This is a genomic window from Vibrio tubiashii ATCC 19109 (assembly GCF_000772105.1).
GTDB classification, from domain to species: domain Bacteria; phylum Pseudomonadota; class Gammaproteobacteria; order Enterobacterales; family Vibrionaceae; genus Vibrio; species Vibrio tubiashii.
Genome location: NZ_CP009357.1, coordinates 52727 through 109896, shown reverse-complemented (window position 1 = coordinate 109896; position 57170 = coordinate 52727). Strand labels below are relative to the sequence as shown.

Sequence of the window (57170 nt, the reverse complement as noted above, 5' to 3'; positions counted from 1 at the left end):
GACACTATGGGACGATTTGATGAGTTACGCCATGCAGATGGAAAGTTTACGGGTTTCAGAGCCCTAACTGCGAACCAGCAGGAATTCTATGAGCAGTTTCTTTCTGGCAAAGGCGATTAAAGGAGGAATTATGGCTGAAAGTATTGTCATTGATTTTACGGCTCACCTCCAGAAGAAACGACAAGCAGAGGCCCTAAAGGAAAGGATTGCTGCCTCTGGTTGGGATATTGATGGCGATGTTTCCTCGATCGATTCAGAAATCTGCTTCTATCTGATCGACAGCAAAGAGTCAGGTGTAGTTCTCTTTGGGTGCAGCAAGGATAGTATCCCAGCCCCAGGTTCTTTAGAGATTGTTCATTGGGGACATTTTGTTCTGGCATGGGATGTTATAGCCGATCCGGAAATGCCATTTGATGAAACCCATAAGCTCAACACAATGCAGCTTGCACTGAGAGCCCTGCCTGGTTTGACGGAGTGGCAGAGCTTTTCTGAAAGAGCATTCTCTACAGAGGGAGCTAAGAAGCCACACATTCTGGTGATCATTGATAGAGCTAATCTTGAATCACCTCTGGAGTTGATAGTCGCGCACTCTGAGTCTCCAGTGATGAACTCAGAAAGCATCCAGTCGATCGTAGACAGCTACGTTAAGGAACAGTGAAGATGACTGATCGAAGGGACGATGATCCCACTTTCGTGGGAAGGTCTGCTGAGCTCGACCTGCTTGCCAAAGAAGCAACGATTTTGGACGCATCCGAGAACGACAATACCAATAGAGCTTTGGAGAATGCGGTCAAACACTTCACAAAGGTCTTTGGTGGACGGCTCCCGTGCACAGATGAGGATCTGAAGAATTACCTCGTGATGTACGCCGGTAAGCTGAGTGTTGCAACTCTGGAACAACGCAGGGTTCTCATTGGCCGCTGGCACAAAGAAAACGGCTTTGAGCATAATCCTAATGATTCGGAGCTTGTTCGGAAAATAATGCGGGGAATACGGCGGAAGTTTGGTAAAAAGCCTAAACAGGCAAAACCGGCACCGTTAAGAGTCATTGAAAAAGTATGTTCACACCTGGATGAAGTTCAAGAGAACATTGAGGATGAAAAGAATAGCCAGAAGCTGAGAGCTATCAGAGACAAGGCCATGCTGCTAACGGCGTTCTGGTTTGGATTGCGCTCCGACGAACTCATTAACATCCGTGCTTGTGACATCAAATTTCATTGGGATGGAGATACCCCATATTTCGAGTTATTTCTTCCAAAATCGAAAACGGATAGAGATGGCCAGGGAACGACAAAGAAACTGGATTCACTGCCAAACCTATGTCCTATGCGAGCGATTAGAGACTGGATTGAAGCAAGGTGCAGTGGTGTCGATGTAAAATCCTTTAGAGAAAGCGAAGTACCGCTATTTGCAAAAGTTAGTCGTTGGGGAGATGTCTCAGAAACCCATATACATCCAAACTCGATCAACAAGCTTTTCAAAGGGCTTTTGGAATCCGGAGGCGTTGATCCAGAGGAATATAGTACCCATAGTATGCGCCGTGGCGTTGCGAACTGGATTATAGATTCTGGAGCTTCTGTTGCTGAACTGAAAGAGTGGATCGGTTGGAGAGATACCAGAACAGCAATGCGTTACCTGGATGGTAAGTCTTCCCTGCCAAGCAAGATTATTGAGAGGAAGTTACAGACAGGATCACTTCTCAGCGATACAAACCCTAGACGGCTCAGTAGCCCTGAAGATTAACAGGGCTGTTTGAGGTAAGCCGTCAGTCAATTTAGGTGTCTGATTGTCAGCTTAATGGCGAATGAAACGACATTTCGGGTAGTTGCTGCATCCCAGGAACTGTTTTCCTTCGTTTGTTCCACGTTTGGACGTTCTCATAACGAGTGAACCGCCACATCTAGGACAGTTGGTCGTATCCCTTTCATCAGGGGTTGTATTTGTCATTTTCTTTAGTGATTTAGCGTGAGCGATATGCTTTCGCTTGTTTGTGAATGAGTTATCTAGTTTACCTCGACTAAGCGATACTTTAATTGCCTCCAGAGCAGTGTCGTCGATGACAGGGTGTGAATATTCACTGATATAACGGCGCAGTTTGAAGGCAGTTAGCACGTTGTTTGGCATTGGAGTTTTGAATGTGGCGTCACCGACAAAAACAATAATCGAATGTACTACTGCTGGGTCAACCTCGATAAGATCTGAAAGTGTCTTGGTATGTTTGTAATTCTGGCGAAGTGGATTCTGGAACCTAAACTTATTCTTGAATATCTGCTGTGTCCAATACGGACTGGTTTCATTGCCAAATATCCAGCCTTTCATGTTCTTGGTTTCGATTACGAAGATGCCGTACTTGGACAACAGGATGTGATCTATTTGTGTAGTACCATCTTCCGTTGGCAGCATGACATCTTTAAATAGTGAGTACTCAGGCTCCTTAAAATTTTTGCGTAATATGAGGTTCACGATCCATTCGCCGAAAACGCCTTTGAACCATGCTGTGCGCGTTATGGAAACAATAATCAGCAATAGAATGAGCCACCAGAACTGACCTGCAAGATTCAACGCTTGAGGGATCAGCGCACTGGTAAAAGCGTCCATCATCTGGTTACTCATTTTTTATTCCTACGCCATTCCCAAGGTGGAATACGATCTGCTTCAGGTAGGCCCCATAGGCCACGTTTGTTGATTCGCGCATCTTTTTCAAATTCAAAGAGTAAGGGAGACTTTGCATACTGCCGATACACCCAGGCGCTGCCAGATTTAACAAGCTCGGCGTTAACCCACTTCCCGTCAACATAAAGGTTTGCTACCAGGCGGCCATACCTGTCAGTGTCAACAGTATCGACTTTTACCAGGCGTCCGAACACAAGATCCGATAAGGCCTGTTTGGAACGGCTGCCATAAGGTTGCTTCTTCTCAGGCGTATCAATTTCTGCTAAACGAACACGATACTGGATCTTACCGCTTTTGCAGTTTTTTCCGGAATTGCACGGCTTATCTGTCAAAACATTTACAGTATCTCCATCGGAGACACCGACAACCTTCGCCATGAAGCTTTCAGCAAATGAAAACGGCGATACTAAAGCGAACAGAACAATCAGAAATGAATACAAAAACTTCGCTGGAGCTAGGATTCTCATACCTTCTTAACTCCGGTTGCGACTAGGCCACGATTGCCCCGCTCTACTGAGAAGCAAACATCCATACCTTCGTGGAGGTCGTTAAATAAGTTATCTTCAACACCGGAAGCATGGAAGAAGATATTGTCATCGAATCCCGGTGAATAAATGAATCCATATCCTTTGCTGTAAACCATGTCAGAGATACTTCCCGTTTTTTCACCACCGCCAAGGTTATCGGAGGGTTGATATTCGTCACCGCGCTGAATTCTGAGGTATATTTCTTCGCGATGGACCTCAATGTTTTTTGGTGCGTTGATTCCGATTCGTACCTGGTTACCATTGACCCCCAATATGGTGACGGAAACGTCGTCGCCTATCATGAGAGTTTCACCAATTCGCCGAGTTAATATGAGCATAATGACACGTTCCTTTGAATAGATTAAACGAGGCTTACAAATACCAGCTCGTCCTTCTCAAAGGATCTGAGAGGTGAAGAATCAGGTTTTCGATCAGTATGAAAGCCAGCGTATACCAATACAGAGACGATACCGGGTATCGTTTTATAAGCAATACGTTTGGTGAGCTGAAAGTAAGCATCGAGTGGGTTCATTGATGGCACATCGAACGTGAACTGCTTGTTTTGTTCCGTTTTGATGTCCACGCTGTACTTATGTTTTCGCCCAGGACGGTCTGCTCCATCCCTTGGCCTTTGGCCGAATATTTCAGCGATTGCAGACTCATAAACACTATTGCTCAGGATGTCGCAAGCGCATAGAGCTTCGGTGTATCCACCTAATCGGTATCGCCATTCGAGGCTCTCAAATTCGTGGTGTGAAGGCTTTACATTATCTAGACCAATGATTGCCTTACCATGCTCAGGCGAAATATTGTCTCTCAACTCCTGGAAGATGTTTTCTATTTGATTCTGGTCGAGTGTTCTCATTGTTATTCCTACTTCTTAAACGGCGCTAAGGGTATCTTCCTGATTCACATCAAGGATTTGACTTGGTAACTCGCTATGACTAACAACCGCGTTCAGCTCGTCGTAATAGCTCTCTGTCGCTCCTGCTGGAACCAGGTAAACAGCCGTAGGTTTTCCTTCAGTATCGGTTAGAAGAACCGAGGCTATGACATCAGACGATCCAAGGTTGTAGCGTAAGCCTTTGATGAAATGACGCTTCCCTGTACAGAGCCGCTCCAGGAGTTCAAGCTCCTCTATGTTTTCAAAGGGAAGCCAATTCCGATCCACGGCCATGAAAGAGATGGTATCCACCTGGGGACTGCCGGATGCGCTAAGAAGAAAAGTACAGATTGTTAGCAAATGAATGGATTCATTTTCATGGAAAAAAGCAAGCTCAGTGGAGAAGGCCTTATTTATTCGCTTGTAAACATCCTCTCCCATGTAAACCGGAGTATCGGGCATATGCTTGACGATCATCTTGAATCCAAACCGGGCTTCTTCGATCGTCTTCACTTCGCCAATGAGTATGCCCATAGGCTGTTTGTTGCCCTGCTTTTTCAACTTGGATAGGAACTGTCTGCGTCTGGCCACAATTTCATCTTTGTGGGGTTCTAGGGATTTTCCCCTCTAAAAAGACTTAATCCTCTGTAGACCACACCAATAAATGGCTGCGGAGGTGGGTTACTACTTATAAGTGTGGCAAATTAGGTAAATATCGTACATTTAATACGGAACAGCCCTGATATGGCCATCAAAAACGAAATTACTATTCTCACGAGAGCAGAACAGGCAGATCTTTATTCCCCACCCATTTTTTCAATCGAAGAACAACGTCTGTACTTTTCTCTGAACGATGCGGAATTGGCAGTTTTTCGGTCAATTCGTCTCAGAGCTCATAGATGTTACTTTGTCGCGATTTTGGGATACTTCAAATCAAAGCCCGTCATCCTAGATATCGCTTACTCGCAGGTTTCTAAGGATTTAATGTTCATCAGTAAAGAGCTGCTTGGCGGCAAGGGGCTCAGACCATTCACTCCCTCACAAAAACAAAAAGATCGACTCTACGCAAAAGTATTAGACCTTGCTGGTTATCACAAATGGGACGAAAGTCAGCACTTCAATTCTCTTTTCGACCACCTTGTTCAGGTGGGCAATGCCTGGCTGGAGCCGCGTTACCTCTTTGATACTGCTATTGAATTCCTAACCAGTCACAGCATTGCTATCCCTAGGTACACCGTACTCCAGAGACTGATAAGCAGAGCGATGCAGCAGGTCAGAAAAGACCTGGCGCACCAACTTAATCAACTCACCAGTCCTGAACTTCACGTCTTTCTGGACAGCATAACAGCCATTGATGACGGACTAAGCCTGAACCAGCTCAGAGGCGGTGCAAAAAGTCTGACCGTACCTGAACTTAAAAAAGAGCTTGCCCTTTATCATCAGTTAGCGCCATGGCGCACGCAAATCAATGGCGTTATCGATGGGCTTAATCTGTCTCTTAAAAATCGACAACACTTCGGTGAGCTCATCAACTATTACGGTAGTAAACTCAAACGATTCAAACGCGCACAGCAGCATCTATGGTTGCTATGTCACCTGACAGAGCGGATACAACTGGCACTGGAACGGTTAACTGATGGGTTCATTTACCATATCCGCAAGCAACAAGAAGCTGCCAACACCTTTGCACAACAAGCAGTGTTCCTGTCCTGGCAGTCAGCCGCGGACAATGTCACGAAAGCGGCAGAGTTACTGCATCTGTTTGTGGATGAGAACATTGATGATAATCAACCCTTCTCAGTAGTCAGACAACAGGCATTGAAGGTCATGAATGACAGGGATATCCAGACCCTCTGCCTTTACCTGAAAAAACAGAAACGGACCGTGGAAGAGTACCAGTGGCAACATTACGATGAACAATGCAATCTCCTGGAGCAACTGTTAAGGCAGGTGTTTTTGTGTCTTGAATGTGAGGCCGGTAAAGGCTCAGAAGCCGTCGTCGCCCAACTTCAACAGATGCAGACGGAAATCGCATTCGGTGGACCACTGAAGACGATGGATACGTCGCTCATCCCGAAAAAGCACCTCCCATGGTTGGTTAAACAGGATAACGTTAACCCGCAACGTTACGAATGGCTGCTCTACCGGCAGTTAACCTCACGACTGAATGGACGCATTTATTTGCCAAATGTTACCAAATACCGCGCACTGGAAGACGACCTGATCCCCCAGACATCGCAGGATACCTTGCTGGCCTCATCAACACTGGACAGACTAAAACAGCCCGCAGAGTTATTGTTACAGGAGAAACAACACCGGCTGGAAAGTGCACTCAAAGACGTTGCTCTCCATATTGATGAGGGAGACAATCGAAATGTGATCATGAAAAATCGTACCGGTACCCGCTGGCGTCTGCCGACCAAAAGCGCTACATCTCTGGTCAACAATCCCTTTTTTAAGCGAATGCAACCGGTCGGTATCGCGGATGTACTGCGGTATGTAGAGCGCGAAACCGGGTTCATGAAATGTCTGACTCATGTACTTCCGATACAAAAACAAGGGTTCACTCATCAGGATGATTTACTGGCCATTCTGATTGCCAACGCCACTCACCGTGGTGTGTATGGCATGGCGCAGATCTCCGATCGAAGCTATGAACACCTGAGTACGGTGCAGGCCAACTATATCCGGCCTGAAACGCTGCATGACGCCAGCGACGTGATCAATAATGCGGTTGCAGCGCTACCCATCTTCCGCCACTACCATATTCAGGAGGACCAGTTGCACGCCAGTGCGGATGGTCAGAAATTCGAAACCCATCTGGAAACCTTTAAAACCCGGTACTCCTCTAAGTATTTCGGCACCAACAAAGGGATCACGGCCATGACACTGGTGGCCAACCACAGCGCCCTCAATGCTCGGATCATCGGTTCCAACGAGCACGAATCACACTATATTTATGACCTGTTACAATCCAACAGCAGTGAAATCAAACCTGACGTACTCTCGACAGATACACACGGTGTCAATCATGTTAACTTCGCCTTACTGGATCTATGCGGTTACAGTTTTGCACCGCGATACGCGCAGTTCAGTAGTGTCATCAATGATCTGTTTGATGTGACTGAAAGTGAACAAGGCAGCACCATACTGGCGCTAAAGAAGCCTATCAGAACGAATGTTATTACAACGGGATGGCAAGATATCAGGCGTATTGTTCTGTCACTTCAGACAAAGCGGACGACACAAGCAATGCTGGTAAGAAAGTTGTCTGGTTACCCTTCTGGACACCCAATATTACAGGCTCTGACGGAGTATAATCGACTGGTTAAAGCGCAATATTTACTTGACTACATCGACGATGCCAGTTTGCGGCAGTATGTGCAACGTGCCCTGAACCGGGGAGAAGCATGGCACTTCCTTAGACGAGCCATTGCGTCGGTGAATGGTGATCAGTTCCGTGGCAAAAACGAGTCTGAAATCGCTATCTGGAATGAATGCGCAAGATTGCTTGCCAACGCGATCATCTACTTCAACTCCGCGATACTGAGTCATCTTCTGGGACACTTTGAAGCGAGAGGAGATGAAGAGAAAGCGGGTATCACTCGTGCTGTTTCGCCCGTTGCGTGGCAAAATATCAACTTAAGCGGAACGTATAACTTCACTAATACTGGGAAATTGCCCAATATTGGCGAAATAACAAGGCCGATAGTGGATGATTAGGCTCCAAGCTGAAAGTAAACCACCTCCGCAGCCATTTATTGGTGTGGTCTACAGAGGATTATGTCTTTTTAGAGGGGAAAATCCCTAGAACCCCATCAGAAAACTGAAGGAACCTCCATTGAATCGAACTAATATTTTTTTTGGTGAATCGCATTCTGACTGGTTGCCTGTCAGAGGCGGAGAATCTGGTGATTTTGTTTTTCGACGTGGTGACGGGCATGCCTTCGCGAAAATCGCACCTGCTTCCCGCCGCGGTGAGCTCGCTGGAGAGCGTGACCGCCTCATTTGGCTCAAAGGTCGAGGTGTGGCTTGCCCCGAGGTGATCAACTGGCAGGAGGAACAGGAGGGTGCATGCTTGGTGATAACGGCAATTCCGGGAGTACCGGCGGCTGATCTGTCTGGAGCGGATTTGCTCAAAGCGTGGCCGTCAATGGGGCAGCAACTTGGCGCTGTTCACAGCCTATCGGTTGATCAATGTCCGTTTGAGCGCAGGCTGTCGCGAATGTTCGGACGCGCCGTTGATGTGGTGTCCCGCAATGCCGTCAATCCCGACTTCTTACCGGACGAGGACAAGAGTACGCCGCAGCTCGATCTTTTGGCTCGTGTCGAACGAGAGCTACCGGTGCGGCTCGACCAAGAGCGCACCGATATGGTTGTTTGCCATGGTGATCCCTGCATGCCGAACTTCATGGTGGACCCTAAAACTCTTCAATGCACGGGTCTGATCGACCTTGGGCGGCTCGGAACAGCAGATCGCTATGCCGATTTGGCACTCATGATTGCTAACGCCGAAGAGAACTGGGCAGCGCCAGATGAAGCAGAGCGCGCCTTCGCTGTCCTATTCAATGTATTGGGGATCGAAGCCCCCGACCGCGAACGCCTTGCCTTCTATCTGCGATTGGACCCTCTGACTTGGGGTTGATGTTCATGCCGCCTGTTTTTCCTGCTCATTGGCACGTTTCGCAACCTGTTCTCATTGCGGACACCTTTTCCAGCCTCGTTTGGAAAGTTTCATTGCCAGACGGGACTCCTGCAATCGTCAAGGGATTGAAACCTATAGAAGACATTGCTGATGAACTGCGCGGGGCCGACTATCTGGTATGGCGCAATGGGAGGGGAGCAGTCCGGTTGCTCGGTCGTGAGAACAATCTGATGTTGCTCGAATATGCCGGGGAGCGAATGCTCTCTCACATCGTTGCCGAGCACGGCGACTACCAGGCGACCGAAATTGCAGCGGAACTAATGGCGAAGCTGTATGCCGCATCTGAGGAACCCCTGCCTTCTGCCCTTCTCCCGATCCGGGATCGCTTTGCAGCTTTGTTTCAGCGGGCGCGCGATGATCAAAACGCAGGTTGTCAAACTGACTACGTCCACGCGGCGATTATAGCCGATCAAATGATGAGCAATGCCTCGGAACTGCGTGGGCTACATGGCGATCTGCATCATGAAAACATCATGTTCTCCAGTCGCGGCTGGCTGGTGATAGATCCCGTCGGTCTGGTCGGTGAAGTGGGCTTTGGCGCCGCCAATATGTTCTACGATCCGGCTGACAGAGACGACCTTTGTCTCGATCCTAGACGCATTGCACAGATGGCGGACGCATTCTCTCGTGCGCTGGACGTCGATCCGCGTCGCCTGCTCGACCAGGCGTACGCTTATGGGTGCCTTTCCGCAGCTTGGAACGCGGATGGAGAAGAGGAGCAACGCGATCTAGCTATCGCGGCCGCGATCAAGCAGGTGCGACAGACGTCATACTAGATATCAAGCGACTTCTCCTATCCCCTGGGAACACATCAATCTTACCGGAGAATATCGTTGGCCAAAGCCTTAGCGTAGGATTTCGCCCTCTCCCGCAAACGACCCCAACGGCTCAGCAGGAACGCGAGCAGGCCCGGCAGGAACTGGCCGAGTGCCGGGAGCGGAACGCAACCCTTACCGGGGAGCTGAACGCCATCAAGGCTCAACTGGCCGAGTTGAAAGGAGAGGCTTCTAAGAAGAAGTAAACGGCCGCACTGGATGCACGGCCGGAAGGGTCAGGAAGAGGGCTTGTCGCGCGCGGTCGCCGCGTCGCGCCTGAGCTGAGGGTAAAAGGCTGTGCGCCATCGCCATTGGAGTACGCACACGGCTACGCCGGCCGCGCAGACGAATAGGGTACGGGCGGCCTCACCGTCTCCGGTCAGAGTGCCCCATACCATGCTGGGTAGCTCGGGTATCAAGGCCACGAACAGCAGAACGCCGGATACCAGGATCAATCCTGCTATCCCCAGCTCCCAACCTCGTTTTAAGCGCGCCCAGCGGGTGCGCCAGGTGTCGATCCATTTGGATTCCATGGCGTTATCCTCCCGTGATTGTGTTGCCGGCACCAAAACGTTTTTGGTAGGCGTGATAAGCCTTCTTGGCTCCACGGTAAGGCGATGCAGCGGCATTACCTGCCAAGCGCGCATCACGTTGGATACCGCGATATTGCCGGCGGATTGTGGACGGGCGCATGGCATTCATGGCTGACCCTAGAGCACCTTGCGTTGCCAGGGCTACGCCCCCACCCAAAGCCGATGCCATTGCAGGAACCTGCTTAAGGAACAGAAAGCAAAGACCAAAGAATATTACGAATGCTGCGGCATCCCACATAGTCGTTAGATCACTGCCGCTTGCGGTCATTCTGTCTAGGAAAAGCTCACAAAACTCAAGAGTCAGACGCCCACCGGCGGCAGCAAGTACCAGGATCATGCCAAAATTGATCACTTGGCCAAGCCAGGATTCGAAGAATCTCTGGGTAGCATTGAATAGTAGGCCAATAATAAATAGTGGCCCAATGCCAAGCAGCAAAGTAGTCATAAACTTGCTGATCAGGATAAGTGCCGCGATGATAACGGTTACAACGCCGCCGGCTAATAGAATGGCTAAGGCAATGAGATACATGCCGAAATTGCCATTCATTACGCCAGCTTTGTCCCAAGCGCGATCGGCTATCTCGAAGACCCGAGAAAAGAGGGTATCCATAATGCTAGCCATGCTGTCGGCTGGGGTACCAGTTATGACAGACGCTATTTTCTCAGGACCGTGGGCCAACACATCCACGACAACATCCATATAAGTGCCGACTGTTAGGCCTAGAGTCATAATGAAGCCAATTCGGAGTATGCGAAAAACCCCTTCTTGCAGTGGTTCGCTGACCTTACCGAACATCATCATGTAGCCCCAAATGGCAATCCAGACGATCAACATACTGGTGAAAATGGGGGTAATGTGTGCGATCAGGTCCCCTACTGTGCTGGAAATATAAGTGTCTAGAACATTGTCGACTAGCTCGAACGTCCCTTGAAAAAGATCCATGAGGCCTCCTTACCAAATATCGCGGGGCTTGCCGCTGGACAGTAGGTGTTCAGCTTCACGGGCATTGACGCAGTTCGAGTCGTCTGCCAGCTCGCCAGGATTGTTCGCGCACGTTTCCAGCATCGCCTGGCGTTCGTCGTCGTGAGATTGGTACCAGTCCACGGTCTGCACCGGACCGGTATCCGGGGTGTTGTCAAAGCACCCGGTCAGCGCGAAGCTGACCAGGGCCACGACAGCAAAATTTCGTGCGCACGAAATGTTCCTGATATTCATAGGGCCTCCTTACCAAATATCGCGGGGTTCGCCGGACGACTCGATGGCCATCTGCTGAACGCGTTGGCCATGAACTGCCCGGTTGGCTTCTGCCTGGGACTGGAGCATGGTCAGCTTGGCCATCTCATTCTCCAGCATGACTTCCTCAGCGCCGATCCGGGCTTGGAGGTCCAGGATGTCCTTCTGATCCGGGCTGTTGTTGACCTGGGCCACCAGGCCGGTCAGGTCGTGGAAGCGCTCCTGCGCCTGCTCCAGGGACTTCTCCGACTGAGCCAGCCAAGTCGCCGCGTTCTGGTTGCTGCTGTCGTACAGATCGGCCACGTCTCCGCTCATGCCGTAGTCGCTCCCGCTGCGGATGCCGTAGCGGTCTAGGACCCCTTGGGGGTCCACATCCACGGCCGTGTCGTAAGTCGAGTCAATGACGCCGGCCAGGCCACGAACCCCGCTGATGCTGTCCAGCTCTTTATTCGCCGTTTCGAGCTGGCTTTTCAGTTGCTCGATTTGGCTAAGCATGTGCTGGACCTGCAAAATCTGCTGGGTCAGGCTCGACACGTCGATAACGGGAATCCCACCCGCCATGGCGGGCTGGGACAGACCGATAGCGGCGGCGAGGGCGACGCCGGCCATTTTTCGTGCGCACGAAATCTTGATGCTCATTATTGGGCCTCCTTTTGGCTGTTTTGGCGGGTCGCCTTGGCCTCCAGGCGGCGTTTTCTCCGCTTGAGCGTGAGCGACCGTTTTTCAAAATCCAGGCTTTTCAGGTCGATGGACTCCAGGACTTCCTTCATCTCCTCGATGCAGCTAAAGAAATCCTCGGGCAGGGCTTCCGGCCCTTCGGCCAGAAATTCGCGGGCATAACCGGCGGTGATCATCAGCGTTTGAATCTCGCTCTCAATGGCGAGCCGTTCGACTGCGTGTGATCGGCATAGCCGAGACAGGCCGCTGTCGGTGAAGGTGTGTGTGATACACTGGTTGTTAGCCATGGTTGCCTCCTATTCAGGCAGTTATGGTTAGGCGCGGTCGGGGTCATCACCCCCGTTCCGCGCCGCTCGAATTTCCTTTAGCCGTTTGCTCAGCGCCTGGTGTTCCTCATCGGTAAGCCAGAAAGAGCGTTGCCGGCGTCCCATCTGCTTTTGTCTATTGGCGTATTCTCGCTGTCGCTGAGCGGCCGTCTTAGGGTCGCTGTTCATTCGTGTTTAAGCCCCAAAAATCACCTAGCCTTTAGAAGAAAATTATAGGCTTTATCACTACTAACGCAATAGTACAGCTGCTGTATTATATTAATGGAATCAAGTGTTTACGTTATCTGTTAATGTAAATAGATAAGGCTCTGTTTTTATTTCGTGCGCACGAAATTTTTATTTTTTTGGATTGTACAATCCAAAAAAAATGACCCTGATGAGGGTCATTGAAGGCGTGATATTGATTGAATCAGGTGGGGCGTTTTTTCGTGCGCACGAAAAATTAGAAGCCGGCTTCTTTCTGGTGACGGATGGCCAACACCACAACGGTGTCACCATCAATACGGTATCGTGCGACATAGCCGCTATCACCAAAGTCTATCAGCCAGTCCCGGAACTCCTCGGGCATATCCTCAATGGGGCGGCCAATGCGCGGCAGTTCTCCGAGCGCCTGGACACCCTGGATGATGGCTTTAGCGGCCCGCTCCGCTGCTGTGGGGTTCTTGGGCCGTAGAAACTCGCGCAGCCGCTCCAGGTCCTGGATCGCTGCCGGGGCGAAGATCACTTGTGACATGTCGGGGCCGGCACCTCGTTATCCGTTCCCCAACTGGCCAGCCACTTCTCCACTTCGCCAGCGGTCGCGTGCAAGCCGGTAGCCTGGTAGTCCTCCCAAGCCTTGAGCGTGTCTCTTCTGAAGCTCTCCCGCCTTTCCTCGCGCTCCACGTACTGTTCGATTGCTTCACGCATGAGCCAGTGCGCCGAGCGCCTACGAGTATCGGCCAGATGCTGGACCCGCCCTTTCAGATCGTCATCGAGCTTGATGGATGTTGGTGTTGCCATGATGGCCTCCGTAGTTAGAGGTAATACCTGCAACTACTATAGGCCAGATCGGCAGGTCTGTCGATGGCCAGGCCTTCCAGGCGATGGCCGGCAAAATTTCGTACGTACGAAATTCTTCCTATACGTTGTCGGCAGCGGGCCAAAAAGGAATACGTCCATGCCCATCGAGGTGAAACCGGCTGTGAGCGCGGGTTCAAGCATATAGCCCGACAGGCGCGTATCCTTGCCGATCACGACACGATGGCGGTGGTCACCGCGACGAAAGACACGGCCAGCCGCCATGCCGACGCGCAAGGCGGTTTCCGCCGTCATCGCGCCTTCGTTGGCTTTGCCACGAATACCGTCTGTGCCGAAATATTTGCGCACCATAAGGTCGATTATCCTGTCGTCGGGTCGCCCTCAAAGGGGACATGCCTGCTGAACCGCGAATATAGAGAAATATCCCGAATGTGCAGTTAACGAATTCTTGCGGTTTCTTTCAGCGCCGCCAATACCGCCAGCCCGTCGCGCAAGGGGCGCGGCTCGTGTGTGCGGATGAAGTCAGCTCCACCTGCGGCGGCGGCAAGCTCTGCAGCGAGTGTCGCGGCCCCGACATCCCCCGGACCACGGCCTGTGAGCGCGCGCAGAAAGGATTTGCGCGAAACAGACAGAAGCACCGGCAAATCGAAGCGCAGCCGCAATTCATCGAACCGCGCCAGCACCGAGAGCGAGGTTTCGGGAGCAGCCCCCAGAAAAAACCCCATGCCGGGATCAAGGACAAGGCGGTTGCGTTTGATACCGGCACCCGTCAGCGCCGCGATGCGCGCGTCAAAGAACGCCGCAATGTGATCCATGATGTCGCCAGCGGGTGCCTCGCGCCGATCTGCCTGCCCGTCTTGCACCGAATGCATAACGACGAGTTTGGCAGATGATTTCGCCAATTGCGGATAGAACGCAGCGTCTGGAAAACCGCGAATATCATTGAGATAGGCCACACCACGCGACAAGGCATAGGCTTGCGTCGCGGGTTGATAACTGTCGAGCGAGACGGGAATGCCATCTGCCTTGAGCGCGTCCAGCACCGGCGCGATACGCGCGATTTCTGTGTCGGACGAAACAGGCGCGGCGTCGGGATTGCTGGATGCCGGACCGAGGTCGATCACATCTGCCCCCTCGGCCATCAGCTTACGCGCCTGCGCAATGGCTGCGTCTGGCGCCAGATACCGGCCTCCATCGGAGAAACTGTCCGAGGTTATGTTGACGATGCCGAAAATGATGAGCGATTTATTCATGGGGGCTTCTATAATAATAATAATCGAGCATGAGTCTCATACGGATGCTCGGGTCGAAAGGGAATCCCCAGGCGAGTAACCTGTTTGCGGTGATCCATTAGCTGCAGGAGCAGAATAGCATACATCTGGAAGCAAAGCCAGGAAAGCGGCCTATGGAGCTGTGCGGCAGCGCTCAGTAGGCAATTTTTCAAAATATTGTTAAGCCTTTTCTGAGCATGGTATTTTTCATGGTATTACCAATTAGCAGGAAAATAAGCCATTGAATATAAAAGATAAAAATGTCTTGTTTACAATAGAGTGGGAATGATTCCGCGTCTGGCACAGCCAGGCACCTGATGGCATGAAATGCCGCTAAGCCCGCGTAATTGCGGGCTTTTTTTTGTTTGTGTTTGGCACGATCTGGCAACGGGAGGAAGCGCCAAGCACCGTTTGAGCATGGCATTAAAGCTGGTATTATGGTTTGGCGATGCCATGATTGATGCCGATACCATGCTGCGTTCTTTTGTGTGTTCATGGTATTAATATTCTATAAGTTACTGTTTCGTAAGAAAAAATACGATAAATTCGAGATTTTTTCAGCATGGTATCGGAGACGAAGAAGGACAAGGTACATGCTGACCGATACCAAGCTGCGCTATTGAGCACTTGTCGCAACTGAAAGAAGCTATAAGGAATGTTCTGGACGATAACGGAAATTACAACTGGTCAGACAATAAGGAAGGTGATTAGCCATGAGCGACTACTTTTTGAAGAAGCACCAGGTAGAGGGGCTGTTGACTGACGGCCCGCTAAATACTTTCGCCTCCCGTTTGGCTTTTCTCATTCCAACGATTCTGTTCGCAGTGGGTGCAACTGCTGTCACCTTCTTCGGCGTGAGATACACATTCAGTCAATTACTGGGGGGTATTGGTGTTCTCTTGGTTACGGCAAGCTGTGTGCCCTTCGCTTTTCAGAAGCAGAAAAAAGCAAAGCAAACCAGGAGGAACAATGAAGAGTCTGAAAAATGACACAGAATGCCCGGATTTACTTGCGAGTCAGTAGCGACTCGCAAGACCTGGAACGCCAGGAGGGGATTATTCTGGACGCCAGGGCTGCCGGTTACTACGTGGCCGGAGTGTATCGAGAGAAGGCGTCGGGAGCGCGTGCAGATCGCCCCGAGCTGCTGCGCATGATCGAGGACTTGCAGCCTGGGGACGTGGTAATTGCGGAGAAAATAGACCGTATCAGCCGCTTGCCCCTGCCGGAAGCGGAGCGCCTGATTGCTACGATACAAGGCAAGGGGGCTATGTTGGCCGTGCCCGGCGTTGTCGATTTGACCGACCTTGTTGCCGGTGCCGAAGGAGTGTCCAGGATCGTTCTGGAGGCCGTTCAGGAGCTGCTTTTAAAGCTGTCCTTGCAGATGGCCCGCGATGATTACGAGGACCGTAGGGAACGCCAGCGACAGGGTATCAGCCAGGCGAAGAAAAAAGGCAAGTACCGGGGGCGAAAGGCTGACCACAAAACACATGAGCTTATCGTTAAGCTGCGGCCTAACCATACGATTGCTGAAACTGCACGGCTGGCCGGTTGTAGTGAAAGTCAGGTTAAACTTGTTTGGTCCAAGCACCAAAAAGGGGTTCTAGGGATTTTCCCCTCTAAAAAGACTTAATCCTCTGTAGACCACACCAATAAATGGCTGCGGAGGTGGGTTACTACTTATAAGTGTGGCAAATTAGGTAAATATCGTACATTTAATACGGAACAGCCCTGATATGGCCATCAAAAACGAAATTACTATTCTCACGAGAGCAGAACAGGCAGATCTTTATTCCCCACCCATTTTTTCAATCGAAGAACAACGTCTGTACTTTTCTCTGAACGATGCGGAATTGGCAGTTTTTCGGTCAATTCGTCTCAGAGCTCATAGATGTTACTTTGTCGCGATTTTGGGATACTTCAAATCAAAGCCCGTCATCCTAGATATCGCTTACTCGCAGGTTTCTAAGGATTTAATGTTCATCAGTAAAGAGCTGCTTGGCGGCAAGGGGCTCAGACCATTCACTCCCTCACAAAAACAAAAAGATCGACTCTACGCAAAAGTATTAGACCTTGCTGGTTATCACAAATGGGACGAAAGTCAGCACTTCAATTCTCTTTTCGACCACCTTGTTCAGGTGGGCAATGCCTGGCTGGAGCCGCGTTACCTCTTTGATACTGCTATTGAATTCCTAACCAGTCACAGCATTGCTATCCCTAGGTACACCGTACTCCAGAGACTGATAAGCAGAGCGATGCAGCAGGTCAGAAAAGACCTGGCGCACCAACTTAATCAACTCACCAGTCCTGAACTTCACGTCTTTCTGGACAGCATAACAGCCATTGATGACGGACTAAGCCTGAACCAGCTCAGAGGCGGTGCAAAAAGTCTGACCGTACCTGAACTTAAAAAAGAGCTTGCCCTTTATCATCAGTTAGCGCCATGGCGCACGCAAATCAATGGCGTTATCGATGGGCTTAATCTGTCTCTTAAAAATCGACAACACTTCGGTGAGCTCATCAACTATTACGGTAGTAAACTCAAACGATTCAAACGCGCACAGCAGCATCTATGGTTGCTATGTCACCTGACAGAGCGGATACAACTGGCACTGGAACGGTTAACTGATGGGTTCATTTACCATATCCGCAAGCAACAAGAAGCTGCCAACACCTTTGCACAACAAGCAGTGTTCCTGTCCTGGCAGTCAGCCGCGGACAATGTCACGAAAGCGGCAGAGTTACTGCATCTGTTTGTGGATGAGAACATTGATGATAATCAACCCTTCTCAGTAGTCAGACAACAGGCATTGAAGGTCATGAATGACAGGGATATCCAGACCCTCTGCCTTTACCTGAAAAAACAGAAACGGACCGTGGAAGAGTACCAGTGGCAACATTACGATGAACAATGCAATCTCCTGGAGCAACTGTTAAGGCAGGTGTTTTTGTGTCTTGAATGTGAGGCCGGTAAAGGCTCAGAAGCCGTCGTCGCCCAACTTCAACAGATGCAGACGGAAATCGCATTCGGTGGACCACTGAAGACGATGGATACGTCGCTCATCCCGAAAAAGCACCTCCCATGGTTGGTTAAACAGGATAACGTTAACCCGCAACGTTACGAATGGCTGCTCTACCGGCAGTTAACCTCACGACTGAATGGACGCATTTATTTGCCAAATGTTACCAAATACCGCGCACTGGAAGACGACCTGATCCCCCAGACATCGCAGGATACCTTGCTGGCCTCATCAACACTGGACAGACTAAAACAGCCCGCAGAGTTATTGTTACAGGAGAAACAACACCGGCTGGAAAGTGCACTCAAAGACGTTGCTCTCCATATTGATGAGGGAGACAATCGAAATGTGATCATGAAAAATCGTACCGGTACCCGCTGGCGTCTGCCGACCAAAAGCGCTACATCTCTGGTCAACAATCCCTTTTTTAAGCGAATGCAACCGGTCGGTATCGCGGATGTACTGCGGTATGTAGAGCGCGAAACCGGGTTCATGAAATGTCTGACTCATGTACTTCCGATACAAAAACAAGGGTTCACTCATCAGGATGATTTACTGGCCATTCTGATTGCCAACGCCACTCACCGTGGTGTGTATGGCATGGCGCAGATCTCCGATCGAAGCTATGAACACCTGAGTACGGTGCAGGCCAACTATATCCGGCCTGAAACGCTGCATGACGCCAGCGACGTGATCAATAATGCGGTTGCAGCGCTACCCATCTTCCGCCACTACCATATTCAGGAGGACCAGTTGCACGCCAGTGCGGATGGTCAGAAATTCGAAACCCATCTGGAAACCTTTAAAACCCGGTACTCCTCTAAGTATTTCGGCACCAACAAAGGGATCACGGCCATGACACTGGTGGCCAACCACAGCGCCCTCAATGCTCGGATCATCGGTTCCAACGAGCACGAATCACACTATATTTATGACCTGTTACAATCCAACAGCAGTGAAATCAAACCTGACGTACTCTCGACAGATACACACGGTGTCAATCATGTTAACTTCGCCTTACTGGATCTATGCGGTTACAGTTTTGCACCGCGATACGCGCAGTTCAGTAGTGTCATCAATGATCTGTTTGATGTGACTGAAAGTGAACAAGGCAGCACCATACTGGCGCTAAAGAAGCCTATCAGAACGAATGTTATTACAACGGGATGGCAAGATATCAGGCGTATTGTTCTGTCACTTCAGACAAAGCGGACGACACAAGCAATGCTGGTAAGAAAGTTGTCTGGTTACCCTTCTGGACACCCAATATTACAGGCTCTGACGGAGTATAATCGACTGGTTAAAGCGCAATATTTACTTGACTACATCGACGATGCCAGTTTGCGGCAGTATGTGCAACGTGCCCTGAACCGGGGAGAAGCATGGCACTTCCTTAGACGAGCCATTGCGTCGGTGAATGGTGATCAGTTCCGTGGCAAAAACGAGTCTGAAATCGCTATCTGGAATGAATGCGCAAGATTGCTTGCCAACGCGATCATCTACTTCAACTCCGCGATACTGAGTCATCTTCTGGGACACTTTGAAGCGAGAGGAGATGAAGAGAAAGCGGGTATCACTCGTGCTGTTTCGCCCGTTGCGTGGCAAAATATCAACTTAAGCGGAACGTATAACTTCACTAATACTGGGAAATTGCCCAATATTGGCGAAATAACAAGGCCGATAGTGGATGATTAGGCTCCAAGCTGAAAGTAAACCACCTCCGCAGCCATTTATTGGTGTGGTCTACAGAGGATTATGTCTTTTTAGAGGGGAAAATCCCTAGAACCCCTTTGTGGTCCAGAGAAAACTGCTCTGGGATCAGCAGTGCTTCTCCTAGTGGGTGTTTTCTGGTGACTTTGTTTTGCGCTGCTTGTAGGAGGTACTTTCTGATCACATACCAGGAGCGCTTGCCTTCCATGTTTGGTGCCCACTTGTTAAGGCCTGCATCTTCATAGAGGAAGTGGAGCAGCGATCGGATGGTAAGCTTGGTGGGATCTGCTTTGACCGCAGTGGGTTCTTTGGTTTCACCCTTGCTAATCGTTCGATTCAGAGAAACCTTTGAGAGGGTGAAGTCCAGTTTCAGATTGGTTATTCCTGTTTCCTGGTCTTCTGAAATAGCCTTGTTCTCAACGGCTCCACGACCGGAGAGTTCAGCCGGGATCTCGTAGGAATCACAGTCTGGATGATGCTGTTGGCCACTGTTTGGCATTCGCTTCAGCACATAGCTGTTGTCGCCGGTGCGAGCAATATACATTGGCACGCCGGGAGTTGAGCAAAGGCACAAGGGGCGCTCGCGAGATTTGTAGGCGCTGGCCAGCGCCTCTTCAAATAAAGGATCGGAACGTTCGAGAACGCAATCACCGATGGAGTATTGTGTCATGGTTGCCACCTTAGAATATTGGTTCCCCTCTGGTCCTCATATACTGCATGACGCCGAACGAGAGAAAATACACGACTGAAGTAAGCCCTAAGAACAGGGCAAACACCCAGAAAGGACTTCCCAAATAGCCACTGCTCATAAACTTCAAAACTACGGCAGGAGTTGCTGCCATGAGAATGAACAGAAACAAGGTAAGGATGTTTTCCGATAAGATGGCAGGAGCTGATAGTGGCTGATTGTTGTGATCTAAGTGGAAATATTGGTTGATACCGTCGATGTACTTTTCCACTATCCAACCATGATGCTCTGCATCTTTTACAAAGGCCACGAAGTTCTGCACCCCCAGGGTCTGTAAAAGCTCCGATACTTGGAGGCGTTTATCGCTAACCAGGAGCGAAGTGTCATCATTGCTCAATGAGACAGTTTCTATCTGGAGCTTCACATTGGCTTGAATGCCAGGTGTGAGATTAATCAGCGACTTCACAGGGCGGTCGGAGTAGATCCCAGTTGGCAGGTCATCATGCTTTTTAAGCGTGGCTAATAGTGTGTTTCCGCCATAGACATTGATTTCGATAAGGGCCTTCATACGATTCATCCTTGGATCGAGTAGTACTTTTCAAAGATCTCAAGTGCCTCCCGATTTGTCAGGCCGTTTCCGAGTCTCTCACGGACGAATGACTGAATACCTGGTTCGCGTTCAATCAGGTTTGTAATGAGCTTTACAACGTAATCGGATGTCTGGTCATTGAGGGCGCGTGTTCTGGTAACGGAGATGGCCGTCATGACCTCTGCCGCAAGCTTGCTGTCAGCATGTTGGCGATAATCGGAAGGTGGTACTGAGTTGATGATGTTTGAGGAGTGATTGTTATTGTCAGACGAAAACCAGTCACCGATAGCCGGTCTTGGTAGTTTACCGGTACCGGACTCAATAAAGGGCAATGTGTAGAAGGTCGCAACAGCTCCCAGTATGAAGCCAATTATTGTTCTGATCATTCATCACTCCAAAATAAAAGAGGGAGGGTTCCCCCTCCCGGTGTTAGATGTTTAATGCCTTTCTGGTTCGATTTTTCAGTGATTCGCCAAACTGACTGGCATTAACAGACTTATCTCTTAGCCAGTAAGTGATCGTGATTTTGCTTTCCTTGTCAGACTGCTTCTCGATCTGGCTGTCGATGATTGCCTGAATGCCATCGTGGTTGCGATCGGCACGCATGTGGTAGTAAACCGAAGGAGTAGCATCGTAGGCGTAGGCGAAAGTCTGCATTTTGGCTTCGGCCATGCTCCCCCACTCCTGACGGATTTCCTGCTCGGTGTAGTAGTTGAATTCTTTCTTAATCTTGAGGAACGCGACATCCACATTCACTGGCACGGTAAATGCGATTTTGTGCTCAGTTGGCTTAGCGGTAGTGGTATTTACAACGGTAGTTTCGGTAGTCGTTGTCTGGGTTACCTGTGATTCCTGTGCTGTTTGTTCCTGGTTAGCTTTACCATCATGGTTGATGGGCTTGCCGGTAATAGGGTTGTTCCAGCAGGTCAGGCATTTGCCATCAGAAGAGTAAACGTGCTGGTTGGAGGCGCAGCCGCTAACGATAAGAACCAAGGCCAAAGAGCCGAAAAGTGCAGATAACTTCATGAATGTTCTCCTATAAAGAGTGGTTTATTTAAACGTTACTACGAGGTGCCAAACTAGCAACCCGGCAAACCAGGTTGCTGAATGAGCATCGAGCCAGGAGACACCTGCACATAGAAGTCTTGGATAGACCTGTGTAGCGTGGGATTATCCCGGTCATCGAATGAAAACCAATAAAAAAAGGGTCATCGAGGATGTACCCTTTTATGGCGCTAGTACCTTCCATAGCCGGATCTTTGGAATGGATACTGCTGTGAATGGCGTTGATTGGGGGCTTTAGGCTGGTCTTGAACCAGTCTGACGTTTTTAGCCACCAGGCCTTTGCTGTTGATGTGGCATTCAAATTCCACTGTCCTCCCTGGACGCAAGTACTGGCAGTTTTTCAGTTCGTTTGCGTGGACCATGATGTCTGGGGCATCACCCCCATTGTGCAGAAATCCATATCCTTTGTCGGTGAACCATCGTTTAACCGTTGTCTGCATCCGTTAGACTCCTTCTTATTGGTGCTGCTGTTCCAAGTAGCGCTTCAAACCGGGCTTTTCAATGTTGTACCCGTCCTTTCGGGTCTGGCTGATTAGACTGGCTTCCGATAGACGCTTGATGGCTCGCTGGATATTAGAAGCGACGCCTTTAACATCGGTTTCCTTGTCTATTCTCGCCATTAGCTCTTTTGAGAAGGGGTTTGTACCCTTGCAAAGCGCCAGAAACACAAGCCGGTCGATCGGCTTCAGTCTCTTTGATATGCCCTCGAAATCTTCGGTTGCTTCCATAAGCTGAAGCACATATTCCAAGGCTTCCTCAACAGTAGCCTTGAAGGTAATCATTTGGGCGATCAGCTTCATCATCCAGTACGGTGACTGATCCAAGTCCAGGAAGGCTTTGCGTAATGGTTGAATGGCAATAGTGATCTGGTGGTTTTTAGCCAGCTTGTCTCTCAGAAATTCAATGAATTGATCATCGAGGTCTGGAAAATCGTGTTGTTCAACGAAGTGGTAGAACGGTGACTTTGATTCGTTCAACAGCAGATCCAGATAGTGTCTGGAGGAGCCGGTAAAAATGCTTTTTACCTTGCCTTGGCGCTTGTCCAGCATGGTCCGGAGCGTGTGAGCAAGCGGGTCAAACTGGGTGGACGTTGTAAGATGTTGCACTTCATCAATCAGTAGCAAAACCGTTTTCTTGCCAGCCTTTTCGACCAGCATACTGAGTAACTGATCGAGATAGGCGAGTTCTTTGCTGGTTGGTTTACTCGGATTGTCGGCAAACTCTACTTCCATTTTCCCCAGCAGCTCGTTGCTTACGGTGGTCTTTTTGATTTTGGCCTTGAGCAACCGGCTGAAGGTCGCTTTTTTATCGAGCGCCGCAATGGCATCTTCCAGGGCTGCGATCAGTCCTTCATGGGGGGCATTGATGTTTTGCCATAGACTCGCATAGACAGGGATGTAGTTTTTCTTCTGCGATAGTGGCGCGAGATCCTGAAGGATGAATAGCGTCTTTCCTTTACGTCGAGGGGCTATGATCGCTAGGCTTGATGAGATACCGAGGGCCAGTAGGCCAAGGTATTGTTCTGCCAGCTCTGTTCGTGGATAGTGCCACCCTTCCATAAAAAGGACCTCTATATTTGTTTTGTGACTTACGCGGGATTACGCGCCAATTGCATAATTACGCATAATACAGGTAACTGCGCGTAATTCAAGTCCTACGAGCTATTTTTGATAACAACTACTATACCAGATCAGCATTAGGGAGCGACCAAGCGCCAGCCTCACCCCCTCACTCCGATCGACACTCCCGAGTAATCCCTACCTTACTGATTGACCCCTGCACCGGGAGGCGTAGCCTCGCGAGTGCCAAGGAAACAGAAGGAAAATAAAGGAAAGGTAAGGAAAAAGAAGGGGCGCAATCTGAATTTTGCACGAAGGCTGGGGTGTGGCACCAATAAAGAATACCCCTTGCTGATCTGGTATAGTATACCTGTTTTATTTATGCTGTCTTGGCCTGGCTTCAGGATGCTGCCTTAATTTGGGCATCCTGAAAACCTATCCTTGCTGCGACTGATTTTGCGTAACTTGTGCTTCTGCACTCTATCACTCGCCCAGCGTCATCCGTAACTAGGTAACGATCGCCGCCCTGTCCCTGCTGGGCAATCGTCACTACGTTATATGCTCCTACTTCCTTGTCGGACGGTACGATCTCGCATTCGATGAGATGTCCAATCCGCAGCATATTGAGAGCCATTTCAATGGTGTGCATATTCAATTCCTTCAGTGATTAATATTCGTTGCAAGACTGGCTTACATTTGCTTATCTGGTATTCTATACATATTACTAATGTAATTTGGACTTGCTGTCCAGTGTGGTGGTGGAATGAATATCCAAACTCATGACAATACAGCCGTCTTACCTGCGGAATACATCAGGGTGCTTTACGAGGCTTACCAGGTGTTGGCCGAGGCCTGCCTGACGTTAAGTGGCGCGGTCCGTTCGGACCGGGAAAGCTACCCCGTTTATATCCCCACGTTCGGGATGGAAGACAAGGACAAGGAGTCCAATGAAGCACGGGAGGCGGCTATTAAGTCGATGACGCAGTTGTTTGTGGCCGATGAGGGGGAGCATGTGCCAGAAGCAGGAATTGTCTGTGCCTCACCGGAAACGGTAGCTGCCGTGGAACATTTGAACGCCGCAAAAGCTGCCTTCAAAGATGCGGTGATGGCCATACGCAATTTCCAGAAAGAGACTGACGCTTCTGTATCGAGAATCTCCAAGCTGATCAGGGATGAAGTCACCGAAAAAGGTTACAGGACTGAGGCACTCAAGAAGGCAATGGGCACTGCTGGTATCGGCTCGCTAGACCTCAAGAGATGTTACGCACAGATCAGAATCATGCCACCGGCGCTGGATGTGTTTAGCTGGACGTGGGCGACTAACCATGCCCGGATCAAGAAGGTTACTCTCCAGGAAGCTATCGAGATGGCAAAAAAGCTACCTGGTCAGGGTGCGTCTCAAACTGCCGTTGATTTGTTAAACAAATGCAATCCAGGCGAGATTCTGGTGAAGAAATCAACGCTACCCAATCAGCTCCGTGCAAACTATGCCTACCTTGAGGATGGCAGCATCGTCAGAAAATCATGCCCTATTTCAGGGGTCGTGATTGCACAACAGAAAAATCTACCCAGAAAATTCTGGCGAGATAATCCTGGCGATCAACGACGACGCCCGGCCCAAGAATCTGGAATCGAGGAAGAGCCACTTATTCTGGCGTTGGACCTGTATCGATATGCACAATGAAGCTGAATTAAGCCCATCAGATCAGCCAAAAGTTCGCTGTTTTGGCTCCAATGCAGCTCTAACGGTCGAGGCCACCCCGCTTCTTGTGAAAGGCGTACCGCACGGACATACGGTAAATCTCGATGTCGCCCCGAGACAAGGTGAAAACGTCATCTGGGCGAGGAAGATAACTGTTCAATTGAGCGACACTGAGTTGCCGATCATGGCTGCCGTATGCCTTGGCTATCTTCCCAAAGCTCACTTCAAGCGCAGTGGCAAGGGCATCTTCATCGAGCGACAACCCAATAAGCTTTTTGTCTCTGCCACACAGGGAAGCGGTAATGCATTTGCGCTGCCAATCCCTATTGGTCAGACATTCCAGGTATCGAGCCTTGTCCTGTCTCAGCTTCAGAAACAAACGGAATATTCAGACAGTAACCTACTAATTGCTGCGCTTCGAGGTGCAGCAGGACTCTACAAGCCTAACAGCAGTTAAACTCCAAGGATGCATCATGAAGAAATTTCTATTGATAACAACGCTGGCAATGACTTCCAACATGGCAACAGCATCGGTCGAGTGTCAGGCAGAATATATTAAAGGACTAAAGGTTAGCGATTCCGGGGAAGTGATATACACAAATTCTTCCGGTATATCCCGTCTTGCGGGAACACCTGGTACGCCGATAGGTTCAAAGTATATGCTCAAAACCCTTCTGGAGGCGATTGAGAATAAGTACCAGGTTAACTCCTCTTTTCCCAAGGGATACAACTGCAATACCAGCAATACCGAGGTCTCAGCAGAGTGGATCACAGTTGAGAGAAGAGATTAATCAGACTGCCTATTTGGCAATGGCAAGCTGTGATCGTAGACTCAGCATGGGCATTTCAAGCATCTGGCTGTTTAATGAATGAACCGTTGCCGCCCCTCGTTTTCAAATGTCATGCTGGTCATACATACATTAATGTTCCCACTGCTGATAAATTATCTTCCTGCGTTCAAACGCTTCCCGTCCTCCCTCCATGATATTAACAATTTTCTTCTGGCTTTCCTTGTCATCAATACTTGCACCTTCGACCGTTATTTTGTCTTCATTGTACTGGCAACTAACAACAAGCTCCGCATCACCTAGAACTGGGAAATTTGCGTTATGTGTTGCAAAAATGAATTGCTGGTTAGGCTTGAGCTCTCGAATAAGTTTTACAACCTCCTCATAAATACTTTGGCCATCGAGATCGTCCTCTGGCTGATCAATCATGAGCAGGTCGCAATCTTTTTGGCTCAGGATGAATAGCATCATTGCGGATGCCCTTTGCCCTAATGAATGCTGCTTCAAATCTTTCCCGTGATACGTAACCTTGTAGCAATTGGGAACCTGAAAGCTAAGAAGTTCAAAAAGACTCTCATTAAACAGCCTAATAAAAACGTCTGCTTTGCTCTTCGTTTGCTCTGCTGCCGCCTCAAGGTCTTTGTATATTTCGCCAAAGTCAGCATATTTTTCAGCAATATTCTTGTAATACTCTTTCCTAATATTCTGCCCCTTAAATACTTCATCCATTTTACTAGCAAATTTTTCAGCATCCCCTTTATATTGAGGTTCAACTTTTAATGCTGATTGGGCAGTATTAATCTGTTCAAGGGCCTTAGTGATTAGCACATATTCCTCATGCCATGCTTCATTCAGTGACGAAATGGCAATCATTACTGCATTCTGTTTTTCTTTGTATTTATCAGTTTTTCTCTTTAGATCCTTTATCGACGCCTCAAGCTGTGTTTTCTTATTAGATAGTGTCACATATTCATCCGGTTGGATTGATGTGACGCCCTTTTCTGCCAGAGCTTTGACAATCTCTCTTTCTGTTTCAGCAAACGCCTCTTTAAGAGTGTCTTTCTTAGATTCCAGCTCAGTTTTAATAGATTCAAGTGCTTCCGTTTTTGAAGTTATATTGAGAAGGACCAATTTGGCCTCCTCTATTATTTTTTTCAATGTGTCGAACGTAGCATTAAACCGGATTAATAGATCTGAATTGTGTTGAGACGTATATTCCGGTATGTGAGATACGGACTCCTCAGCCTCAACTATTCCATTATTTATGGAGTCAGCCCATTCACTTCCAATTTTTATTACTTGATCAAAGTAGGCCAGATCCTTTCCAAACTCCACTTGCTTATCAAGCTTTTCTTGAACTCCATACTTTTTAAACTGATCTAATCTGAATTGAACGTCTTTCAGATCATCTTCATCTGCATCTTTCTGCTCAACATCAGTGTTTAGAGCCATGAGAGCTGTAATTGCAGATTCTAGTTGGTCTACTCGTTCTTGTATTTTCTGGCGGATTGGCTTCAAAGAATCGCCAACCAGTTTTTCAACCAAATCCTGACCAAATCCTTTGCCAGCAGCAGCTAAGTCTTTTTGTCCGAAATAAAGTGGCTTCCATACCACTGTTTGGCGTATAGCTAAGCCTGGCTGGAGAATTCCATCAACATACACCTCGGGAGCATGGCGATGGATTCGCTTTATTTCATATAGAGTCCCGTGTTTATCGCGAGCTTCTACGACTATCTTGCCACCACTCTGCAACAAGTGAGGTATCAGGTCGTCCTTATAAGATCTATCCTGTGCAACCTGGCCGAAGGGAATATCTAAAGCATACCGGATTGATTCGAGCAATGATGACTTACCACTTCCGCGAATACCTATCAAACAATTAAGATGGGGTGAAAAAGGTACTCTTGAGTTGTCAAGTAAGCCTCCCTCATAGCGAATTGCTTCTATGTGTGAATGCGATACTTTACTTGGCTCTTTTCTTACTCTGAATTGAAAATCACTCAATGAATATTTTACAGACTCATATGAAAGCTCTCCAATTTTCAAATACGCACATTGACCTCTTCCAATCTCATTGATTGCCTTCGGATCACTTCCTTCGAGTTCAGCAGGATAGCTTTCTCCCCACCAGCCTTTAACCTTTATTCTGCATTTGGTGTCGGGCTTATCGTGAGTACGCACCTTCTGAAATCCAAGGCAATATTTCTTTATCAGAGGGTCATTCGCAAGTTCTTGTAAGCGACCACCATCTAGCTCATTCCATAAACCGCTGGCGGACTCAACGTGAGCAAAAACAATAAAGAAATCCTTATGATAAGTATCCAATTCTTCTAACGTTGCCCGAAGACCAAGCGAAGACCTACCATTTTCCTGCTCATATTCGGCAGGGGTTTTTCCTTTAAAGGCATTCCCGAGGAATTGATTAATTAGATCTTTCCCGCCTTCAATCCACTCTTGCGAAAATATAATGAGAGTATGAACGCCATTTGCACCGTCATTAACAGATAACTCAACACCTGGAAGCAATAAAATGCCGTTTTTCTTGGCTTTCTTACGAAGTGCGTTATATTCACTGACATCAAATTTATTATGATTGGTAATAGCACCTATTCGAATATCAGCTTTCTTTAAAGCATCGACATAATCATTAACGAAGCTGTTTTCCTCGCCCGTATATTTAAATTCTTTATCCGCCTTAGTATGCAAATGAAAATCCGCTCTCATCCATGAGCTTCCATTTTGAAATGGTTCAACGTTCCAATCAGCCATAAGTGTTTTCCTTCTTGTAATTATTGCCACCAAAACTTACAAGTTGGCAAAACGTGTTTATTTTGTTCTGTTGGTCAGTACTATTAGCTGTACTTTCCGCCAGTCTACTGTTGCCAATAATAATGGCCAGAGACTGAGCCCTGGAGATAGCAACGTTGATCCGATTCTTATCAAAGAGAAAATCCATACCGCGTGGGGAATCATTGGCGTCGCTGGCACACATACTGAAAAATACCACCGGCGCTTCTTGCCCCTGAAACTTATCAACGCTGCCAACTTTGGCATTTGGCCCTAATGCTTCTCGGATTTTATTGACCTGAAAGTTGTAGGGCGCTACGAACAGCATGTCATCCCAACCGATCGGACGCCTTTTACCGCCCTTGTCGCAAAACTCCCGGCCCAATATATCCTGAACTGCGTGCTGAATGGCCTCTACTTCCTCATCGCTGGCTTGCGTATTCCCTTCGTGTTCGACCGGAATAAAAATAACACCGGCTTCCTTATTTATCGCCCCCGTATATCCGATAGGTACCGTGATTATCTGCTTGTCATTGTCTGGGTGCGAATGCAGCTTCCCTTCGTAGATGGCCTCACTAATAAATCGGTTAACCGCTGAGTGCATCCGATAGGTTGTTTCCAGGAACACGCCTCTGTCTTCCGAAATTGTTGGCGTGTGATGAAGCAGATAGTCCAACGTGGACAGGCCGCTTTCCCCCGGATGAGTTCCTTGCGCCGGTTGCCCTAGCTGCATCTGATCACCCATAAGGATAATGTTGCTGGTTGCACGACTCATAGCAATCAGGTTGGCCACTGAGACTTGTCCAGCTTCATCAACGAACAGGTAATCGAACTGTCCCTGTAGATCATCCCTGGAGAAACCCCAGGCCGTGGTGCCAATGACGCAGGCCTGTCTGGTATAGCTTGCAATGTCCTTGTTCTGAAGTACCGAAATCCCCAACGCCTGAATTTCATCGTCAGTATCTTTCGTGCAACCGAAGAACGCCTCAATCCCCTGATCCATGCAGTATCTGGCGGTTCCCACCAATAAATTGTTAATTGCCTTGTGGGAGTTTGAGCTGATACCCACCCTTTTTTCTTGCCGTAGAAGCTCGGCAATAACGTGCTTACCTGTGTAGGTCTTACCGGCACCTGGTGGACCTTGTATTGGCAGATAGGAATTATCAAGGTTGGCAATGGCCTGAACGATTTGGGTCAACCGTTCTTTGGGGTCATGGCTCGACGCGATCGGCTGACCAGGTTGAAGGCCTTTGATTCGTGGATAATCGCGCTTCAGAAAATCCACGATCGCACACTGGCTCAGCGAGCCTGCCTCATACTCTTTGACTACAGCCTCTATGGACTGCGGGATTGGATCAGGTCTTACATATTCATCAGGAACCAGGGTAATAATGGATGGTGGCTCAGCCTTGGCCTGAACGGTGATAATACCTTCCCCAAGATTGGTAAATTCAGGTAAGAGTGTCACCTTCAAGCGCTCTCCCTTGTCGTTTTCCTCTCCGAGGACGTAGAAAGAGGTTGTATTGGCCAGCTTGAATTCCTGGTTCGGATTGAATTGGTACTCGTAAGCCAAGTTTCGAGCCCTCGATGAAGGCTTAAATGGCTCCGCCTCTGACCTTTCACATGCTGCCAGACAATCCAGGTCATCAATCAAGTCAATTTCAGTGAGGCCAAGGCGATCAAATAGCCTCCAAAAAACCGGCTTAGATTCCCGCCGATGAAATTCCAATGACCAGGCTAGATTCTCTGTCACTGAGGAAGTGATGGAGTCACTGTCCTTAGTGGACTCCGCTTTCTCTAACAGAGTATCCCGTAGCCTGGTTCGATCAGTGATTTCCTCTGGCACATCCGGTTCGACAACCTCCGTTCTGCCAAGGTAAGGAATACCATGCTCTGCCTGCCGTTCTCGAAGCCATTCCACCAGCTCCTGAGTGCTATTGCAGTCGTCAATGTTGTAGTCTCGGATGTCGTTGAGGATCTTCGATGTCTGCCAGGTGAGACCATCAGGGTTTTGCCGCCAGTTTTCGTAAACAACAACGGAGTCACCTCCGGTACCCACTTCGGTCTGGCGCTTCCCTCTATACAAGTGCTCGACGTTCTTGATGGAGTATTTCGGCTCTCCGATCAATAGGCCGCTTTTAACGATTTTATAAAGGTCAACGAATACCTCATTACGCAAAAGCTGATCGACTTCGTATTCACATATGCCGTATCGGCTCATAAGCTTGCGGCACGCGGCGATCTCATAGTTCGCATAGTGGTAGATGTGCATTTGAGGGTCTGCCAGCCACCGTGCGTACACCCACTCTATGAATTCCTTAAAAGATCGCCTCTCCTCTTCTGGCGTGTGCGCCCAGAAGTCTTTGAATTGCCGCTCACCGGATTCATCAAAATAAGTGTTACCCCAAAGATACTCCAGTCCACCATCGACTAATGGGAAACCCTCGATGTCAAAAAAAACATCAAGATCCGAATGAGGTGGCAAAAGCGAGAACCCCTGCTTCTTCCCTTGCTCAGGTACCAGCACTTCAAACAACGGGGTTTCCCGTCCTTCGCTGGCCTTCTGAATCTTTGCTTGGGCTTTCAGCTTTTGAAATACGGCCACGCTGATACCTGGTACACGCTCTAATTCTGTATTGGCGAGCTCTGCCATTGTCTTGATACCGACTGCACTGAGCTTTTTGATCTGAGAGCGCGTTATCGTTGCAACCTGCGATGGATGATCCGCTTCCTTCAGTAGTTGTTTGGCATAAGTCTCCCAATTGCCCCAGGATTTAGAATCAGCAGGATCAGGACGTTGGGAAACTTCAAAATTATTATGTGCCTTTAGAAAAGCGTCTCGGATGGACTGGTAATAATAGAAATAGTCGTCTGTACGCAGACGTTCCCGTTGTCCATCACCGAGCACAACCACAAAGTCTTGTGAGCGTCTGCCCTGGATACCTTCCAGTAGGTCTTCGTAGCAGCAAAGCTGGACCGTGAAGTAGGGTTTGAGAGTTTTCGATAACTTGGTATCCCAAACCTCATAGTGGTATTCGCCAAGACGGCTTTCCCCTGGAACTTTAACCAGAAAATCAGCGAAGCCTTTGAATGCTCCTCGACTCAGGCAAGCTTGAAATATGACCTCTGCGCCAGACTCCATCGCAGTAACCGTCGCGGTTTCCTTATCAGGCGAAGAACTGATGTCTGCGACATTAAGTCCTTGAGCAATGAACGCCTCTAAAACCGCTTTTTCATGCTCACCGCCTTTCTCCTGAAGCATGGCCATCATGCCATCGCCTGGATCTCGCTCTGGAATTTGATCGGGAGCAACAATGGCTAAATGCTCCATCCATGAAGCAAATGGACTCTCCATGAAGAGGGTTAGATCGGATGGAGAATACATTAACGTTCCGTGTTGGATATACATTCGCTCTTACTCCCGCTCGATACTGATGTTCTTTTCAGGGTACTTTGCACTAAGCAGATCCACCGCCTCCAGCGTTCTTACCCCCCACTGATTGGTCATGGCATAGGTCTTACCGTCAATGTGAAATAGTTCCTCCTGCTTGCAGAAATAACGCTTGGTCTTCGGTAGCTTGCCCCCGGTATCGAGCGTCATTAACTGTTCTGCGAATTGCTCTTCATCGAGTGAGCCATCAAAGCAAACGAAGAGATTCCCTTTTCGCCAGCTAACAATATCCGCGACCTCTTCTGGCTTGGCTCCACCTTGGATGACCTCACTAACCAGTTGGTACATAAGATTACGCTTATTCAGACCGTGGTGGTCACGCCCTCCAATCGAGAGAGTGAATTTTGAGAAATCGCGAGATGACGTTCTGGACTGCTGCTCTTTCTGCTTCTTCTGTCTCACCTGGACCTGAAATTGTTCGGTCTCAGGTAAAGGGATAACCTGCTGAATGTCCAACAGGATTCGTTGCCCGTCGTAGAAGGGCTCCATCTTGACGCAACGAATATCAATTCCCTTGTCGTTAAGCCATAGCACCGCACTGGTAAGCTCTTTAGAAAACTCGGCTGATGCCAGAACAATACGGACATCCTGTGCAAAAGAGTCCTCATCTGGCTCTTCCCAGTCGAGGAACTCAAGGATTCTTTGCTGAGCATCTTCTTCCGATCCGATACTGGTCAGGAAGGACTTGTGGGCCTCAACAACCTGGTCAAAGGTCATAGTTGAGATCATCGCACTATAGCGAATAGCCTGGAGCTCCATATGCCCACCGTCTTCAGTGCGCTTCAACTCAATAACAACCAGATTGGCTTCTTTGTCGATGCAAAGCAGATCAATCCGCCTCCGGCTTACGTCCCAATCGCCGAACTCTTCCGCAATCACCATTGTCTGGTCGGAAATGATCTCGATCTGGTCTCTCAACAGTCGCTGAATATCCTGCCGCTCACGGATACCCCGGTCAGCAAAGGTTGTTTTCTGTAGGCGTTTAATACCAGTATCGCTCAATTCATAAATTGGCATGGGACTCCCTCACATGTAGAAGCTATAACTGACTTGCGGCTTCTCGTTAGCCTCAACATACTTCATGATTTCACCAACTTTCCGTGAGCATTCCAGTGTGATCGGATACCGTCCGTCAAATTGCGTGTTGTTCCAGTTCATCTTGGTCAGCCCGAGTACTTCTTCACATAAATCTTCCAACGAAGAGTCGTGTTCAAAAGCTCTGATTTCCAGTGGAGACGGAACATACATCCCCGGATAGGTCTTGTAAAAATTGACCGCACCTTTTGTATAGAGAATGGCCTTGCTTTCCGATAGTGATAGCAATGTTCCCCTCACAGGGGGATACTGTTCGTAGCTGTAGAGACGGACTTTGGACTCCATAATGGTTACGAAGTCTTTCATTCGTATACCCTTGCTTTCTATTGCCTTGGTAAAACCCCGTATCTCTTCTTCCCGGAAGTTGCTGGATTTGTGAATGACAATCCGTGCAGGCATTTGCATCAAAGCGTGGTCATACTCATTTAAAGCGTTCATTAACAACTCGAACGCTTGCTCCTCGTTCATGTACGGTCGGCGGTCTCTTTTATCCAACTGAACAGGAGCTCCCCTGAGAATTACGCCATGTCCAAACTCATCAAAGACCTGCGCCAAACTGGTTGATACGGTCTCACTGTCACGACTTTTATAAAATCCAATTCCGACATAGCAAGTCTTAGGCTTATGTGTTTCCTCCACCAATCGCCACGGAATTGTTTTGTTCCCCTTGTAGTAAAGTGCTGTACAAAAATTCCACGCTCTCGTCGCATCATCCTGTTGTCCCTTATTACCGGTATCAATGGACAATGACTTCTCTAAAACAAGCTGTAGCGGCTTACCCAAATGCATAGTCTTCGCTTTCAGTAGTCGGCGGAAGTTATGCTCTAATGAGTTCTTGGATTTGTCATCGTTCGAGTCGCCATCATAGTTTTCTGGATCTTCATCCTTTCCCTTCTCCTTGGTCAGCGCATCGAACATATCATTTGGGATAACGCAAATAATGACATCCACAGGCCGATGCTCGGCAAGAAACCGGATTTGATCGAAGTAAAGGTCAACACATACCTTGACTCGCTCTTCCCTGGATTGAATTTTCAGCGTTTTGTTTAGCTCTGACTTCTGGATTGTTCTGGTTAGAGTCGGTCCATACAGGAATTTTGCATAGAAACCGTGATGCTGTGTGAATCCCCCAAACCCTCTGAACAGATTGGAATATTTTGACTCCTTCGCCTCTATTCCTTCTTGGCATTTTGCTATCCAGAGATCTAACAGATCGACACCTTCCCCGCGCCCAACGATTCCCAGTCTCAACTCGCTTTGCCGGAATTCATCGTTTTTGTCATATACGCCAAGGGTTTCAATGCCTGCTTTTGGACAGATGTGTGTTCCATTGGCAAACTCCAGCTTCGGCTCCTCAAGAATCTTAATTTGCACTGGCATCCTCCTCTTCCAACACTTCTTCCAGCTCGTCGTTTTCTTCGAGTGATATGTTGGACAAACATTGGAATTCGACCAATTCGCCAAATGAGATCAAATCGTTATCATTACGGCTATTAGCAAGGAAATACCCGATGAATCTAACTTGATCTCTAACGGAATTGTTATGCTCAAGACGCTTCTGCTTTGAGAGAAGATCATCATGGAATCGATTGCGCTTATACAGATTCCATGTGTAGTACCAGCTAGGGGTAACAGTGGCATACCACTGTGAGTCAACATCAATGAATGAGATGTCAAATGCCAAGTGCTTGAAGAAGGCTACTTTTGTTGGGTCTTTCGTCTGGTACTTCTTTTCAAAAACTCTTCTTCGTGAGAGCTTTTTACCAACCCATTCTTCCCTTCTCTGCTCAGAGTCTTTTTCATCAGGCAAAAAGTAAAATTGATTTTGTTGCTTACTCCAATTTACATTGAACGCATGAAGCTGATCCCGGAGTGTATCCTTCATCAGATACTTGAAAAGATTCTGATATTCAACGAGTTCATGTTGTGAAATATCTTCCGTCGTGAGCTCTTCGATACTTCCAACGTCTACTATGGATCTGAAAGCCGACTCACGCTCCATGTCATAGAACGTGAAAATGCGATTCTCAAATATCGCCCAGCCATGACAATCTAACCCAGCGAGCTGTAAAGCCAGTCTCACCAATAGATGCTTGTTAGGGCGTCTCCCGTTGTAGTTCAAATCGCGCTTGGCCGCTGCAATTGTGCTTTCTTCGTCGATGCACAATTCGGCTACATACAATTCCTTTGGAGGTGTAACCTCAATGAGATTTGAAACTAAGATATACGGAGCATTCTCGGGCGCGTTTAACTCTTTGACCGATGCTTCTACATCTCCTAGTATCGCGCGAAACTCCTGCAACATTCTCTCTTGTGCTGGCAACCGTAACCCGGTTATCTGAGCCAAAATATCGCCAGGATCAATGATGTGCTCCTTTGCATCAAAGCGTATTTCATCACCAATGACGTTATCAATCGCATCCTGAGAGTAGCTTTTCTGCTTAGAACGCAGCGTGAATATATAGAGCTCGTCAAAGGCATTCTTGTAATTGCGTTTCTTAAACTGCTCCAAGGTCGATTTGACCTTCTCAAGGTCAGTGGACGAGGTTACTTGGAAGGCAACCCGGTCCTGCTCATCTCCTAAATCAATGCCAGGGAAGTTCTTGTGTTTTCTATTCAGATTTACAAGATTCGGGCACTGGTAAACCTCCTTCAGGATAGGTATCCAGGCATCTTCAGAAATCAGGTTAACATCAAGCCTTCCCTGCTTCGTTGCCAGATCAATCTCAGTTATCAGCCTGCTGACAACTTCTCGTAACTGATTTTCGATTTCGACCTGTTTCATGAACGTCCTTCTAACCCTGATTTCATTTCGATGCCTTTCATTAATCCACCCCAAGAGCCTTAAACACCGCATCAACCGGATCGGCGTAAAAACTTGTCTGGAACTTGGTAAACAGTTCAGCCGGAATCGTTGGTATGTCTGCTGCACTGCTCATCGGCAAGGCCACTTTCTTGGCCCCTGCATCAAAAGCGACCTGGAGGCACTCAGCAAGGCTTTCTACCGGCGTAACGGAACCGCCCAGACTCATATCCCCCAGCACCACCATCTGGTTCTGAAGAGGCTTACCAAGGAGGCCTGACGCAAAGGCAACAAGACTGGAGAGCGCCAGGTGACTGAATGGCCCGGTGTTCTGAAGCTCAACTGCGTGCAAATGGAAGTCATGTTCTCCCACTTTACTCCCACCGCTGATCCTGGATGCGTTAGCCTTGAAGTAATCAAAGGCAATCTTCACCTGCTCTTTAGCTGCACTGGAGTTCCATAGCCCTGATGTGGCCAACTTGCCGGAGCCCTTGGTAACCTGAAGTTCCAGCCGGTATAAGCCAGGCATCCCTTTGTTGCTGAGACCAATGGTGTGAAGGAATCCGGGCTTACCAGGGCCTTCTGGGATCAGGCCACCGCCACCCTGCTCTTTGACTGATACGAAATGCTCTTCCAGCGAATCATTGTCGATGTAACTGAAGTGGACATCGTAGAACTCCATGCCACCAATCTTCTTGAGTTGTTCCTTCACCCTGCGTCGAACCTGAAGGGCATACTCCAGGCACTGGCGCACATCCTCTTTATCGAACTGTCCATGCGGGAATAGTAGTTTCAGTAGGCCAGAAACTGTCTTGCGTACCGCGATCACATCACGCTGGTTCAGGTTGTTCCCCAGCTTAAAGTATTTCTCGATAGCATCTGCGAAGCTGCGCTTGCGCATCTCCCGATAAAACTCTGCCAGGTAGTCAACAATCAAGCCGTAACGGTTGGTGAAAAACTCTGGGCGCATCTTGGGGATTTCCCAGCCTGGGATGTAGGCATGGAAACGGTCAAAGAAAGCGGAGTCGATCATGGCATCCGGGAATGGTGCCAGCAGATGACTTGTTTTCACTAAGGACTCAACGCTCTGGTTGATGTTGCCTACAAACACCATAGAGGCGGAAGCTTCCATCTGTTCACGGCCACGGGCAAAGGAACCAGAAGCCATATAGTCCTTCATGATCTGGACACCATCTTTGTCCTTGAAGGAGATCCCGGCCACCTCATCGAAGGCAACCAAGTCCCAAAGCCCGACCAGACCAATTCGGCGTGAACTCATGTTGTAAAACAGGTTGGCCACGGTCGTTTGGCCGCCAGACACCAAAATGCTGTTGGGGGAGCATTCCTTGTAAATATGGCTTTTACCTGTCCCGCGTGGACCCAACTCACAGACGTTATAGTTGTTCTCAACGAATGGAATCATCCGGGCCAGAATGTGCCATTGCACATCGACACCTAACGCCGCTGGCTCCATACCAACTGACCGTATCAAACACTCACGCCACTGGTCCGTTGTCAAAGCAGCTCTCCCCTGGAAGAGTTCGTCCATATTCATGTTCGGCATCTGGATTGGCTTGAGCAGCGTTACTCCGAAAGGCGAACCGGTCTGCCCTTCCTCGTGGTAATAACTCAAAGTGGCAATGACCCAGATACCACCCACCAGCAGCTTCTCGTACTCTTTGACGATACCAGAGGAAATTTCAGCGTCCTTGATACCCAGATTGCTGAAGGAGGCCTCATATTTATCCTTGCGTTCATTCAGCTTCACGGTAACCCGGTCGATGACCTTATAGGTTCCGCGCTCCTTCACCAGGGACTTAACCTTCTCAGCCTCATCCGGGCGCACGTAATTCTCTGCCAACACGGTTTTGACGTTGTTCAGCCCTTGCTCAATGATGTCTGGATCATCAGACGCGCAGTACATGCCAAGCAGGTATTCGAGCACATAGACAGGGACATTCGCCCCTTCTTTAATGAGCTTGGTGAGATCCTTGCGAACCACACGACCCGCAAAGTGCTCATTCAGCAGTTGATCTAATTCTTTATCGTTAGCGGATTCCATACTCGGCACGCTCTATCGTCAAATCATGGTTAAAAGAAGTCATCGGTAAACGCCAGGTCGATGGTGACCTTATAGCGCTCCATCTCGGTATTCAGGTCCTTGTCCTTGAGCACCAGGAAGTAATCCTTCTTCCGATCGAAGTCCGTCCCAGACAGTGAGAGTCGTACTTGCTTGACCCGCTCCGCGACCGAATCGGTTGCACAGTCAAAGGTCACCGTCTCTTCGCTGGAGATCTTGCTATCACCGTCGTAGATGGCCACTGACACCGTGACCGGTGTAACCAAATCACTGACCACTTCGGTCTGCATCAGGTCGAACTTCTGGATGTTGTTCACCATTTTCAGGGTGGACTTGGTGGAAATGACCCCTACTTTTCGCTTGGTACGCTTCTCGGCTTTTTCGCCACGAAGCTGTTTGACGGTCAATACCGGCACGACAATCTCTTGCGGCATAACCCCACCGTGGACAAAACGTGAACCGCCCACGAAATGGAATCGGTTGGCCCCTTTCGGTACCCAGAAATCCGTATCTGAAGCTGTTCCGGCTGTTGACTTGGTAGAACCCTTCCAGGCTTCTTTGGTGTCTGGCAGACCAAAGCCCACCACATAGCGCTTCTTGTTCTTCAGGGCATTGGTTGGCTTTTCAGCCAGAGAGGAGCGATCGGCAGCCTCCAGCTTACTTTGCTGAAATAAGAACCCGTGATCTGCCGTGATGAGCACCGTCGACGTGTTGAAGTGCATCAAGATCTTGCGGCTCAACTCGGTCAACTCCTCGATGGCGTGTTCAACGGCCATGAAGGTTTCAGATTCCGTCGATGAGCTATCGCCTCGGGCATCCACCACATTGTGGTAGACATAGACCAGCTCCTGATCTTTGAGAGCTTCCCGGCCTTCATCCCTCGACCAGGCTTTAACGGTTTCTGCTGTCACGGCCAGACCGCCATGCGCTGCAAGGATCTTGGTTCTTGCCGCTGTGCCCTTACTGGATTGGCCATCCACAAACACGTCATCTGACGCTGTTTCACGGTACTCCAGCGTTTTATGAGGTAAGAGGGACGCCATCCCCAATGTCGTATAACTTGGGACAACGCCAAGTTGGGAAGACAGAGTAGCTTCAGAGTAGCGCTTGTCGTTGATCCGATCGCGAAGCTCAACTGCCGCCTCATAGCGGAAGGCATCACTGATAATGACCACAACCCGGCGCTTTGTAGCCTTGGAAAACAACGGTTTCACCAGTCCCTGAAAGAAGTCCTGCTGATTAGGTATTCCAGGGAAGCGCCACTGAGAGAGACGCTGCTCCACCTCAACGCGGTCACCCCAGTTCTTCGCCAGGTTGTCGATGTACCAGTAGGCGTAGCAATTCTCCACTTCGTCATCGAGCTTCTTCAGGATCTCTACATGCGCACGCTGGGACGCTTCACAGTAATGACGGTAGGCCATATCGAAGCGGTATAGGTCTCGCTCGTAAGCCTTGTATAGCGCTTCACTCGACTCAAAGTGGAATCCGCTATCATGCTGAATACGCAAGCTGAAGAGGTCGATAGCAGCCTGCAATGCGGTATAAACGGTGCGGTACTTCCGGCGCGTCGTGTCGTCTTTATGCTTGGAAGCCCAGTAGCCGTCTAGGCGCGACGCGATCATTGCGCGGAAACGTTCCAACTCCCCCTTGGGAGCATGAGGGATGGCCACGGCCAGATCGACAATAATCTTCTGCTCCACGGCCTCAAAGGTAACAACATCGCTAAGTTGGTCGGTATCGAATATACCCATCTTGTCTTTGATCCGCAGCGCGATCGCCACCCACCCAGACACGGCATCGAATGCCTTGTAATACCGAGAGCTGTCTCGCCAGCGTGAAAGTAGTGCTCTGGCCGTCGCACGGGAGCTGGCCGAAGACATTACCAATTCTTGAGCCCAGCCGGGAACATCACCGACGCTCTCGCAGAAGCCGGTAACCAGCAGCCGGATGAAGAAATGCCCCAGCTTGAACTGTGCTTCTCCCTTCAGCTCCTCTACCGTAGCCGGGTAACCAATTTCGGACTGAAGCGCAGCTACCAAGGCCGGAATAAGGTCGTACTTTTCAAGTTCATTGATTGAAGCGGGGTTGGCCTCCAGGCCAAGGTCATCCGATACCGTCTCTTCCGCAAGCGCCAGGATCACATGAGGGAGATCACAGCTTTCCGCCTTCACCACAGAAGCTATCATGGCCATGTCCAGATCAGACTCATCAAAGTCCGGCTGAACATAGCGTTGCAGTGCCGTCAGCCTTGCTTTGTTGGCAAGGAATTTGTCTCGCTTAGCGAGGTGCTCTCTCAAGCTTTGCTGGTGTAGTCCAAGCTCGTTGAAGATGATTGAGAAGCGGTCGGCGTAGAAGCATCTGGAGTACAACTTGATGTCGAGCAGCCAGTCCTTTTCTACATCTGGCTCGGCAAATGGGAAGTACAGGAGATACTTACCGGCCTTATCTTCCAACTCCAGTTTGAGCTTGGTACCCAATGCTGATTCATTGGCCATGTTGAGGATCTGCACGTCCACGAGAGACAGGGACGGTAGCTCATCCACAAATGACTGCTCCGGGTCATACCAAAACACCAGGCGATGGTTCTCTTTGTAGAAGGCCTGCTCAAGGCCCTCTCGAAGCTGGTTCAGATTCATGATAGAGCCTCCGGAGCCTCGCCGGTAATGGCTTTCACTTCTGCCAGTAAATCACCAAACTTGCCGTAGTTGACCTTTACGCCATCATCCAGATCCAGGCTTATTCTCTGGTCAGCATAGTGGCGTAACTTTTCGTCGAACTCGCTCAACTCAGCCTGCTGCTTGTGCAGTTGGGCAATTTCCTTTTCAAGCCGCTTCACCTCCGCTGCCGATCCACTGGCTTCTTTATCGTTCTCCAGCTTTTGAGCATAGGCCGCCATCTTCGCTGTCAGGGGAATGACGTACTCGGTACGCATACGCGCCAGCGTACCTTCGTTATACCGGTGCAGATAAACAAGGCACTCGAAAGCCTTCTGTTTACCAGAGCTGAACAGCCAGTAAATTGGACGTTTCTTGTAGGTCTTAAGGTGATCCTTGTAGAACTGGGTAGATAAGTAGCGACGAATCGTGTCTGAGGTAGATTCATTTTGCTTTGCCTTCATACTTGAATTACAAAGCGAATTTGCTACGAAATCTACGTTCTCACCCAATCTATCTTTCGGCCAAACGGACATGAGGAACTCATGAAGCCTGTTTGCCGCATCATCAGGAAACCACTCAATTCCCGTTATGGGTATAATTCCATCTTCATCAACCGAAAAATTACTTGTCGTTTTTATCAATTCAAATGATGATGAGTTTCCTTTCTCTTCATTGGAATCTGCATAAACAACTCCTTTTGACTCTAATGAAAAGCGCCCCATCATACATCCAATAGCAAAACTCACTATACGCTCGACAATGACCGAACTGTTTATTTCAGGCAGGCCGTAATCTTGCGGATCGACCTCATCGGTATTTTTTTCAAAACCGCTCCCTAGTACAATTGAATTTATGAGATCTTCTTGACGTTTTATATCGTTTAAAATCGACTTGTATTTTTCAATCCAACGTGTCGCATAGACTTCTAAATTATCTTGGGAAGGAAAATCAAAAAGGCCGGTGAAATCAAATGTGCTCTCATCCCATGAGTCAATTGTTGAAAATATCTGGACTAAGGTTTTAGCGCATTCCGATATTTTATCCTTTTTATCAGAGCTTAAATCCGGAATCGGAAACTTTGAAACCGCCCCTTCACCCAGGCTTACCTTCGGCGAAAGTATTCCTACTGAAACCTCACCTAACTTAGAATTCAGCACACCAAGAAGATAATAAATATCTTCATTAGTAAATATAGTTGAGCCGCCAGATTCAAAGATTCGACCGGGTTTAGAATATCGAAACGATGGCCTTCCCATGGTTACTGTTGACCAAGTAATGCCCTCCTTGAAGAAGAGATGCGTATTCTGAGGCCTAGACCTCAGTTTTCCAGATTCATCTTTAAAGTTTCTAATCTCAAAACCGTCAGACTTCCAATTCAGAACATAATCTTGATTTCCATACCACTTACGAAATTCCCCTCCTTTATTGCATGGATACCATTGCTCACTTGCAACCATTGATTCGTCTGAACTATTACAGTCGAACTTTATGTTGCTGTAAGATACTTCGTGCCAATATCTCAGGTACTTTGCAATATCTCCCGTTTTTATACCCTGCCTTGCGTCCGCTAGATCCCTTAATCTATGTGACTCTAAAAACTGATTTAATAGCTCTGGAGTAGCGCCTACTGAAATAACATATCCAGGAATCTTCTTAAAAAGATCCTGTTCTATATACAGGGGCTTATCGCTTAAATATTTACTCCGTATAACGTTTACTTGCTGAACCTTTCCTTTCCCTCTTGAAAGATACTTAGTCGCGACTTTATTACCACATAGATCGCCATCTATCTTTTTTGCTGAAAACATCAAAGAACCATGATCAGACCCCCAAACGCCACGCCCATTATCAATAATGGATGTAAAAATGCAGCAATCTAGCAACTGTCTTCTCATCGCTTCAAACGTTGGTAAAAAGGTCCATGTTCCAATCGTAATTAAAGCGACACTACCTTCACGCGCAATCATATCTAAAGACTGCTTAATAAAGCATGTGAAGAGATCTCCTCCCCATTCATCGAACTTTAATGATGCAAAATCTTTAAGCGTGCTATTGTAATAGGCGCTCCCCATATATGGCGGGTTAGCCAATACCGATTCATATTTTTGAGAGAGCACTATCGACTGATGGACAAATGGTATCAACTGGCTAGCTGCTGCTTTCTGCATAGAATCGCCAGCAATCTCAAGTTCGCATAGGGTCTGAAAAAGCTCTTTTAATTCCTCGTAGTCATCATGAGAAACATCAATCAATGAGCCAAATGTCTTAGCCTTCTTGAACCTTTCTAAGGTTCTCTGAATCAACTGGTAGCGGTTATCTGCTGCAAAAGAACTCAGGTCCTGCTGCTCTTCTTCAAATAGTCCTTGCGATGCGCCACTCTGCCATTCTCCGGTTAAGTTCAATGACCTCCATAGACTAGGAAGATTTACATTAGCACTTTCCTGTAACGACAGGATATTGAGTCTTATATTGCGACTGAAAATTCGTCGATCATCTTCCCTCGCCAACATCAACAACGCGAACCCTGCCATTTGTCCGGCTCGGTCATCTATATCCAAACCAAACAAGTTGTTTTCGAGAATAAGTTGTGGAATATCGCGAGAACGATAGCCTCGTTCTTCATATATAGCCTTCATGACCCTATAGGTCTCAACCAATATATGACCAGAGCCGCAAGCAATATCCGCAATTTTTAGTGACTCAGGAGAAACTTCTGAAGGCGTAATATCTGCAATCTTTGACATTACTTCAGGCGATTGTTCAGGAGGCTCAATGTAGTACGGCATTTTCTCCTTGAGTGGAGAATCGGGATACGTCTGAAGCCAGTGGCGACCAACCGAGTTCTGAACCAGGTACTGAACAATCCAATTGGGCGTAAAAAGCTGTGTCGCGGCTGGAATATCCTCGCTCTTCACGACCTTGCCAATAACCTGATCTTTCTTCTCGGAGATGTAGAACTGGTAAAGCCAACCAATAATCTCGATATGGTCCCAGTCTTCATCGGGAACACTAGCAACAAGATCACGAATCAATGAGTCGGTCTTGGTCAGGTTTTCTGGCAAAAGCAACTCGGATTCATCTGCTACCGCCTCAAACAGAAATGGCATTGCTTGGTGCAAGGCATGGCACTGGGCCAGTAACAGCTCACGGTAAAGCTCTTCGTCTTTGGTGCCATCAAGCTTCAGCTCTCTAACCTTGGCCTGGTCCAGGCCGGGCAACTCGACATCCAGACACTCTTCCAGTATTTGGGGCACACCGGCACTGCCGTCAGCCGCGCTCAATACCCGACGACCGTGGTCAAGGAACCCTTTGCGTTCCATGTAGCGAATTGCGCATAGACGGTTAAACCAGCTATAGGCCACATGCTCCATTACCTGGTCGAAGCCTTGCTGCTCAATGCGCTTTACCAAGCGTTCACGAGGTTTGATAACCGAAGCCGGAAACGGTCTATCACCAATTAGAACCAGGTCGCCCTTCTGCTCCGCTGGCTCGATCTTATTTTTGGTAATCCCATATTTCGCAGCCTGTTTACTCATGGCCTCAATGAAGGCTTTACGGGCTTTAGGTGCGTATTTTTTTACGTTGTTGGTGTTCATGTGATTACTTCCTTAGCGAATACGCACGCGCTTTTCATTGCGAACAATGCTCTTCAACTCAGTTTTGAGGGCTTCCACAAACTGGTCGATGGATTCTTCAGTTTCCAAGTACACGCCTTCACAGGTCTTGTTATAGACGCTGGACACATTCACCTCGACAACAGGTTTAGGCTTAGCAACGGGTGGCTCTGGTTTTGTATCCGGGATCGGTGTGGACGTATCTGCACCGGTTGGGGCAGTTTGCTGAGCTTTCGCGGCCTGTTCTGCTTTGGCGCGGCGCTCAATCTCTGCCTGAACCGCTCGCTCAAGTTCATACAGACCATCATCAAAGCGTTCAGTGGCTGTTTCGGTTTGCAGCATGTAGATACCGGCAATACTGGTCTCCGTCTCTAAATCTGCTTTCACCAGTTGTAGTGGTCGAAGTAGCCGGTTGCTCAGCTCAGGGGAGCCAATACCACTCTTGGCGATCTCACCTTCAAGCTGTTTGATTTTGTCGTCCACTCGCTCAATGGCATGGGTTCGCTTTTCAGTTAGCAGACGTTCGTTGACGGTTTCTACTCCGCTTACCAGAGAAGCGACCTTGTGCAACATCCCGTAAGGCGCATCTGCTGATTCGATAGATTGCAGTTCCGACAAAGCCTTACTGGCTTCCGCGTCCTTCTCCAACGCCTGACGGTTCTTATCAAAGTGACGAAGCGCCTGCTGAAGCTGCTGCCAGGTGTGGATCTGGTTACTGAAGAATTCGTGGATGTCCCGGTAATCCTCCTCCAGATCGAGATAATCGTCCTTCTTATCCACGACCTGCTTGAAGAAATCGAAGCTATCATCATTACTAAGCAAGCGCTCCAGAGTCAGGATTGACTGCTCAATCACTGTCTTCCCTGGAAAACGGCCCACATCGGTTTTGCTCTTGTAGGATTTGAGATTGGCCAGCCACTTGCTGAAGTGCTGAGTGTAAAACTCGAACAACTCCTTCTCAGTGGCAGGCCCCATTGAAGAGAACAGGTCTTGAGTCAGGTTACGCGCCTGCTTCAGCACTGCCTCATCGGTTTGGCGTTTCTTGATAATTGAGACTTCGCGACGACGGCGTGTATTCTGGAGAGGCTCCAGCGCTTCCCTGACAGGCAGCGTTCCCCCCCCAAGCTGGAACGAGATCCGGCCAGCCGCAGCCAAACGGCCAACAATCAACAAAATCTCGGCATCTGGCCAGCCATACGGTCGCTTCGCGAAACGCTCAACAATGTCTGAAAGCAGGATACGCTCGGTCCCGGTCGCCCTAAGCCCGATGTATTGCTCAACATCGCGGGTTGCCTTTGGATTACCCTCTTCACCTTCCAATGACAGGCCCATTTGTCCAATATCATCGACGGTCAGAACGGCATTAAGCTCGCGCCAGGGATCTTGCTGGTAGACCTTGATATAGCTCAGCTTGGTGTAAGTATTCTCCAGCAGGTAGCGGCAAGCCTCATCAAGCTTGGTAAGTGCATTGGATGAAGATAGAGAAAGATGCTGACCAAGAGCGTAGACCTCCGCTTTCAACAGCATGTCTTCCATCCGGGCACGCAGGCGCTTTTTACGCTCCTGGTTCTCCCGACCACGATCAGCCAAGATACGGGTAATGTCCGCCTGGGTACCGTCGTCGTTCAGACGAATAAACTTGTTGGTCTTCAGCCAGGTGCGGAGTTCACTGAAAAACTGTTTATCATCGCCCAGCTTAATAAGGATTTGACCTTCGCCCTCTGCGCTTTTGTTGATGCAGCCAGCCTCAGAGTATTGGCTGTAATCAGTGTCCAGCGGTGACACCACTTCCACTTTCAGGTCAGCTTCATACTTACCGTCCAGGGTATGCCCATCCAGGTACCGGCCAATGCTGTAGTCCATCTTGTTGGGTTGATGCCGGTATTTATTGGTATCTCGCAGAAGGTCTTTGAAAATCAGGTTGCTCAGTTCTTTGTTTTCTTCCGAGCTGGCAACGTCAGTAGCCTTAATCTTCTGAGTAATGTCCCGCTCTTCGTTGGTCAGGAACAGGAACTCATCACCATTACGGGTGATCAGGCTTTCCTTCTCCAGACGCTGAAGGCTCTCCTCGATACGTTTGCGTAGCGCCAGCTTGTCATCGTCAATTTTCTCTATCGACAGGGTGACCAGGTTATCGAGAGTTCCTTTGATCAGGTCTACATAGCGGATCATGAACAATGTGCGGAGCATCTGAACATCGAAACTGTCCAGCGTGGCATTTTCACCGGCCTGATCGATGGTGCGTTTGACGGCTGTATCCAAAAAGCCTTCAACGGCACTATAGAAGCGGTGCATTGGCACGAGAGCTCCCACCTCTTCCTTGGCGATGGAGCTGGCGGCCATTTGGAAGGCGTCCAGCATAGACCGCTCACCGTAAGCCAGGTGCGCCCCGGTGGCCCCGACTTTACGGATCTCCTCAAAAACCTTCTGTACCAACTGGAAGTGGTAAGGCGCAAACGGATAGTTATTGACGAAGCTATCTGGACCATCAAAGTTTTTGAGCGTCGGCCCAGAACGATCGAAGGTAATTTGGTTCTTCAGGATGTCGCCTTTCTGGTCGAACACGGACTTGAGCATGTCCGCTGCTTCCGGAGTCTTACGCAGCAAGCGCTTCTGGATAACCTCATCGGTGTTCGAGCTGGACAGTGACAACCGGGTCTTGAAGCGACCGGCAATCTTGGAGAAATCGTTGGCTTTGGAAGATGACAGTTCACCCAGTACCGCGTCCATATCGGCCTGAGAGGTTACTATGATCCAGGCACGCCCCTTACAAATGGTGCCCAGGTTTTCCGTGATGGTTTGCAAGGTCAGCATCAGGCGGGTATTACTGCCAATAAACTGACCGACTTCATCCACCAGAAACAGTATCCTGTGTTTCGGATCTTTACTGTCCAGGTACTCTTTGACCCAGTGACAGAAGTTTTCGACGGAGACGCTGAACGCCTCTTCGGATTCTTCAAACCATTTATGGGCAGCATCTGGTGACAGGTTCAATGCCTTGGAAATGGCCTTCTCTACGTCATCTTGGTAGAACTGATACCCGTCTCGTTCCTCAGTCCATGATAGACCGCTGGATTCTTCAAAAGCAGCCTTGAAGGTCTCATAGGCACCTTTCTGTGCCAAATGGCGTTCCATGTGCGCGATGTGCGGATGATCGCCGCTAAAACCCTGGTGCTCATTGAACACTCGCAGGAAGACATTAAGGATAGGGTTGCCGTCATCGTTTGAGCTGGCCTTACTGTCAATATTGAAAAGAATGACATCGGAATGACCGCTTACGGCCTTATCAATATCTGCACGAATAAAAGCATCGCGGATCTTGTGTTCATCAAAAAACTCTACTGCGCTGCGTTCGTTACCCTCTGAATCCCGCGCCACCGTGTTAGCCAGAATATAGGATAACGTCTTCAAGAAGTGCGATTTACCAGAACCGAAGAAACCAGAAATCCACACCCCCACACGGTTAGCGATGGAGGGGTCATTGAGATCGGTACCGTAGGACTGAAAGAAATCCCGAAAATGCTTCTCCAGCTCATTGGTCACCACATATTCATCCAGCTCCTGGTAAACAGTGGCATCATCATCCTGGTCAGCCTTAACAACGCCGTTAATTGAGCGATCCAGTGGCTTAAAAAAGAGTTCTTTGATGTTCATAGTGTGTTGATTCCCCTGAAATTCTTATTAATTGGTCGCCATCGCTTACGGAACCAACCTGAAGGCTCTGTAGTAATTGTTGCTGGGTATTCTCCCGAACAGGCTCATTGCCTGGCCGTTGTATTGGCCGGGATAAAACAGGACGACAGGCTTATGCCCCAACAGTGAATGAAGGCTGTTTAGCAGGTTGTGTGCTCGCAATAACGGCCAAACAGAACCCACTCCAGTAATGAAGATGATGTCCTGCTCGGTAGCGGAATGTTTTTCTGTCAGGTAAGGCGCGAATTTGTCCATGTGCAGCGGCCCTTTAAGGGCTTTCATCAAGGCCTCATCACCTTTGATCTTCTGCATCTCTATGGCTTTATCAACGAAGTTGCGATCGGCAAGATAACCGACCAGGCACTTGAGAAGATTGATGTTAACCACCTTCAAATGGCTGTGCTTCTTGGCCAACATAACCTCAAGGAATTCGATGTACTCTCGAACCCCAAGTTCTTGCTCAGGCTCGTAATCAAATATCCAGAAGCCAATTTCATTTCCCAGTCCCTGCCCACTCAAAAACTCTGGGGACAGAATCTTGTCTGGTATCTGATTCAGCCGGTCATGTAGTCGTTGATCCATAGTTGCTCCCAATGCACTTATCGCGTCCATGCCGACACTTCCATGCACTTTTTAATTCTCTGTTTGTAATGCTCTTCGAGCATGGTTTTGACTTCAGGCCTTACCACAACATGCTGTAGCTCAAGCTTTCGTGTACTCTTCAGGTACCCGACCTCGGCAAGCATACGAAACACAACCTGCCCCATTTTCTTTTTGGTGGATTCCTTCCAGTCACCAATGGCCGGATCTCTATGCGACCGGTCTTCGAGAAAATCCGCCCAAACAAACGCATCGAGGTGCTCAGCTCTCGACATGTAGGCATCACGAAGTACCGTCTCCATAAACTCCACCAGCAAAAGATTCCGCTCCAACGCGCCACAAAAGGCCACCTGTGTGGCCAGCTCGTCATCACCATCTCTCAACGCTCGCCAGAACTCTGGTTCTAGGCGCTCAAGTCGTTTGCGGATCGCCGTTGCATTTCGCTTTGCTGACGCTGGCGTGCGTTTTTGCAATACGTTCTCTACACGGATTGCTTCATCCCACTGTTCAGGTGTTACGCCGTCCATTAGCAAACCAGCAACGATACGGCTTTCTCTCACCATGAGGGAGCCACCCGCCATGTCGCTGTCATAATGGAACTGCTTTATCAAACTCAACCTCCCCTAAGACTCTGAGCCAAACAAAAAAGGACTCAGCTTCTTTCGATCTGAATCCAGTAGGATGATGGGGAACTTAAACTCATCGGCTGCTTCATCAACGGTTATCGCCGCCTGATAACGCTGCAAGGTATAGTGTGCCAGTGCTTTTCTCACTGAAATCTGTAACCGACCATCCGGCATACCAAAATCCTTCTCTACCAGCGCCTTCTGCCCATCGTTCAGCTTTGGGTTCGGCACAATGGTTAACAGGATCTGCTCATTCCACAATGAGTCGTGCATTGGATCGGGTGACGACTCTGTAGCAGGCTTTGGTGTCCGGTCTATCCTGGACAGAATGAAATCACGGAACTCACCACGCTTATGGCAGTACGCACGAACATGCCAACGGAACCCTGTATAAACCAGTGTGTGCGGGGATATAACACGCTCACTCCACACAGGGTTGGTCATAGAGGCGTAGAGGATTTTTACGCTGGTTTGCGTCCGACAAGCTCGTAATATTTCTCGGACTATTTCTGGCCGAACCGTGCGATCGGGCAGTTGGACAGCAGCAAGATGATCTTCGGATTCGAGAGTCACAGCGACAGATTCGCTGACCAGACCGGAAATCATATCTAGGTATTCGTTGATATGACCCTTCGTTAAGACCGGTTGGAAGTCCCCTTGTGGGACATACCCTTTAACTCCCGGATCGTGATAAAGGGAGCCAGGATTGTGAACACTTATATAACGCTTAATATCAGATGAAGCCTGTTGTCGGCTGATACCAAACCAGGACATGAGCCGATTGGTAACCAATCGTCCCTCCCAGTATGCCAGCAATTCAATTGCTCTCAGCCTTAGTAGAACTTCATGCTTTTCATCAGCCATGAGTAGCCTCATTAAACCATCACATAATCAGGCTACCCCATAATTTATTTACTGTAAAGTTTTTATACTGTAAAACAACTTTGAGTATTCATGGTAATAGGTTGAGGATACCTGACCCATTAACCCGGATCTCAACAACCAGATTGATTAAAGTGCCTTATTTGCTGGAAAAATGAGGATTTTATGCGCGGAAATCAGTTAATAACCGGGGTTTTGAGCATCTCAACAGTCGCTCTTATAGCATCCAACATCTATCTACACACGGAGCTGATTAACCTGAAGGCCCGTACTGACCAGCCCCCCGGAGAGCACCTCTCTCAACATGACGTGATCACACTGGTCGATGACCGGCTATCCTCACTGGAGAAGCGCAAGGCGCAAGAACTCCTGTCCAGCTTGGAAGAACAGTTTCAGTTAGCCCAGGTATCTACGCCGGACAACCGACTGATCTATGGTGAGCTCAACGCGAGAATTACGCTTCAAGAGTATGGAGACATCGAATGCCCCTACTGCCGAAAGATGCACGGGAGCATCAAACAAGTCGTAGAACACTCGAAAGGCGTGATTAACTGGGAATTCAAACACTTTCCCCTCGGCAGCCATAACCCGGTCGCGGCTATTGAAAGCCAAGCCATTGAGTGCGTAAAGGAAGCCTATGACAACCGAACCGCGTGGATCGCCCTGGAAAGGTTCATGATGGACACGAAAGGAAATGGCAAAGGCCTGGGTGATATTCCGGAATACGTTCGATCATTCGGACTTAACGGAAGCCTCATCGGTAACTGTCTTGCCTCGGATGACCATAAGGGCAAGATCAATCAGGACTATGAAGATGGCCGCCGCGCCGGTATTACTGCGACACCGGCTATCCGCATCCTGGATAACCAGACAGGTAAGGACTACCTCCTGAAGGGATACCGCACGCCAGAGCAGCTTCTTCAGGCGGTACAGCAGATACTGAGCCAATAGGAGAATTGTGTCACTGGAGTCAAAGGAAGTTGCACCACAATTTCAACGCATACTGGGTCAGTAGCAATTTAAACCTCAGAGCTACCGACCCATTGAGCCGATGGGATATTCAGAGGAATACCCGGAGGAGCGAGGTAAGCGTCACCACACTCAAGCCTCCCAGAGTGGCGACAGAGTTCATCGTGTGACCACCCAGTTTCCGGAGGTGAAATCCGAAGGAAGTCTGCACTTAAATCATCATCCAACGGTACAAAAACCAGATCATAGTGCTCAAACCCTTTCAGAATATCAGGTTCAGCAGGTGAGAGAATATCGGTTACAAACGTTATCATCTGAGCTTCCAACAATACAAAATCAGAGCTTCACAGGAACAAACTCATCTCCACCCGCGAAAAGGCGAACAACCCTATCCCCATCCTGCCAGACAGCAACGAGCACACCACCTTTATCCATAGACAAGCTTTTTGCCTTCTTTTCCGCCTCTTTCAGACAGGGTACAACCTCATCATCAGGTGCCGGATCAAGATATAGGCCGTAGCGAAAAGAAGATGATTGAACGTCCATCTCGAAGCCTCACCTGTTACTTCTTTTCGCTTTCTTTTGCTGCCTTGGCAAGCATAGCAAGCTGCTGCTTTACCAGATTGGCGTACTCTTCACGGACGACCTTATCCATGCCGACCTGATCCCCCTTAAAGACGATCTCCTTTGCCGCCATGATTAAAGCGCCATCGAGCACACCCTGGTAGCGAGTGTCATTTCTGGAGGTGTGAATCGCCGTTCTGAGTACATCCAGCCCATCTTTGAGCGTCTTTGTTGAGCTGGATAGCCAGAACCCAATTCGATATTGGCAAGGCGCAAAGCCCATGTCAGCGCAACGGTTGTATCGGGTCATGGTGTCCTTAGCAATCACCTTTGACTTTTCATCCATCACCCTTACGGACGACGATCCTTCGGTGTAATCCACCGTCAAGTGCTTCGACAAATTACTTTCTGCCACATAGTAATCCGCTGGCCAGTACCCTTTGTCTGCGGCAGATTTCATTAATGCAAAAGCCGTCTCCTGCGCCCTGGGAATTTCTTCTTTGGTGAAAAGCAGAAGCAAGGCATTGTTGACCAGGACTTCAAGCTTTCTTTCACCGGATTTAAGACGCGCCACCCAATAGCCCGGCCCTTCATGGACTATATAGGGAATGCCAATCCGCTCGTTGGCGTGAGGTGATTCAGTCGATGTGTGATCCATCCCGATAGCCAACAACAGCGTCTTGAGGACGGTATCGTCAGTGTCCAGGTTATGGCCGAATATTTCCTGAACCTTGTCAAAGGTTACTTCAGGGAACGGCTTTTCTGCCGGACTGTTCGACTCTGACGCTGCAATAGAGCTGAATAATGAAAGACTGAGCGCGACCAAGATACCTAACAACCTCATTGCTTTTCTCCATCTTCAATTTCGTCAATCAACCAATGTTTCTGATCGGAAGAAAACCGCAAGTTAATGGTTCTCGAAAAAGACCCTCTCCAGCTCTCGCAGTGATTGTTAACGACATACTCAAGCTTTGCCTTTCTCGATGGCGATCCATAGGCTTTAGCTTTCACAAGGTCAATGTCTTCACACCGGGATTCCATGTGCTCAAGATCCATTAGCCGCTGGCTTTCGTGAACCAGCGCTTTACCAGTTCTCTCAGCAATGCTTACCGTCAGTTTATCGAGCTGCTCTATCTTGTCTTCGGTCCAGTAGCTTTCAAGGTGCCTCCTAGACATCCCTCGATCCATATGGGCGTAATACTTGCCCACAAACTCAATAGCAGTTTCTTTCGTGGCATTCCTAAACGCAGGATCATGACGCTCTGGCGGTCCAGCAAGGCATAGGGAGGAAATCGCCAAACCCCCAAACAGGGCAGCATACTTTGTCTTTTTCATTATCGGTCTCCAAAGTACCCCTTTCGCTCGATTTTCAGCTTGCGCCAAATAGGAAGGAGCTTTTCAATTAATTGGTCGCGATTCTTGATCGCACGGATCTTTATAATTGGCTGATCGTCGTCGTTAGTTTCAATAACCAGCGTTGACAACCCCACAAGGCCAAGAAGCCCGGCTGGAGGGCTGTTAATATCTTTGATGTCGCTGATCTCGCAGAACAACTCCTGCCGGAAGATACTTGTGATCCCCTTCGCTTCCTTGATCTTGTTTCGCGTGATAACAGTGTGCTCATAATGTACAGAGAGATAGGCGTAGAGGATGCTGGTAATCGACAATCCCATAAGGCCATAGCAAACCCAATAAACAGCCTCATTGATGAGAGCACTGTACCCATCGTTCAAACCTGCATCCCAGAGGAACAGTGATACGGCAGAACCGATGAAAAACACGCCCCACCAGAGAAAAGTGCCCAGGTTCACCCACTGAGAAGGCCTTCCTTCCCAGATAACAGTTTCATCGTCGTAGGAAACCGATTTTTGATTCTCGGTATCCACCTCCTCCATCAATTGTGCCGCTTCATCATTCATCTCTGTTTCCTATGCTGCTTTCACCAAACTGTCCTTCACTAGGTTTACTGCCATGCCCAAGTCATTGACACAGACAGCACCAATGCTTTCCAAGCAATCAAGGTCTTGCCGCATTGCTATATGAAGGTCAAAACCGATTCCACTGATGTCTGTTTCTGGTTCCGAAGCTACAACAACCAGCGTTTTAATTTCGCAGGAAGCACTCATCACTTGGTTCAAAATTTCTGTAGGACTTTCTGCTTCATCCAAATGATCAAGAATCAGCGTGTGCGTAATATCTCTAAGGCAGACTTCTCTTCTTCCCCGGCACTCCAACAAGGTGAAGGTATCCAGGTGCTCAAGAACGTGATAAAGCCAACGGTCATTTGCTAAGACATGACTTTCGCTGATCCTGATAATTTTCACGGATTCTGCCCTCACCTCTTCGCGGCCTCATACGCACCGATCAACAACATGAAGCACATCGCCATACCAAATGCAGAGATAGCTCTGCTAATAGCCCGGTATACATCCTCTTTACTTTCGTAACGCCCGATGGACGACAAACCAATCTCAACGGCACCAAAGATGACGCTGAGTTTTGCGGACATGAAAAGCAGCAAAGGAAAAGTGATGGAAACAGGCTCACCAGAGGTGAGAATTACCATCATCAGTATTGATGCAGTGGCAACAACAATGTATGGGTAGGATTTTGGAGATCGGAACCAATTCATCATCAGAACTCGACCAATCCACCAGCAACCGGATCATATTGTTGCCAAACCTTTGCCGGAACCTGGTACTCCGCTCTTTGGTCCGCCAGCCCTAGATAAATTGCTATACAACGAATGACATTCACACCATGCTGGACAGCCTCAGCAACAAAGGCGTAATAAGCTTCTGTGATCGATGTCGCCACCACCTGAAACCGATACTTTTTCATGTCAAAGGAGTACACGTCCGCACTGAATGCCCTTTCAGATTTCCTTGCACTAAAGTCAACATGAACGATATTGCTCACATGAAATCCCCTGTCTAACGAATGTAATAGGCCGCGAGCAGTACCAATGCGCCAATAGTGATCATCACATTGATCTGGCGGTCCTGAAGAATCAGGTAATCTCGCTGCTGCTTATCCAGCTTGCCTTGGCGATAGAGACGGTTAACTGCGAATCTGACAAAGGGTGTACTGATAAACATCCAAGCCTCCATTTTTACTGGAAGCTATGGTATGAATTCTGAAGAGGAAAAGGAGGTTTAAAGGGTCATGCGAGAATGACCCTTTATGATTTAGGAAGGTTGAGGTTCGGACTCGATGTCTTGCGCCAGGATTTGTTCAACTAGGTATATTTGATAAACAAGATTTGCCAGTTGCTTAAGATTCCGAGCACTACCGATCCACTGATTCAGATCACCTTTCTTCTGGTGAGCCATCACCACCAAACTACTACGGGATCGAATAGCCGGATTGATCTTGCCATATTCCAGGTAATCCCTGAACTGAACCTCCCGAGCTATCGAGAGCAGCTCTCTTTTGGCTCTATCAAGCACGGCCTTGTCCTGTCGGTAAAGGACACCGAGCGGAGTTACCCTAGCCAACGTCTGAGCAGCGCTATACATGATGAACTGACCACCAGCGATGTAATGAATCAACGCGCCAATTAGGAAAACTGAAGCAACATCTTCAGCCCACCCAAGGGCATCCAACCGCAACGCTGCCAGGTAAAAGGCGTAACCCACCCCCAGCCAGATGGTAATGGTACCCAATAATGCGATCTTCCGATGATGAGACAAAGAGAGTCCCTCAAAGGTCGCCGCAGACAGATCCACACTCAAAAACTTGTAGTCCATGCTCGTCTCCTGATTCGATTAAATCCACTATCTCACGGGTTCTGAAACTAGCAACTGCCAAAAACTCCACTAGGAGAGTCTTGGACGGACTCAGATTGTTGCGTATAGTATGTATTGTATGTACGATACATACATACATTTTATACAAAGCAGGCAGAATACCCATGAAGATCAAACCGGAAATCAAAGAAAGGATCGTTGAGGCCGCCAACGCATTGGTTGCCGAGGGCAACGAGAACCCAACCAATGAGCAGGTGCGCGAGCGCATGGGGAGTGGATCGTTATCCCACATTTCTCCCGTCATGCGAGAATGGAGAGAGTCGCAAAAGGCACGAGTTGTAGCGGCCCTTGAAATTCCATCTGAGCTGAAAAAAGCCATCGAGACTTCTCTCAGCCAGGTGTGGACAGCAGCGAGTAAACTGGCTTCTGCTACCGTTGAAAAAATACAGCAAGAAGCCCAAGCCAATATAGACGCCGCAGCCCATGAGAGAGATGAAGCTCTGAATGAGATTTCTCGCCTGGAGACACGTATTGCAGATCTTCTCACACTGGAGCACGAACAAGGTGAAGAAATCCAGAAATTGAAGTCCGACCTGGACGCTGCCCAGGGAGAGAATGCGCGGTTTCAGACTGAATTGGCTGCCCTGTCCGCACGAGTTGACGAGCGAAACGAGCAAATCAAAGGCCTCAAAGAAGAATTGAAAGAAGCACGAGACGATAACAAGTCACTTCAGGCTGAATTGGTTGAGATCGCAAAAGAGTCGAAAAAATAACGGCTATTCCCCGTCAGCAGAGCTCACATCAACTGGCGGGAAGAGATCACCTACATCGCACCGAAATACCTTACACATATGCTCCAGCATGTCGATGGTCACATTTTGATCTTGGCTCTCAATCCGAGCTACAGTGTCTTTTGACAAGGCATACCTAGCCGCAAACTCCCGAAGGGGCTTGTCACCTCGTTTTGCCTTCATGAATGCAGATAATCTGCGCCGTAGCTGTCTCATATATGCGACTTTACGTTATACTTTGTCGCACATGCGCGACACGCCTTAGCAAGCCGCTGCAACCAGGTTCTATCGCTGGTGTGTTTGTATTCAGTTTCAGCAAATCTTCGGGCGAAACACTCCATGTTGAAGAACTACCTCCTTAATGGCCTGACTTTCTTTAGAAATCTCCAGTTTTTTGATGACACCGGACCTTCGGTGCATAGTATGAAGAGTCGGTCCAAGACGAACCGGGGGACAACATGACCGACTTTAGCGATATAGACGTATCGGAAACTTTATCCATACCATCCAGCACCCTATTCTTTCGAGAACTTCAGCACCTGGTTAAAAGCCGCAGTGAAGGGATTGATCTCGTGCATTGGTACCGAATGGATGCACCATTACCTCGCCTTAGAATTGACCTGGTAAGCGAGCCTGAAATATCGAGTTTACTTCAACATAAACTGATAAAGAGCGCCGTTCCTTACATTGAACAGGCTATAGGAGATAAGGCAGATTATTTGGAATTTATTCCTGGAAAAGAGATCCGCTCATATACCGTCGCGGATGTCGAAAAACTAGAAGTATCTGAAGCTGAAATCTTGTGCTTACTTTCTCAGTCCATACCGGACATTCAAACTATTTCCTATACCGTAAATGGTGACGTTATCTGCCTACCAAGGCTGCTTTGTGATTCACGAACCGTGAAAGATGTACTGGAAAGAAACAAGCTGGATGGCTTTTGGAAGCTATATCATTTTGCCTGCTCAA

General features: G+C 48.7%; 56 protein-coding genes and 3 pseudogenes (2 of these 59 running past the window's edge). 16 read left to right on the top strand and 43 right to left on the bottom strand.

Translation table 11 applies throughout. The features are described from left to right. The 3 genes in view from IX91_RS24850 to IX91_RS24840 are tightly spaced (at most 10 nt apart) and all read left to right on the top strand, a layout consistent with a single transcriptional unit that may run on beyond the window. Positions 1-120: the end of a hypothetical protein gene (locus IX91_RS24850; protein WP_004748781.1), read on the top strand. It extends 180 nt beyond the left edge of the window; only the last 120 of its 300 coding nucleotides appear in the window; its start codon lies off the left edge, out of view; it ends in the stop codon at positions 118-120. Positions 121-130: 10 nt separating this feature from the next. Next, positions 131-658 (top strand): hypothetical protein, encoded by a 528-nt coding sequence (locus IX91_RS24845; RefSeq protein WP_004748780.1) that lies wholly within the window; start codon positions 131-133, stop codon positions 656-658. A 2-nt stretch (positions 659-660) separates the two neighbouring features. Continuing rightward, positions 661-1743: a site-specific integrase gene (locus IX91_RS24840; protein WP_004748779.1), complete on the top strand. Its 1083-nt coding sequence runs from the start codon at positions 661-663 to the stop codon at positions 1741-1743. 51 nt (positions 1744-1794) lie between these two features. Here IX91_RS24840 and IX91_RS24835 read toward each other — a convergent pair whose 3' ends face one another. From IX91_RS24835 to IX91_RS24815, 6 genes and pseudogenes are all read right to left on the bottom strand, one after another. After that, complete coding sequence (locus tag IX91_RS24835) at positions 1795-2613, bottom strand: nuclease-related domain-containing protein (RefSeq protein WP_004748778.1); 819 nt, start codon at positions 2611-2613, stop codon at positions 1795-1797. Next, a complete protein-coding gene (locus tag IX91_RS24830; RefSeq protein ID WP_408068363.1) occupies positions 2610-3050 on the bottom strand; it encodes a thermonuclease family protein in 441 nt (146 codons plus the stop codon). The genes IX91_RS24835 and IX91_RS24830 overlap by 4 nt, the downstream gene beginning before the upstream one ends. An 86-nt stretch (positions 3051-3136) precedes the next feature. After that, positions 3137-3274 (bottom strand): annotated as a pseudogene (locus IX91_RS26910) (cold-shock protein); the annotation flags it as partial. Positions 3275-3352: 78 nt separating this feature from the next. Beyond that, a pseudogene (gene csrA, locus IX91_RS26905) lies at positions 3353-3538 on the bottom strand (carbon storage regulator CsrA); the annotation flags it as partial. A gap of 23 nt (positions 3539-3561) precedes the next feature. Then, positions 3562-4065, bottom strand: a complete 504-nt coding sequence (locus tag IX91_RS24820; RefSeq protein ID WP_004748775.1) for a hypothetical protein — start codon at positions 4063-4065, stop codon at positions 3562-3564. Positions 4066-4080: 15 nt separating this feature from the next. Then, positions 4081-4677, bottom strand: coding sequence for a DUF1173 family protein (locus tag IX91_RS24815; protein ID WP_081999247.1), 597 nt, complete (start codon positions 4675-4677; stop codon positions 4081-4083). A gap of 150 nt (positions 4678-4827) precedes the next feature. Between IX91_RS24815 and IX91_RS24810 the strand changes: the two genes are divergently transcribed. The 3 genes from IX91_RS24810 (at position 4828) to IX91_RS24800 (ending at position 9564) form a co-directional block, all read left to right on the top strand. Continuing rightward, positions 4828-7806, top strand: coding sequence for a Tn3 family transposase (locus IX91_RS24810; RefSeq protein WP_000985631.1), 2979 nt, complete (start codon positions 4828-4830; stop codon positions 7804-7806). Positions 7807-7924: 118 nt separating this feature from the next. After that, the gene (gene aph(3'')-Ib / locus IX91_RS24805; protein WP_001082319.1) at positions 7925-8728 is read left to right on the top strand and encodes an aminoglycoside O-phosphotransferase APH(3'')-Ib; all 804 of its coding nucleotides are present in this window, start codon (positions 7925-7927) and stop codon (positions 8726-8728) included. Beyond that, positions 8728-9564: an aminoglycoside O-phosphotransferase APH(6)-Id gene (locus IX91_RS24800; protein WP_000480968.1), complete on the top strand. Its 837-nt coding sequence runs from the start codon at positions 8728-8730 to the stop codon at positions 9562-9564. The genes aph(3'')-Ib and IX91_RS24800 overlap by 1 nt, the downstream gene beginning before the upstream one ends. A 576-nt stretch (positions 9565-10140) precedes the next feature. On the opposite strand, the gene IX91_RS24790 is transcribed toward IX91_RS24800, so the two are convergent. The 8 genes and pseudogenes from IX91_RS24790 to sul2 all read right to left on the bottom strand — a co-directional run bounded on the left by IX91_RS24790 (position 10141) and on the right by sul2 (position 14704). Beyond that, positions 10141-11139: a type IV secretion system protein gene (locus IX91_RS24790; RefSeq protein WP_004743248.1), complete on the bottom strand. Its 999-nt coding sequence runs from the start codon at positions 11137-11139 to the stop codon at positions 10141-10143. 9 nt (positions 11140-11148) lie between these two features. Beyond that, a complete protein-coding gene (locus tag IX91_RS24785) occupies positions 11149-11412 on the bottom strand; it encodes an EexN family lipoprotein (protein WP_004743247.1) in 264 nt (87 codons plus the stop codon). 9 nt (positions 11413-11421) lie between these two features. Beyond that, positions 11422-12069, bottom strand: coding sequence for a type IV secretion system protein (locus tag IX91_RS24780; protein ID WP_004743246.1), 648 nt, complete (start codon positions 12067-12069; stop codon positions 11422-11424). Continuing rightward, positions 12069-12395: a hypothetical protein gene (locus tag IX91_RS24775; protein ID WP_004743245.1), complete on the bottom strand. Its 327-nt coding sequence runs from the start codon at positions 12393-12395 to the stop codon at positions 12069-12071. The genes IX91_RS24780 and IX91_RS24775 overlap by 1 nt, the downstream gene beginning before the upstream one ends. A 481-nt stretch (positions 12396-12876) precedes the next feature. Then, positions 12877-13167, bottom strand: coding sequence for a type II toxin-antitoxin system RelE/ParE family toxin (locus IX91_RS24765; protein ID WP_004743243.1), 291 nt, complete (start codon positions 13165-13167; stop codon positions 12877-12879). Next, complete coding sequence (locus IX91_RS24760; RefSeq protein WP_004743242.1) at positions 13155-13433, bottom strand: CopG family ribbon-helix-helix protein; 279 nt, start codon at positions 13431-13433, stop codon at positions 13155-13157. The genes IX91_RS24765 and IX91_RS24760 overlap by 13 nt, the downstream gene beginning before the upstream one ends. Before the next feature lie 126 nt (positions 13434-13559). Continuing rightward, positions 13560-13802, bottom strand: a pseudogene (glmM, locus tag IX91_RS24755) (phosphoglucosamine mutase); the annotation flags it as partial. An 86-nt stretch (positions 13803-13888) separates the two neighbouring features. After that, positions 13889-14704 carry a sulfonamide-resistant dihydropteroate synthase Sul2 gene (sul2, locus tag IX91_RS24750; RefSeq protein WP_001043260.1) on the bottom strand — a complete coding sequence of 272 codons (816 nt, stop codon included), beginning with the start codon at positions 14702-14704 and terminating at the stop codon, positions 13889-13891. 731 nt (positions 14705-15435) lie between these two features. On the opposite strand from sul2, the gene IX91_RS24740 reads away from it, so the two are divergent. The 3 genes from IX91_RS24740 to IX91_RS24730 all read left to right on the top strand — a co-directional run bounded on the left by IX91_RS24740 (position 15436) and on the right by IX91_RS24730 (position 19434). Further along, positions 15436-15711, top strand: a complete 276-nt coding sequence (locus tag IX91_RS24740) for a hypothetical protein (RefSeq protein WP_004743239.1) — start codon at positions 15436-15438, stop codon at positions 15709-15711. Continuing rightward, positions 15708-16352 carry a recombinase family protein gene (locus IX91_RS24735; RefSeq protein WP_041944862.1) on the top strand — a complete coding sequence of 215 codons (645 nt, stop codon included), beginning with the start codon at positions 15708-15710 and terminating at the stop codon, positions 16350-16352. Before IX91_RS24740 ends, IX91_RS24735 begins: the two co-directional genes overlap by 4 nt. Before the next feature lie 103 nt (positions 16353-16455). Beyond that, positions 16456-19434, top strand: a complete 2979-nt coding sequence (locus IX91_RS24730) for a Tn3 family transposase (RefSeq protein WP_000985631.1) — start codon at positions 16456-16458, stop codon at positions 19432-19434. A 58-nt stretch (positions 19435-19492) separates the two neighbouring features. Here the strand turns inward: IX91_RS24730 and IX91_RS24725 are convergent, their stop codons facing one another. The 7 genes from IX91_RS24725 to IX91_RS24695 form a co-directional block, all read right to left on the bottom strand. Then, entirely contained in the window at positions 19493-20119 is a 627-nt protein-coding gene (locus tag IX91_RS24725; RefSeq protein ID WP_052123156.1) for a DUF1173 family protein, read from the bottom strand. 10 nt (positions 20120-20129) lie between these two features. Further along, the gene (locus tag IX91_RS24720; RefSeq protein WP_004748903.1) at positions 20130-20705 is read right to left on the bottom strand and encodes a hypothetical protein; all 576 of its coding nucleotides are present in this window, start codon (positions 20703-20705) and stop codon (positions 20130-20132) included. A 5-nt stretch (positions 20706-20710) separates the two neighbouring features. Next, positions 20711-21112, bottom strand: a complete 402-nt coding sequence (locus IX91_RS24715) for a hypothetical protein (protein ID WP_004748902.1) — start codon at positions 21110-21112, stop codon at positions 20711-20713. A gap of 43 nt (positions 21113-21155) precedes the next feature. Beyond that, positions 21156-21752, bottom strand: a complete 597-nt coding sequence (locus tag IX91_RS24710) for a hypothetical protein (RefSeq protein WP_004748901.1) — start codon at positions 21750-21752, stop codon at positions 21156-21158. 209 nt (positions 21753-21961) lie between these two features. Then, complete coding sequence (locus IX91_RS24705) at positions 21962-22231, bottom strand: cold-shock protein (protein WP_004748900.1); 270 nt, start codon at positions 22229-22231, stop codon at positions 21962-21964. A gap of 15 nt (positions 22232-22246) precedes the next feature. Beyond that, the gene (locus IX91_RS24700) at positions 22247-23350 is read right to left on the bottom strand and encodes an ATP-binding protein (protein ID WP_004748899.1); all 1104 of its coding nucleotides are present in this window, start codon (positions 23348-23350) and stop codon (positions 22247-22249) included. 400 nt (positions 23351-23750) lie between these two features. After that, on the bottom strand, positions 23751-23999 hold the full coding sequence (locus tag IX91_RS24695) for a hypothetical protein (RefSeq protein WP_004748898.1): 249 nt from the start codon (positions 23997-23999) through the stop codon (positions 23751-23753). A 114-nt stretch (positions 24000-24113) separates the two neighbouring features. Between IX91_RS24695 and IX91_RS24690 the strand changes: the two genes are divergently transcribed. Genes IX91_RS24690 through IX91_RS24680 form a run of 3 tightly spaced genes read left to right on the top strand, consistent with a single transcriptional unit; the run spans position 24114 to position 25843 of the window. Further along, positions 24114-25034: a hypothetical protein gene (locus tag IX91_RS24690; RefSeq protein ID WP_004748897.1), complete on the top strand. Its 921-nt coding sequence runs from the start codon at positions 24114-24116 to the stop codon at positions 25032-25034. Continuing rightward, positions 25024-25509 carry a hypothetical protein gene (locus IX91_RS24685; protein ID WP_004748896.1) on the top strand — a complete coding sequence of 162 codons (486 nt, stop codon included), beginning with the start codon at positions 25024-25026 and terminating at the stop codon, positions 25507-25509. The genes IX91_RS24690 and IX91_RS24685 overlap by 11 nt, the downstream gene beginning before the upstream one ends. Before the next feature lie 16 nt (positions 25510-25525). Further along, a complete protein-coding gene (locus tag IX91_RS24680; protein ID WP_004748895.1) occupies positions 25526-25843 on the top strand; it encodes a hypothetical protein in 318 nt (105 codons plus the stop codon). Between the two features lie 129 nt (positions 25844-25972). On the opposite strand, the gene IX91_RS24675 is transcribed toward IX91_RS24680, so the two are convergent. The 12 genes from IX91_RS24675 to IX91_RS24620 are packed head-to-tail and all read right to left on the bottom strand — an operon-like array spanning position 25973 to position 50110. Beyond that, positions 25973-28609, bottom strand: coding sequence for a TrlF family AAA-like ATPase (locus tag IX91_RS24675; RefSeq protein ID WP_004748894.1), 2637 nt, complete (start codon positions 28607-28609; stop codon positions 25973-25975). Next, complete coding sequence (locus IX91_RS24670) at positions 28602-32036, bottom strand: TM0106 family RecB-like putative nuclease (RefSeq protein WP_039953708.1); 3435 nt, start codon at positions 32034-32036, stop codon at positions 28602-28604. The genes IX91_RS24675 and IX91_RS24670 overlap by 8 nt, the downstream gene beginning before the upstream one ends. Before the next feature lie 6 nt (positions 32037-32042). Then, positions 32043-33095 carry a PDDEXK family nuclease gene (locus tag IX91_RS24665; protein ID WP_004748892.1) on the bottom strand — a complete coding sequence of 351 codons (1053 nt, stop codon included), beginning with the start codon at positions 33093-33095 and terminating at the stop codon, positions 32043-32045. A gap of 9 nt (positions 33096-33104) precedes the next feature. Beyond that, positions 33105-34547, bottom strand: a complete 1443-nt coding sequence (locus IX91_RS24660) for an argonaute/piwi family protein (RefSeq protein ID WP_004748891.1) — start codon at positions 34545-34547, stop codon at positions 33105-33107. Then, complete coding sequence (locus tag IX91_RS24655; protein ID WP_004748890.1) at positions 34537-35958, bottom strand: SMEK domain-containing protein; 1422 nt, start codon at positions 35956-35958, stop codon at positions 34537-34539. Before IX91_RS24655 ends, IX91_RS24660 begins: the two co-directional genes overlap by 11 nt. Positions 35959-35998: 40 nt before the next feature. Then, on the bottom strand, positions 35999-38038 hold the full coding sequence (gene brxL / locus IX91_RS24650) for a protease Lon-related BREX system protein BrxL (protein WP_004748889.1): 2040 nt from the start codon (positions 38036-38038) through the stop codon (positions 35999-36001). Between the two features lie 29 nt (positions 38039-38067). Beyond that, positions 38068-40692 (bottom strand): BREX-1 system phosphatase PglZ type A, encoded by a 2625-nt coding sequence (pglZ, locus tag IX91_RS24645; RefSeq protein ID WP_004748888.1) that lies wholly within the window; start codon positions 40690-40692, stop codon positions 38068-38070. Beyond that, positions 40689-44309, bottom strand: coding sequence for a BREX-1 system adenine-specific DNA-methyltransferase PglX (pglX, locus tag IX91_RS24640; protein ID WP_004748887.1), 3621 nt, complete (start codon positions 44307-44309; stop codon positions 40689-40691). Before pglX ends, pglZ begins: the two co-directional genes overlap by 4 nt. A 12-nt stretch (positions 44310-44321) precedes the next feature. Then, positions 44322-47981, bottom strand: coding sequence for a BREX system P-loop protein BrxC (gene brxC / locus IX91_RS24635; protein ID WP_004748886.1), 3660 nt, complete (start codon positions 47979-47981; stop codon positions 44322-44324). A gap of 45 nt (positions 47982-48026) precedes the next feature. Beyond that, on the bottom strand, positions 48027-48602 hold the full coding sequence (locus IX91_RS24630; protein WP_039953724.1) for a DUF1788 domain-containing protein: 576 nt from the start codon (positions 48600-48602) through the stop codon (positions 48027-48029). A 17-nt stretch (positions 48603-48619) separates the two neighbouring features. Next, complete coding sequence (locus tag IX91_RS24625) at positions 48620-49231, bottom strand: DUF1819 family protein (RefSeq protein WP_004748884.1); 612 nt, start codon at positions 49229-49231, stop codon at positions 48620-48622. A gap of 12 nt (positions 49232-49243) precedes the next feature. Next, positions 49244-50110: a helix-turn-helix transcriptional regulator gene (locus tag IX91_RS24620; RefSeq protein ID WP_004748883.1), complete on the bottom strand. Its 867-nt coding sequence runs from the start codon at positions 50108-50110 to the stop codon at positions 49244-49246. Between the two features lie 183 nt (positions 50111-50293). On the opposite strand from IX91_RS24620, the gene IX91_RS24615 reads away from it, so the two are divergent. Next, positions 50294-51079: a DsbA family protein gene (locus IX91_RS24615; protein ID WP_004748882.1), complete on the top strand. Its 786-nt coding sequence runs from the start codon at positions 50294-50296 to the stop codon at positions 51077-51079. Between the two features lie 68 nt (positions 51080-51147). Here IX91_RS24615 and IX91_RS24610 read toward each other — a convergent pair whose 3' ends face one another. The 6 genes from IX91_RS24610 to IX91_RS24585 are packed head-to-tail and all read right to left on the bottom strand — an operon-like array spanning position 51148 to position 53985. Then, on the bottom strand, positions 51148-51411 hold the full coding sequence (locus IX91_RS24610; RefSeq protein ID WP_004748881.1) for a hypothetical protein: 264 nt from the start codon (positions 51409-51411) through the stop codon (positions 51148-51150). 22 nt (positions 51412-51433) lie between these two features. Further along, on the bottom strand, positions 51434-51643 hold the full coding sequence (locus IX91_RS24605; protein WP_004748880.1) for a hypothetical protein: 210 nt from the start codon (positions 51641-51643) through the stop codon (positions 51434-51436). Between the two features lie 16 nt (positions 51644-51659). Then, positions 51660-52505: a hypothetical protein gene (locus IX91_RS24600; RefSeq protein ID WP_004748879.1), complete on the bottom strand. Its 846-nt coding sequence runs from the start codon at positions 52503-52505 to the stop codon at positions 51660-51662. Further along, positions 52502-52996: a hypothetical protein gene (locus IX91_RS24595; protein ID WP_004748878.1), complete on the bottom strand. Its 495-nt coding sequence runs from the start codon at positions 52994-52996 to the stop codon at positions 52502-52504. The genes IX91_RS24600 and IX91_RS24595 overlap by 4 nt, the downstream gene beginning before the upstream one ends. Then, a complete protein-coding gene (locus IX91_RS24590; RefSeq protein WP_004748877.1) occupies positions 52996-53580 on the bottom strand; it encodes a YdbT family protein in 585 nt (194 codons plus the stop codon). The genes IX91_RS24595 and IX91_RS24590 overlap by 1 nt, the downstream gene beginning before the upstream one ends. 9 nt (positions 53581-53589) lie before the next feature. Next, positions 53590-53985, bottom strand: coding sequence for a hypothetical protein (locus IX91_RS24585; RefSeq protein WP_138922221.1), 396 nt, complete (start codon positions 53983-53985; stop codon positions 53590-53592). A gap of 129 nt (positions 53986-54114) precedes the next feature. Here IX91_RS24585 and IX91_RS26535 point away from each other — a divergent pair, with 129 nt between their 5' ends. After that, positions 54115-54267 carry a hypothetical protein gene (locus tag IX91_RS26535; RefSeq protein WP_154662710.1) on the top strand — a complete coding sequence of 51 codons (153 nt, stop codon included), beginning with the start codon at positions 54115-54117 and terminating at the stop codon, positions 54265-54267. A 28-nt stretch (positions 54268-54295) separates the two neighbouring features. Here the strand turns inward: IX91_RS26535 and IX91_RS24575 are convergent, their stop codons facing one another. The 3 genes from IX91_RS24575 to IX91_RS24570 all read right to left on the bottom strand — a co-directional run bounded on the left by IX91_RS24575 (position 54296) and on the right by IX91_RS24570 (position 55410). Beyond that, positions 54296-54580, bottom strand: coding sequence for a hypothetical protein (locus IX91_RS24575; RefSeq protein WP_004748874.1), 285 nt, complete (start codon positions 54578-54580; stop codon positions 54296-54298). A 14-nt stretch (positions 54581-54594) separates the two neighbouring features. Further along, entirely contained in the window at positions 54595-54759 is a 165-nt protein-coding gene (locus tag IX91_RS26725) for a hypothetical protein (RefSeq protein WP_004748873.1), read from the bottom strand. Positions 54760-54849: 90 nt separating this feature from the next. Further along, positions 54850-55410 carry a hypothetical protein gene (locus tag IX91_RS24570; protein ID WP_004748872.1) on the bottom strand — a complete coding sequence of 187 codons (561 nt, stop codon included), beginning with the start codon at positions 55408-55410 and terminating at the stop codon, positions 54850-54852. Between the two features lie 164 nt (positions 55411-55574). Here IX91_RS24570 and IX91_RS24565 point away from each other — a divergent pair, with 164 nt between their 5' ends. Continuing rightward, positions 55575-56183 (top strand): DNA-binding protein, encoded by a 609-nt coding sequence (locus IX91_RS24565; protein ID WP_004748871.1) that lies wholly within the window; start codon positions 55575-55577, stop codon positions 56181-56183. Between the two features lie 3 nt (positions 56184-56186). Here the strand turns inward: IX91_RS24565 and IX91_RS27055 are convergent, their stop codons facing one another. Then, the gene (locus tag IX91_RS27055) at positions 56187-56384 is read right to left on the bottom strand and encodes a helix-turn-helix domain-containing protein (protein WP_039953704.1); all 198 of its coding nucleotides are present in this window, start codon (positions 56382-56384) and stop codon (positions 56187-56189) included. 275 nt (positions 56385-56659) lie between these two features. Here IX91_RS27055 and IX91_RS24555 point away from each other — a divergent pair, with 275 nt between their 5' ends. After that, positions 56660-57170: the 5' portion of a hypothetical protein gene (locus IX91_RS24555; RefSeq protein WP_004748869.1), read on the top strand. 47 nt of this gene lie beyond the right edge of the window; only the first 511 of its 558 coding nucleotides appear in the window; the start codon lies at positions 56660-56662; its stop codon lies beyond the right edge, outside the window.

What these genes read in the sequence shown, in the direction of transcription:
- IX91_RS24845 (WP_004748780.1), top strand. Translation starts at nt 131, where the DNA reads ATGGCTGAAAGTATTGTCATTGATTTTACGGCTCACCTCCAGAAGAAA.
- IX91_RS24840 (WP_004748779.1), top strand. Translation starts at nt 661, where the DNA reads ATGACTGATCGAAGGGACGATGATCCCACTTTCGTGGGAAGGTCTGCT.
- IX91_RS24835 (WP_004748778.1), bottom strand. Translation starts at nt 2,613, where the DNA reads ATGAGTAACCAGATGATGGACGCTTTTACCAGTGCGCTGATCCCTCAA.
- IX91_RS24830 (WP_408068363.1), bottom strand. Translation starts at nt 3,050, where the DNA reads ATGGCGAAGGTTGTCGGTGTCTCCGATGGAGATACTGTAAATGTTTTG.
- IX91_RS24820 (WP_004748775.1), bottom strand. Translation starts at nt 4,065, where the DNA reads ATGAGAACACTCGACCAGAATCAAATAGAAAACATCTTCCAGGAGTTG.
- IX91_RS24810 (WP_000985631.1), top strand. Translation starts at nt 4,828, where the DNA reads ATGGCCATCAAAAACGAAATTACTATTCTCACGAGAGCAGAACAGGCA.
- IX91_RS24800 (WP_000480968.1), top strand. Translation starts at nt 8,728, where the DNA reads ATGTTCATGCCGCCTGTTTTTCCTGCTCATTGGCACGTTTCGCAACCT.
- IX91_RS24790 (WP_004743248.1), bottom strand. Translation starts at nt 11,139, where the DNA reads ATGGATCTTTTTCAAGGGACGTTCGAGCTAGTCGACAATGTTCTAGAC.
- IX91_RS24785 (WP_004743247.1), bottom strand. Translation starts at nt 11,412, where the DNA reads ATGAATATCAGGAACATTTCGTGCGCACGAAATTTTGCTGTCGTGGCC.
- IX91_RS24780 (WP_004743246.1), bottom strand. Translation starts at nt 12,069, where the DNA reads ATGAGCATCAAGATTTCGTGCGCACGAAAAATGGCCGGCGTCGCCCTC.
- IX91_RS24775 (WP_004743245.1), bottom strand. Translation starts at nt 12,395, where the DNA reads ATGGCTAACAACCAGTGTATCACACACACCTTCACCGACAGCGGCCTG.
- IX91_RS24765 (WP_004743243.1), bottom strand. Translation starts at nt 13,167, where the DNA reads ATGTCACAAGTGATCTTCGCCCCGGCAGCGATCCAGGACCTGGAGCGG.
- IX91_RS24760 (WP_004743242.1), bottom strand. Translation starts at nt 13,433, where the DNA reads ATGGCAACACCAACATCCATCAAGCTCGATGACGATCTGAAAGGGCGG.
- sul2 (WP_001043260.1), bottom strand. Translation starts at nt 14,704, where the DNA reads ATGAATAAATCGCTCATCATTTTCGGCATCGTCAACATAACCTCGGAC.
- IX91_RS24740 (WP_004743239.1), top strand. Translation starts at nt 15,436, where the DNA reads ATGAGCGACTACTTTTTGAAGAAGCACCAGGTAGAGGGGCTGTTGACT.
- IX91_RS24735 (WP_041944862.1), top strand. Translation starts at nt 15,708, where the DNA reads ATGACACAGAATGCCCGGATTTACTTGCGAGTCAGTAGCGACTCGCAA.
- IX91_RS24730 (WP_000985631.1), top strand. Translation starts at nt 16,456, where the DNA reads ATGGCCATCAAAAACGAAATTACTATTCTCACGAGAGCAGAACAGGCA.
- IX91_RS24725 (WP_052123156.1), bottom strand. Translation starts at nt 20,119, where the DNA reads ATGACACAATACTCCATCGGTGATTGCGTTCTCGAACGTTCCGATCCT.
- IX91_RS24720 (WP_004748903.1), bottom strand. Translation starts at nt 20,705, where the DNA reads ATGAAGGCCCTTATCGAAATCAATGTCTATGGCGGAAACACACTATTA.
- IX91_RS24715 (WP_004748902.1), bottom strand. Translation starts at nt 21,112, where the DNA reads ATGATCAGAACAATAATTGGCTTCATACTGGGAGCTGTTGCGACCTTC.
- IX91_RS24710 (WP_004748901.1), bottom strand. Translation starts at nt 21,752, where the DNA reads ATGAAGTTATCTGCACTTTTCGGCTCTTTGGCCTTGGTTCTTATCGTT.
- IX91_RS24705 (WP_004748900.1), bottom strand. Translation starts at nt 22,231, where the DNA reads ATGCAGACAACGGTTAAACGATGGTTCACCGACAAAGGATATGGATTT.
- IX91_RS24700 (WP_004748899.1), bottom strand. Translation starts at nt 23,350, where the DNA reads ATGGAAGGGTGGCACTATCCACGAACAGAGCTGGCAGAACAATACCTT.
- IX91_RS24695 (WP_004748898.1), bottom strand. Translation starts at nt 23,999, where the DNA reads ATGCACACCATTGAAATGGCTCTCAATATGCTGCGGATTGGACATCTC.
- IX91_RS24690 (WP_004748897.1), top strand. Translation starts at nt 24,114, where the DNA reads ATGAATATCCAAACTCATGACAATACAGCCGTCTTACCTGCGGAATAC.
- IX91_RS24685 (WP_004748896.1), top strand. Translation starts at nt 25,024, where the DNA reads ATGCACAATGAAGCTGAATTAAGCCCATCAGATCAGCCAAAAGTTCGC.
- IX91_RS24680 (WP_004748895.1), top strand. Translation starts at nt 25,526, where the DNA reads ATGAAGAAATTTCTATTGATAACAACGCTGGCAATGACTTCCAACATG.
- IX91_RS24675 (WP_004748894.1), bottom strand. Translation starts at nt 28,609, where the DNA reads ATGGCTGATTGGAACGTTGAACCATTTCAAAATGGAAGCTCATGGATG.
- IX91_RS24670 (WP_039953708.1), bottom strand. Translation starts at nt 32,036, where the DNA reads ATGTATATCCAACACGGAACGTTAATGTATTCTCCATCCGATCTAACC.
- IX91_RS24665 (WP_004748892.1), bottom strand. Translation starts at nt 33,095, where the DNA reads ATGCCAATTTATGAATTGAGCGATACTGGTATTAAACGCCTACAGAAA.
- IX91_RS24655 (WP_004748890.1), bottom strand. Translation starts at nt 35,958, where the DNA reads ATGAAACAGGTCGAAATCGAAAATCAGTTACGAGAAGTTGTCAGCAGG.
- brxL (WP_004748889.1), bottom strand. Translation starts at nt 38,038, where the DNA reads ATGGAATCCGCTAACGATAAAGAATTAGATCAACTGCTGAATGAGCAC.
- pglZ (WP_004748888.1), bottom strand. Translation starts at nt 40,692, where the DNA reads ATGAATCTGAACCAGCTTCGAGAGGGCCTTGAGCAGGCCTTCTACAAA.
- pglX (WP_004748887.1), bottom strand. Translation starts at nt 44,309, where the DNA reads ATGAACACCAACAACGTAAAAAAATACGCACCTAAAGCCCGTAAAGCC.
- brxC (WP_004748886.1), bottom strand. Translation starts at nt 47,981, where the DNA reads ATGAACATCAAAGAACTCTTTTTTAAGCCACTGGATCGCTCAATTAAC.
- IX91_RS24630 (WP_039953724.1), bottom strand. Translation starts at nt 48,602, where the DNA reads ATGGATCAACGACTACATGACCGGCTGAATCAGATACCAGACAAGATT.
- IX91_RS24620 (WP_004748883.1), bottom strand. Translation starts at nt 50,110, where the DNA reads ATGGCTGATGAAAAGCATGAAGTTCTACTAAGGCTGAGAGCAATTGAA.
- IX91_RS24615 (WP_004748882.1), top strand. Translation starts at nt 50,294, where the DNA reads ATGCGCGGAAATCAGTTAATAACCGGGGTTTTGAGCATCTCAACAGTC.
- IX91_RS24610 (WP_004748881.1), bottom strand. Translation starts at nt 51,411, where the DNA reads ATGATAACGTTTGTAACCGATATTCTCTCACCTGCTGAACCTGATATT.
- IX91_RS24605 (WP_004748880.1), bottom strand. Translation starts at nt 51,643, where the DNA reads ATGGACGTTCAATCATCTTCTTTTCGCTACGGCCTATATCTTGATCCG.
- IX91_RS24600 (WP_004748879.1), bottom strand. Translation starts at nt 52,505, where the DNA reads ATGAGGTTGTTAGGTATCTTGGTCGCGCTCAGTCTTTCATTATTCAGC.
- IX91_RS24595 (WP_004748878.1), bottom strand. Translation starts at nt 52,996, where the DNA reads ATGAAAAAGACAAAGTATGCTGCCCTGTTTGGGGGTTTGGCGATTTCC.
- IX91_RS24590 (WP_004748877.1), bottom strand. Translation starts at nt 53,580, where the DNA reads ATGAATGATGAAGCGGCACAATTGATGGAGGAGGTGGATACCGAGAAT.
- IX91_RS26535 (WP_154662710.1), top strand. Translation starts at nt 54,115, where the DNA reads ATGGACGACAAACCAATCTCAACGGCACCAAAGATGACGCTGAGTTTT.
- IX91_RS26725 (WP_004748873.1), bottom strand. Translation starts at nt 54,759, where the DNA reads ATGTTTATCAGTACACCCTTTGTCAGATTCGCAGTTAACCGTCTCTAT.
- IX91_RS24570 (WP_004748872.1), bottom strand. Translation starts at nt 55,410, where the DNA reads ATGGACTACAAGTTTTTGAGTGTGGATCTGTCTGCGGCGACCTTTGAG.
- IX91_RS24565 (WP_004748871.1), top strand. Translation starts at nt 55,575, where the DNA reads ATGAAGATCAAACCGGAAATCAAAGAAAGGATCGTTGAGGCCGCCAAC.
- IX91_RS27055 (WP_039953704.1), bottom strand. Translation starts at nt 56,384, where the DNA reads ATGAAGGCAAAACGAGGTGACAAGCCCCTTCGGGAGTTTGCGGCTAGG.